Source organism: Streptomyces sp. NPDC087787 (assembly GCF_044743035.1).
GTDB lineage: Bacteria > Actinomycetota > Actinomycetes > Streptomycetales > Streptomycetaceae > Streptomyces.
Map to the genome: position 1 here is coordinate 112,475 of NZ_JBIUVQ010000018.1, position 46,901 is coordinate 159,375.

Here is a 46,901-nt window from a genome sequence, read left to right on the forward strand (position 1 = left end):
CATCCGGATCGTGCCGTTGGCGCGTTGGCCGGTGGAGCCCGCGTTGGAGAAGAGCAGCACCTTGGCGCGGTCCGATCCCTTCGGCGCGTTGGGGAAGGCACGGACGATGGAGGCGTTGTTCGCCGGGTCGGGCAGTTCCCGGTCGATGGTCACGGTGCCGTAGGTGACGCCGCCGTCGTCGGAGATCGCGACCTTGCGGTAGCCGGAGCGCCCCGAGTCGCGGGAGTTGAGCATGACGCGGCCGTCGGAGAGCTCCACGGTCTTGTTCTCGTCCATGCCCGAGCCGACCGGTTCGCCGGCCTTCCAGGTCTTTCCGTGGTCGTCCGAGTACACGGACACGGCCTGGAAGACACCGGCGCCGTTGATGATCGTGTACTGCTGGAGCAGCCGCCCGGCGTACTTGCCGTACTTCAGCTGGATGCCCTGGCCCGACGCGGCGAACCGGGACCGCCAGCCGAGGTCGGCGGTGACGTCCGAGGTGATGACCTCGTGCTGCCAGGTGCGGCCGTCGTCGTGGGAGACGCTGACCTCGGCGTGCAGCACGTTGCGGTCCTGGGGGTCGACGCCCGGCCGGGACCCGCCGAAGCCCTGGTCGAAGGACTTCACGTGGAAGTTGAAGATGTCGCCGGTTGAGCGGTCGACGAGGTAACTGGGATCGGAATAGCCCTCGACGGGCGCCTCCTGCTTCCCCCCGTGGACGACCGTCTGCGTCCCCCAGGTGGCGCCGTCGTCGGTGGAGCGGCGCTGGAGGATGGAGTTGGGTCCGGGCGCGTCGATCGCGTTGGGCCGGCCGTCGTAGGCGGCGAGGATGTCGCCGCGGTTGGTGACGGCCAGTGCCGGGATGCGGTAGTTCGGGAACCCATCCTGGCCGTTGGTCGCGAGTTGCTGCTCCGCGTAGAAGGGCTTGCCTGCCTGCGGGGGCGTGGCATCGAAGTCCGGTGCCTGCTTGGTGGCCGCGGTCGCGGGCACGCCGCCCGCCAGTGCCACGACGGTGGAGAGCCCCACCAGTCCTGCTCCCCATCGGAGCCTTCGCCGGAAGTGAGACATCGCTGTCCTATCGCTCGGAACGGCAGGGCGTCTGCCGCCGTCGTGGATCATATGACGTCAGACGTCCGACGTGAACCCTTCCGTCTGTGGCTTCGTCGCGCTGATGTGCCCTCAGGGCCTCCACGGACGCGGTCTCGACGCGGGCGGGGTCGGCAACCACACTCGTCCCAGGGGCAGTTGCGGCTGTCCGAGGAGACGGTGAAGGAGTCGACGGCATGAAGCCCACGTTCCGACGTCCTGTCCGGCGCGGTCTCGCCGCCGTGCTGGCCGCCACCGCCGCGCTCGCCGTGGCGGCACCGGCGACGGCCGCGGACGCCGGCACCGCCGGGTCCCGCGCCCCGGCGGTCCCGCTGCGGGTGGCGACCTTCAACATCCATGCCGGGGCGGGCGAGGACGAGGTCTTCGACCTCGACCGGACCGCGCGGGCGATACGTGAGCTGCACGCCGATGTGGTCGGGCTCCAGGAGGTCGACGTCCACTGGGGCGCCCGCAGCGACTTCGCCGACGAGGCCCGGGAGCTGGCCAGGACGCTGGGCATGCGGGTGTTCTTCGCACCCATCTACGACCTGGACCCGGCCACCGAGGGCGCCGAGCGCCGCCGGTTCGGCGTCGCCGTGCTGAGCCGTCATCCGGTGCTGGAGGCCGAGAACCACGAGATCACCCGGCTCTCCACGCAGACGCCCGATCCGGTGCCCGCCCCGGCGCCCGGCTTCGCCGAGGTGACGCTCGAGGTCAGGGGTGCGCACGTACACGTCTACGACACGCACCTGGACTACCGGGGCGACCCGTCGGTCCGCAGGGCCCAGGTGGCGGACATGCTCGACGTGCTCGCCGCCGACCGCGGCCCGAAGATCCTGGTCGGGGACTTCAACGCCGAGGCGGACGCACCGGAGTTGGCGCCGCTGTGGCAGCGGCTCGGGGACGCCGACCCGGACGGCGGCGGGACGTACCCGGCGGGCCGGCCCGAAAAGCGCATCGACTTCGTGGCCGTCTCCCCCGACATCACCGTGACCGGTGCCCAGGAGATCGCCGCGGAGGCGTCCGACCACCGCCCCGTCGTCGCGGACCTGGAGCTCCACGGGCGCGGGCACTGAAGCCCCCGGCCCGCCGCCCCTGCGACGGTGGCGGCCAGGGCGCCGAGCCCGTCACCCGTCGCTCCAGCCGCTCGGGGAGCCACCCGGGTCCGGGCGACGAGGGCGGCGTACGGGCCGGGCTCGCGCCGTGCCGTCGCGGCGACGACGTCGACCGGCCGCTGAACGCGCTGGACGGCCTCGCCCGCTGACCGACGGGCTCCGCGTCACGGGCGCCGGCCTCGCCGAGGTCGGCTCCGGTGGGCACCGGTCAGGCCGACGGCAGTGTCCGCCGACGCGTCGACCAGTCGGCTCACCACCGGCTTCCGAGCCGGAGCCGGGGCGGTGACAGTACCCACGACGGGCCGTGCCCGCCGCCCCGCGCCGCGCCCACACCGGTCTCCGGATGAGCCGAACCGCCTTGTACGGCGAGTGAGTCGACGGTGTCGTCCCGGTCGAAGCCGAGCCGGTTCACCACCTCCACCACGCCGTCGACGCTGTCACACAGCCGCACGGTGACGGGGATCAGGCTCCTGCGCTCCACCGTCCCGCTGAGTGTGACCCGGCCCTCGGTGACTTCGACGGCGAGCGCGGACGGCCGCAGGCCCAGCGTCCGGACGATGACGTCCTCCAGGATCTCCTCCTGAATCGCGCGGTCCCGGCGGAGGAACAGCCGCACCAGATCGCGGCGGCTGATCACGCCGATCAGCCGGCCGTCGCCGTCCACCACCGGCAAGCGCTTGACCCGGTGCCGCTCCATGGCCCGCGCGGCACGCACGGCGTGCCAGCCGGGCTCCGCGACCACGGCGGGGCTCGTCATCAGCTCCCCCGCGTTCCTGCCCACGCCGCCGCACGTCTGCCTGCGCAGCAGGTCCGCCTCGGACACCACCCCGATCGGCCGGTCCTCGTCGTCGACCACCGGGACGGCGGTGACGTCGTACTCGTCGAGGACGCGTGCGATCTCCTTGAACGCCGTGCCCGGTCGCACGCTCACGGCGGTGGGGCACATCAACTCGCCCACGCTGCGTCGTCTCATCACTCAGCGCCCTTCCTGTCACCCCCCAGTCCACCGCACGCGCTCCCGTCCCGCTGCGGCCGAACAGCCCACGGCGGGACCCCGAACGTCCCTTCGCCGGCGGCCCGCGCTTGCCTTGGAGCGGACTCCAATCCGTAGGGTCGGCCCACCCAAGTGGACGTCATCCAAGGAGAGTCGTATGCGCCACCGCGTTCTGGGCGGGACCGGCATCGAGGTCAGCCCCTACTGCCTCGGCACCATGATGTTCGGATTCGTCGGCAACGCCGACCACGACGAGTGCGTCCGGATCGTCCACGCCGCGCTGGACGAGGGAATCAACTTCGTCGACACCGCCGACATGTACTCCGCCGGAGAGTCGGAGACGATCGTCGGCAAGGCGCTGAAGGGCCGGCGCGACGACGTGGTGCTCGCGACCAAGGTCCACTTCCCCATGGGGGACGGCCCCAACCGCGGCGGCAACTCGCGGCGTTGGCTCGTCCGAGAGGTGGAGGACAGTCTGCGGCGGCTGGGAACGGACTGGATCGACCTGTACCAGGTGCACCGGCCGGACCACACGACCGACATCGAGGAGACACTCTGGGCCCTCACCGATCTTGTGCGACAGGGCAAGATCAGAGCGTTCGGCTGCTCCACCTTCCCCGCCGACGAGATCGTCGAGGCGTACCACGTGGCCGGACGGCGGGGCCTCCAGCGGTTCCGCACCGAACAGCCGCCGTACTCGCTGCTGGCCCGCGGCGTCGAGAGGCACGTGCTGCCGGTGGCGCAGCGGCTGGGCATGGGGGTGCTGACCTGGAGTCCGCTGGCCTCCGGGTTCCTGACCGGCCGCTACCGCAAGGACCGGGCTCTCGATCTGAGCAGCGGGCGCCCCACCCTGCACCCCGACCGCTTCGATCCGGCGGCGCCGCGCACGGCGGCGAAGCTGGAGATCGTCGAGCAGCTCGTCGAGCTGGCCGAGGAAGTGGGCTGCTCCCTGCCGGAGTTGGCCGTCGCCTTCCCGCTCGCCCATCCGGCCGTCACGTCGGTGATCATCGGTCCGCGCACGATGGAGCAGTTGCACAGCACGCTCAGGGGCAGGTCCGTGGCGCTGGACGACGCCGTACTCGACCGGATCGACGAGATCGTGCCGCCCGGGACCGACGTGTACCCCCCGGACGGCGTCTGGACTCCGCCGTCCCTCGCCGAACCGGCGCTGAGGCGGCGCCCGGCCGGGTCCCGGTCCGCCGTGTGACGCCCGGCCGCACCAGTTCCTGCACCGGCCCGATGGTGAAGCCGCTCGCCGGCACGGACATCTCCCGGATCGTCGCCCTGACCGTACCGGCCTTCCTCCACTGGTTCACGGCGCGCCGGGACACCGCCCGCATACCGGACCGGACCGCATGATCCTCACCACCGAACCGGGGACGAGGACAGGCTCCCCCTCCCCCACCCCCTGACACGAAGTCGGTCAGAGCGCGGGGGTGTCGAGGGCGTCCAGCAGCCGGTCCGCGGGCAGGGCCGCAAGTGTGCGGCCGCCGAAGCCCGTGGTCGTGGTCGCGGCCAGCAGGGAGTTGAGCACCGCCTCCTCGACGGCGTCGAGGACGGCCTCGAAGAGGGGCCCCAGTTCGTCGTCCGCCACCGGGACCGCCTCCGGTCGCGTGCCGAAGGCGATGGCGTAGTCGCCGCTGCCGTGGCTGTAGGCCGCGCCCGTGCGGGCCAGGGCGAACACGGCCCGCCGGGCGACGCGGGTGAGCTGCCGCGCGTCGACGGGGGCGTCCGTGGCCACCACGATCACGCAGGAGCCGGTCTCCGCCGCGGGCGCCGGGTCGCCGGTCAGGCCCAGCGACCGCGGGGTGACGCAGCGGCCGAGCACCCGCAGCGTGCCGCCGAAGTTCGCCTGCACCAGAGCCCCGGCCGTGTACGGCCGGCCCGCCAGTGCGGGTGTGCGCGAGGCGGTTCCGATCCCCGCCTTGAAGCCCAGGGCGCCCGTTCCGGTGCCCGCGCCGACGCAGCCCTCGGCCACCGGACCGCCGGACGCCCCGTCGAGCGCGGCCCGGACGTGCTCCTCGTGCACCGGCCGCGCGCGGATGTCGGACAGGAAGCCGTCGTTGCACTCGCCCACGACCGGGTTGAGGCTCCGCACCTCACCGCATCCGGGCCGTTCGAGCATCCACCCTACGAGGGCGTCGGCGACCCGGAACGCCGACAGGGTGGAGGTGAGCAGCACCGGCGTCTCCAGCGCGCCGAGTTCGGCGATTTGGGTGGTGCCGATGAGCTTGCCGTACCCGTTGCCGGTGAACACCCCCGCGGGCAGCGGCGCGTGGGGAGCGACGTCACCGGGCACGACGGCGGTCACCCCGCTGTGCACGTCGGGAGGACGCCGGACGGTGGCGTGCCCGACCCGGACGCCCGGAACATCGGTGATCGCGTTGAGGGGACCGGTGCCGCCCCGCCCGAAGACGATGCCGAGATCACGGGCCCGAGGCCGGGCGCCCCGTGCCGGCCGCACGTGAGCCATGGGTTCCATGGGACCGGACGCTACGTCATGCACGGCGGGGCCACCCGGCGGCGGGCGGTCAGACCCTGGTCTCCTGCCCGACCCGGGTGTCCGGAGCCGTCGTCGTCTTCCGGGTCCGGCGGCCGGGCATCCACCAGTTGGTGTCCCCGCACAGTTCCATGACCGCGGGAACGAGGATCAGCCGGATGACGGTGGCGTCGACGAGGACGGCGACGGCCATGCCCAGGCCTCCCTGCTTGACGGCGACGTCGGGGCCGAGCAGGGAGGTCGTGAAGACGGCGACCATGATGGCGGCGGCGGCCGTGATGACCTTGGCGGTCCGTGCCATCCCGCGCGCGACGGCCGTACGGGTGTCGCCGGTGCGCTCGTACTCCTCGCGGACCCGCGAGATCAGGAAGACCTCGTAGTCCATCGACAGTCCGAACAGCACCGGGAAGATCATCATCGGTACCCAGGTCGTGACCGGCATCGCGGTGGGGAAGCCGAGGGCCGGGCCCAGCCATCCCCACTGGACGACCGCGACGAGCACCCCGTAGGCGGCGCCGATCGCCAGCAGGTTCATCACGGCGGCCTGGAGCGCGATGGTGACCGACCGGACCAGCGCGATCAGCAGCACCAGGGACAGCGCGATGACGACCGCGATCATCAGGGGCAGGCGCGAGCCGATGTCCTCGGCCGTGTCGATCGTGACGGCGTTCGGGCCGCCGACATGGACCGCCGCACCACCGGGTGCCTTCGGCAGCACGTCGTCGCGGAGCCGGTGGACCAGGTCCGCGGTCGCCTTGTCCTGGTATCCGGTCCTGGGGAAGGCCATGAGGAGCGCGGCCCGCCCGTCCCTGCTGACCTGGGGCGGCGTGGCGTAGGCGATGCCCTCGGTCCCGGCGACCGCTTCGGCGACGGCACGCAGGTCGCCATGTTGGGGACCGGCCTCGGTGGCGAGGATCAGGGGAGCGGCGTAGCCGGGTCCGAAGCCCTCGGAGAGGATCTTGTACGAGGTGTAGCTGCTCCTGTCACGGGGCTGGACACTGGCGTCGGGGTTGCTCAGCCGCATCGACAGCGTGGGCGCGGCCAGCACCAGCAGGACCGCGCCGGCCAGTACCGCGGCGGCCAGCGGCCTGCGCTGCACCACGCCGGCCCAGCGCTCGGCGAGCGTACGGCGCTCCCGCGCCGGGCCACCGTCGGCACCGCTGCGGCGGAACACACGACGGGGCAGGCGCAGCGCGTTGATCCTGTGCCCGGTGAAGCCCAGAAACGCGGGCAGCAGGGTCACCGCGGCGATCATGGTCACCAGCACGATCAACGACGTGGCGACGGCCACTCCGGTCATCAGCCGCTGTCCCATGACGATCAGGCCCAGCAGCGCGATCACGACGGTCGTGCCGGCGAACAGGACCGCGTGGCCGGCCGTGGTGATGGCCTTGACCGTGGCGGTCTCGGGCGTGTCGCCGGCCTCGAGGCCGTCCTTGTAGCGGGTCACGATGAACAGCGCGTAGTCGATGCCGACGCCGAGCCCGATCATCGCGGCCAGGATCGCGGTGAAATCGGGTGCGGGGACCAGATAGGCGACCAGCTTCGTCAGGGCGAGGCCCGCGACGATGGCCGGCAGTGCGGTCACGATCGGCAGGCCCATCGCCACCAGTGACCCGAAGGCGATGAACAGGATCACCGCGGCGGCCACGATGCCCACGCTCTCGGACGAGCCCTGCGGAGGTGTCTCGGCCTTCTCCGCCATCTGTCCACCGAGCCCCAGCGTCACGCCGTCCCCGGAGGCTTCCTTGACCAGGCTCACCAGGGGCCTGATCTCCGACTTCTGCACGTCCTTGACGGTCAGCGGGATGGTCGTACGGGCGATGCGGCGATCCTTCGTCACCAGGCTCTCGTCCTGGTAGGGCGAGGTCACCGGTCCGGTGACGCGTGAGGCGTCCAGATCGGCGACGACCGTCTCGATCCTCTGCCGTGCGGCGGGATCGTCGATTCCCCTGTCCGCCTTGATCGCGAGGGTCAGCGTGTCCCCCTGCCGCTCGGGGAAGTGCTTCTCGATCAGCGCCTGCGCCTTGGCGGAGTCGGAGCTTCCGCCGGAGAAGTCGTTGTCGGGGGCGGCGCCGTAACCGAAGCCGGCGAACGCCACGACGATCACGCCGGCGATCCAGGCCAGGAGCACCAGGCGGCGCCGCCGGTAGCAGAACCGGGCCAGTGCCGCCAGGGCTCCTTCCGTACGGGGGTTGTCGGTTGCCGTCATCTTCTCCTCCTGCGACTGGACGTCGCTCGAGCATGTCCGCCGGACCCACCACCGAACGTCCCCCGGGCGCAGGCACTTCGGGCTGCCGCCGACGGCGCATGCGGCCATGGCGGATACCGCGGACGCCGGCCATGTACCACGGGCGCGGCAGTCGGACGCTCGTGCGTGAGCGGGACCCGCCCGCGGCGCCGTCCGGCTAGGGTGCGCCCATGGACAGAGGACGGTTCGGTGTCCCGGCCGGTGCCGGGGACTGGGCGATCGCCGTCGGTGTGGCGGGGGCGCTGCTGGCCACCGGGCTGTCCGGGCGGCAACCGGCCGGCGACCCCCGCCTGTTCGGCTGCGCGCTGCTGGTGGCCGGCGGCCTGGCGCTGGCCGCCCGCCGCCGGGCCCCGCTGCCGGTGCTGACCGTCACCGGACTGTGCGCGGTGGGTTATCAGGCGGCCGGTTTCGACGTGCCCGCCGTCGCCTACCTGTTCGCCGTGTACGCCGCCGTGCGGGCGGGTCACCGCACCGCCACGGTGGTGGCGAGCGTCGCGATGCTGGCCGCTCTGCCCCTGGCGGCCCTGGTCTCGCTGCACGACACCGGTGAGGCGTTCGCGCGGGCCCGCGGCGCCCTGGAGGTGGCCTGGCTGATCGCGGCCGGCGCGGCGGGCGAGGCCCTGCGGCAGGCCGAGCGCCGGGCCGACGAGGCCGAGCGCACCCGGGAGGAGACCGCGCGGCGCCGCGCCGACGAGGAACGGCTGCACATCGCACGGGAGTTGCACGATTCGCTCACCCACCAGATCTCGATCATCAAGGTGCAGGCCGAGGTCGCCGTCCATGTGGCCCGCAGGCGCGGCGAGCAGGTGCCGGCGTCCCTGCTGGCGATCCAGGAGGCCGGACGTGAGGCGAGCCGGGAACTGCGCGCGACCCTGGAGGCGCTGCGCGACGACGACACGGCCCCGCCGCGCGGACTCGACCACGTACCGGAGTTGGTGGAACGGGCCCGTGCGATCGGCCTGGACGCGACGCTGACGATCAGGGGGCGACGGCACGACGTGCCCGCCGCGGTGGACCGGACCGTCTACCGGATCGTGCAGGAGTCGCTCACCAACATCGCCCGGCATGCCGCCGCGGACTCGGCGTCGGTCCGGATCGACTGCCGTCCGGACGCGCTGACGATACGTGTCGACGACGACGGCAGGGCCACACGGGAGACCACCCCGACGCCCGGCGTCGGACTGCTCGGGATGCGGGAGCGCGTCACCGCACTCGGGGGCCGGCTGCGGGCCGAGCCGCGTGTCGAGGGGGGCTTCACCGTCCAGGCCGAACTCCCCGTGGAGCAGGCGTCGTGATCCGTGTCCTGCTCGTCGACGACCAGCCGCTCCTGCGCAGCGGATTCCGCGCGCTGCTCGACCTGGAGGGCGACATCGAGGTGGTGGCCGAGGCCGGTGACGGGCAGGAGGGCCTGGCCCTGGTCCGGGAGCACCTGCCCGACATCGCGCTCGTCGACATCCGGATGCCGGTCCTCGACGGCATCGAGGTGACCCGGCGCATCGCCGCGGACCCGGCGCTGTCGGGGGTGCATGTCGTCATCCTGACCAACTACGGCCTGGACGAGTACGTTCTGGACGCGCTGCGCGCGGGCGCGGCCGGGTTCCTCGTCAAGGACATCGTGCCGGAGGACTTCCTGCACGCGGTGCGTGTCGCCGCGCGGGGCGACGCCCTGCTCGCGCCGTCGATCACGCGCAAGCTGATCAGCCGGTACGTCACCCAGCCGCTCGACACGGAAGTCGGCCCAGGACTCAAGGAGTTGACCAACCGCGAGCGCGAAGCCGTCGCCCTGGTCGCGCGGGGGCTGTCCAACGACCAGATCGCCGACCGCATGGTGATCAGCCCGATGACCGCGAAGACCCATGTCAACCGGGCCATGGTCAAGCTCCACGTCCGCGACCGAGCCCAACTCGTCGTCCTCGCCTACGAGTCCGGACTGGTGACTCCTCGGAGCCGCTGACCGCGTCCGTCGGCACGCGGGGCCGGGCCACCGCGGGAGCGTCGGCGGGCACGCACCGCACCTCGTTGCACACCGTCCACGCCTTTCCGGCCCGCCGGGGCCCGAGTGCGGCGGCTGCGGGTCGGGTCGGAGACCGGGCGGGTCCGGCGGCTCGTCGGCCGGCACCACCCTGCGTCGTGCACCGGGCCGCCGCGGGCCCGGAAGCCGGCAGGCCGCGCGCCTCCGACCGGGCGAGCAGGGTCACTCCGCACAGTGAAACCCGTGCGCCCGCGGAATGGGCCGTCCCGGCGGGAAACCCTGGCCGCACGGCTGGGATGCGGCAGTGCGGCCATGGACAGGGCCGGCACGGAGAGCGAGATGACCATCGCACAATGTGATCTTCTGTATGTGTCGTCGGGCAGCGGGCCCGAGATGTCCGAGGAGATTTCATGCACGGATCCGCCGTCGCCGACCGGCGGTTCGGCCCTGACGGCCCATGGCGTCCCGGGCGGGGCAGGCGACTTTGGCGCCTCGGGGTCGCGGACGGGCAGCACGCCGACGTCGGTCCGGGCGGCCGCGGAGCGGACCACGCTCGCCGGGGCCGGTTTCGTCCGGGCGGCACCGCCGCTCCACGCCCCGCGGACGCCCGGCGCCACGACCACAGGGAGCGTCCATGACCAGTGACCTCAACACCAAAACCGCCGCAAAGCCGCCGCCTCAGGAGGCCGGCGCCCGCCCCGGCCGGCGACCGGGGGCCCGGCTGTCCGCCTGCCTGCGGCCGGCCAGGCTCGGCGTGGTCGACTACTGCCTCAGCGTGGCCGTCGTCCTGTCGCTGCTGCCCACCGTCCAGCAAGGGCTCGACGGGGCGTCGCTGCTGACGTCGGCCGCGTTCCTGCTGGGCGAGGTGTGCCTGGTGGCGGCGGCCGTCGCGTTCGACGCCGTCACCGGCCACCGGGACGGGAGCGACGCCGTCACCCACGGCCCGGACGCGCCCGCGCGGGCACTGGCCGGCAAGCCGCTGCCGGCCGAAACGCTCACCGGGACGGCCGCGATCCGCTTCGCCGGGTGCGCGCTCGTCGCCGGGTCGCTGTCCTGGGCGGCGGCGCTGTTCTGGGCGCCGCACCGCCCGTTGTGGGCCGTGCTCGCGCTCGTGGCCGCCGCCGTCGTCGTCCCGCAGTACTCCTGGGGTCTGCGGCTCAGCTACCGGGGCTTCCAGGAAGTGTTCCTCGCCGTGGTGGGCTGGGCCTTCGTGCTGCCGCTGTTCGGCCTGCTCACCGGAAAGGCCGGCGGGCTCGCGGCCGTGGAGGCGTTCCTGTTCGGTCTGGGTCCGCTCCTGTCCGGCGTGTACTCCAACACCCACGACGCCGAAGCCGACCGCGCGGCGGGCCGGGCGACCGTCGCGTGTCTGCTGTCCCCCCGCGGCAACCGTCTGTTCATCGGGGCGCTCTCGGTGGTCGAGACCACCGTGATCGTCACCGCGCCGCTGCTGGGCCTCGCCCCGTGGTGGTTCCCGCTCGCCTTCGTCCCGCTGAAGGCGGCCCGCGCCCGGCAGTTCACGGTCGGCATGGTGCGCGGAGACACTCTGCGCGGCCGACTGCTCGGCGTCCGGGCCCACCGGCTCCTGGTCGTCACGCTGGTGGCGGTCAACCTCCTGGTCGCCGGCTCCGCCTGAGCCGGACAGGCGGCGCGGGACGCAGCCGGCGTCCCGCGCTCCGCCCGACCCGCCTCACACAGAGCGGATACGGCGCTCGCGGCCGTCCGCCGGGCCCGGGTCGTCTTCTGATCCGCCGTCGGGCGCCCCGGCAGCGGCCCGGACGGAGCCGTGGGACGGCGTCGTGTCGGTGCCGTGCGGGCCGCGCGCCTTCGTGGCCGGGGCGCCGGGGGTGCCGCTACGCGGTGAGGGTCTCGATGTACTCCTCGGGCTCCCCCAGCTCAGGCGCGTCGCGCAGTTCGATGTGCTCGCCCAGGCGTTCCAGTTCCAGCACGGTGACGGTGTTCTCGCCCGGCACCAGGAGCGGCGCCGGGAGGTAGAGCGTCACCTGGGGGCCGATCTCCCAGTACCGGCCGAGCAGGAAGCCGTTGATCCAGACGAACCCCTTGGCGAAGCCGGGGAGGGCCAGGAAGGTGTCCGCCCGTTCGTCCACCGTGAACCGTGCCGTGGCGAACCCGGCCGGGCCCCGCGGGTCGCCGGCGGCCGCGGCGCGGGCGACTTCCGCCGCCGACCACTCGTCCAGCGGCAGCGGGTGCGTCGTCCAGCCGTGGACCATCCGGCGTCCCACCCGGACATGGCCGAGGATGCCCTTGCCCTGTCCGAGGAGCGGTCCGTAGTTGATCCGCCCCTGGTTCTCGACGAGGAGTTCCAGCCGCACCCGCCGGCCCGTGCCGTGGAGGGTGAGCGTGCCGGTCTCCCGGTCGAGGATCCCGGCCGGGACGCCGTCGACGAAGATCTGGGCACGGTCGTGCAGTCCGCTGACGGTCAGGTCGATGGCGCCTTCGGGGAGTTTCGGCTGCGCGCGGTGGAGCACCAGGCCGGAGGCCTGTCCCAGCTCCTCGAAGGTCAGCGGATGGGCTGAGTCCACCGGCCGGGACACGGCTTCAAGACCGCCCAGCAGTCCGGCGCCCCGGACGACCGGGACGACGCGGGGTGCCAGCAGCACGGGGTCGGCGGGCGGTGGCAGCTCCGGGCGGCCGGTCAGGGCGTTGAGCCGGTCGCGCAGGGCGTGGAACTTCGCGGTGAACCCGCCGTGTTCGGCGATCGGCGCGTCCGAGTCGTAGCTGGTCACGGTCGGCTGGACGGACTCGCCGTCGTGGTTGGAGCCCGCCCAGAGCCCGAAGTTGGTGCCGCCGTGCGCCATGTAGAGGCTGACCGAGCCACCGGCGTCGAGGATGTCGCCCAGCGTCCCCGCCGCGCTCCGAGGTGAGCGGACGTGGTGCCGCTCCCCCCAGTGGTCGAACCAGCCGTTCCAGAACTCCGCGCAGAGGAACGGCTCGCCGCGGCGGCGCCCCCGCAGCAGGGCGGCGGCCTCGGCCGCCTGGGAGCCGAACGTCGCGGCCGCGAGCTCCTCGGGCAGGGTGCCGCCGTCGAGCATCAGCTCGGTCGGGCCGTCGGCCGTGAAGAGCAGTTCGGTGATGCCGCGCTCCACCAGGGCGTCGCGGAGCCGACGCAGATACACGTGGTCGTCGCCGTAGCTGCCGTACTCGTTCTCGACCTGCACCGCGACGACGGGCCCTCCCCGCGCGGCCTGAAGGGCGGCGAGGCGTGGGATCAACCGGTCGAACCAGCCCGCCACGGCGTCCAGGAAGGGGCCGTGGGAGGAACGCGGACGCATCCCCGGCGTGCCCGTCAGCCAGGCGGGCAGCCCGCCGTTGTCCCATTCGGCGCAGATGTACGGGCCGGGCCGCACGATCGCGTCCAGGCCGGCCTCCTGCGCGAGGCGCAGGAACCGTTCGACGTCGCGCCACCCGTCGAAGCCCGCCCGGCCCCGGTGCCGCTCGTGGAAGTTCCACGGCACATAGGTGTCGACCGTGTTCAGACCCAGGGCGGCCAGTCGTGCCAGCCGGTCCGCCCACTGTTCGGGGTGGACCCGGAAGTAGTGCAACGACCCGGCGAGCACGCGGTGCGGACGGCCGTACCGCAGGAGTTCTCCGTCCGGGTGGGACAGGGCGGGCGCCGGGTGTTCCTCTCTCATGACGCGGTGGCGCGCGTCGTCGGCTTCTTCACGGCCGCTCCTTCGAGGTGGCGTGCGGAGAACGGAACTCCGGCTCCGAGGATGTTAGCGATGCGTCAGCGACGAGGCGGCGCGATTGCGGCAGTCCGGCGGCGCCCGGCGCTACGGGACGCGCCGCGCCGGGCTGGTGGCCAGGTGGAGCAGGGACTCCAGGGGGCCGCGCCGGAACAGCCGGGTCCATACGGCGGCCAGTAGCACGGCGGCGGCGATGAAGGCGAGGAGCACGGGAAGGCCGGACATGCCGTCGTCGTCGATCGCGGCCACGTGGCAGACGTCCGAGAGGAACCACAGGGCGACGATGTGCAGGACGTACACGGTCAGCGCGATCATGCCGACCGCGGCGACGGGTCCGGCCGCGCGCGCGAGCCGCGGCAGCCGGTCGGCGACGGTCAGGCACACGGCCATCACCACCAGGGCCACGCCCGTGTTGCCGAGGATGGAGAACGTCGTCTCGCTGTGCGGCGCGGCCACCAGCAGCCAGGCGGGCGGGACATGGTCCCCGGTGTCGCCGACCCGGTCGGACCACCACGCCGAGTTCGCCGAGCTGCCGTCCGTGGCGGCCGAGACGGCCGTCAGGGCGCGCGGGACCAGGCGCAGGGCCAGCCAGGAGCCGCCGTAGCCGAGCAGGGCGAGAGCGCCCCCGGCTGCGGCCAGCCGGGACCGGACACCTGGCCCGCCGAGGTCGAGCCGGGCCACCGCCATGCCCGCGACCAGGAACGGGATCCAGGCGAGGACCGGATACCCGCCGGTGAACAGCAGTCCGATGACGCCGTCCGTGCCGGTGATCCGGGCCAGCGGGTCCCGGGCGACGACCGCGTCCGCCCACTGCCCGTCCTCGATCGACTTCCGCACCACGAAGAGGATCTGGGGCAGGACCAGCGCACCCGCCGCGGCGATGAGCGCGAGGACCCCTGCCCGTAGCCGGTACAGCGGCAGGACGGCCAGGAAGAGCAGTCCGTAGAAGCTGAGGATCACGTCGACTCCGGTGCCCAGCGCGGTCAGGGCGTAGCCGAGCACCACGAGCACGACGGCACGGATCACGACCCTGACCATGGCCTGGCGGCCGGCCCGCCCGGTCCGGGGGCGCGGCCGCCCGGTCAGGATGATCAGCGAGAAGCCGGCGAGCACCGCGAAGAGCGCGGAGGAGCGGCCCCGTGCCGTCTCCAGCACGAACCCCACAGGGCCGCCCACGGTCACGTCGGGTCCGACGTGCGCCGAGTACATGCCGAAGACCGCGAGTCCCCGGGCGAGGTCGATGCCGATCAGCCGTCCCGTCGACGGCGGCCCGGCGCGGGTGGCGGCGGGCTCGGCGCCCGGCCCGGACGGCGTCTGTGACGGCACGGCCGACGATGTGTTCTGCGTCATGTCCCCAGACTGTGCCAAATACTCGTCGCAACCCATATGCCACCTTTCCGGACGCACCCCCGCCGGTAGACCGTAGCCGCCCGGCCGACCGGCCGTCACCGTCCCGCCGGCGGACGGGAGCACGCACGGTCCGCAAGCAAGTGGACGCACTCCGTGATACAGATCGACCGACGGGCTGCGACGAGCGGAGCGCACGTGATCCGGGTGGTGGTGGTCGACGACGAGGCCCTGGTCCGCGGGGGCTTCACGCACATCCTCAACGCGGCGGACGGCATCGAGGTCGTGGCGGCCGTGCACGGGGGGGAGGCGCTACGGGCGGTGCGCGAGTCGCACCCCGATGTCGTACTGCTGGACATCCGGATGCCGGACGTGGACGGGCTCATCGTCCTGGCCGACCTGCGGCGTCTGCCGGACCCTCCGGTGGTCGCCATGCTCACCACGTTCGACACGGACGAGTACGTGGCGACCGCGCTGCGCTCGGGAGCCGCCGGTTTCCTGCTCAAGGACACCGACCCCGAGCACCTGCCGTCCCTGGTGCGTGCCCTGGCCCAGGGCGGCACGGTGCTGTCCTCCACGGTCACCCGGACGGTGGTGGACGGCTACCTCAACAACGGTGTGCGCGAGCCGTCCGCCGTCCGGCTCACGGCCCGGCTGACCGAACGGGAGCGCGCCGTCCTCGTCCTCATGGCCGAAGGGCTGGCCAACACCGACATCGGCGCCCGGCTGCACCTGAGCACCGGCACCGTGAAGGGCCATGTCAGCGCCGTACTCGGCAAGCTCGGGGTCGGCAGCCGCGTCGAGGCGGCGCTGATCGCCGAACGTGCGGGTCTGCTCCCGCCGTCGCGCGACGGCCGTACCGGATGATGAGTTCCCGACGGCCGCAGCCCGCTCTGCTGGACGCCGCCCTGGTCCTGGCGTCGCTGGCCGACGCCGCGGTCCACGTCCGCGTCGAGCCGCGGGTGGCCACGTCCTGCGCGCTGCTCGCCGCCCTGGCCCTGGCGCTGCGCCGCCGGCTGCCCCTGACGACGTTCGTGCTGACGCTCCCGGCCACCCTGGTCAGCGAGGCGGTCATCGCCCCGATGGCCGCGCTGTACACGCTCTCCTCGCTCAGCCGCCACCGTCCGCTCCTGGCCGGCTGCGCCCTGGTCCACGCGGCCACGGACTTCCTGCCCTGGCCGTGGTCGTCCCTGAAGGCCGCCGAACTCACCCGCACCGGCAGCCTCTTCCACCTCAGCTACACGCTGGCCACCGCCGCCGCGCCCGTCTTCCTGGGCCAGTTGGTGCAGGCCCGGCGCGATCTGTCGCTGCGGCTCGCCGAGATCTCCGAGGCCCGCGAGTACGAACGGCTGCTGACCGCCCAGAGCGTCCTGGCGAAGGAACGCGCGCAGCTCGCACGGGAGATGCACGACGTCGTGTCCCACCAGGTCAGCCTGATCGCCGTCCAGGCCGGGGCGCTCCAGGTGGCCGGCCCCGACCCGGGGACGCGCAAGGCCGCGGCGACCATCAGGCGGCTCAGTGTGGAGACGCTCGACGAGCTGCGGCACATGGTCAGCGTGCTGCGCGCCTCCGGCAGCCGCCCCACCGAACTCACCCCCCAGCCGTCCCTCGCCGACCTGCGGCGGCTGGTGGACGGCAGCGGCATCGAGGCGGAACTGAAGACGGACCTGCCCGAGGACCTCCCTCCCCCGGTCCAGCGCGCCGTCTACCGCACCGTGCAGGAGGCGCTGACCAACATCCGCAAACACGCGCCCGGCGCCAGGGCGACCGTCCGCGTCCAGCACAGCGGCGGCACCCTGCGCGCCACGGTCACCAACACCGCCCCCACCCGGCCGGCACTTCCGCTGCCCAGCGCCCGGCACGGCCTGGCCGGCCTGCGCCAGCGCGCCGAACTCCTCGGCGGGACGGTCACGTCCGGCCCCACGTCCGACGGGGGCTACGAGCTCCTCCTGGAGCTACCGGCCGGCGACCCGTCATGACCACCCGCGGCCCGCGGGCACGTGCGGTGCTCCGGGCCGCACCGGTCGGCGCCGCACCGGCGCGCGGTACCCCCCGGTGCGGCGGCCGTCAGGATCTCCAGCGCACATAGGACTTGAACACCGGGCCGGGCAGCAGGGCTGCGAGCCGGTCCTGGTTGCGGCGGGACAGGCCGGCGAACGCGCAGCCGACCCCCGGGGCGGCCAGCAGCGCGATGAGGACGGCGACCAGCGCCGCGTCGAGCGCGCTCTCCCTCTGGTAGCCGCCGAGGGTCAGGGCGCGGACCCGGATCCGCCCTCCTGCCCTGCCTTCCGCCCAGTGCAGAGCCGCGGCCGTGTCGATGAGGCTTCCGTCCTCGGCGACGAACAGCCCGGAGCACGTCGTGCCCTTGCCTCCCTTGCCGCTTCCCGCCGGATGGCACTCGCGGGCCGTGAACACACCCGGGGTGCCCGCCCATCCCACCGCTGAGGCGGCCACCGTACCCAGCAGCACGATGCCGGCCAGGAACACGGCGGACCCGCACCACCACAGGAGCCGCCGGAGCAGCGGGGCGGCCGCGGTCGCGCCGGCTCGATCGGCCGGTTTCCGCGGGGCCTGCTGCCGATGGTCACCGGTGTGACCCCAGGAGCCGGGCGCGCCAGAGGCGCTCGCGGCACCGGTCGCGGCACCGCTGCGCCGCGCGCACCGGCGCAGCGCCGCCCTCTTGTACGACCTCGCCACACCCGCCTCCCGCCCGGCCGCGCCGTCCGTGGCGGCGCGCCGGCTTCGTCGTCCACGTCGGCCCGGCATCGTCGCCCGTCTCAGAGGCGACTGAACTTCTCGATGTCCTCCGTGAACTCCTCGATCGCCTGTGCGGTGAGCGTGGGCCGGGTGTCGGCGATGGCGTCGAGGTAGTCCTCGGTGGTGGCCGGACGGCCCTGCCGCTGCGCGACCTCCCGCTCGAAGGCGGCCTGCGCGCCCTTGCGGGCGGCGAACACGATGTCCGCCGGAGTGAACAGCTCGCTGGCGGCGACCAGTTGAGCCACGTCCACCGGGTCGGCGGCCCGGAGGTAGCGGTCCCAGATCGCCGAGCGGGCCGTCGCGTCGGGGGGTCCGATCGGGATGACGTAGTCGAACCGGCCCGGTCGCAGGAACGCCGGGTCGAGGGAGCGCACCGAGTTCGTGGCGCAGACCAGCAGCCGGGAGTCGTGCTCGCGGAAGCCCGGGATGAGCTTCAGCAGTTCGTTGGTGACACCGTGTCCCGGGTCCACCGCCACTCCGGACCGCACTCCGGCGATCTCCTCGACCTCGTCGATGAAGAGCAGCACCGAGTCCAGTTCCGCCAGGTCGGCGAAGACCCCCCGCAACGCCGCCGCCAGACCCTCGCTCGTGTCGGCGGCGAGCCGGGAGGGGAAGATCTCCACGAACGGCCAGGCGAGCCGCGAGGCCACCGCCTTGGCGAAGCTGGTCTTCCCGGTGCCGGGCGGGCCGAAGAGGATGACACCCTTCGGCGGGGCGACGCCGTAGCGGTCGGCGAGCGCCGGCTCCGCCAGCGGGAGCACGACCCGTCGTTCCACGACCTGCTTCTCCCGTTCCATGCCGGCCATGGCGTCCCAGAGCCCCTCGGGGAGCATGCGGCCGCCCAGCTCCGCGAGGGCGCCGGCGTCGGAGGGTCCCTGCGGTTCGAGTTTCTCGTAGAAGACCAGGTCGTCCCGGAACCGGTAGCCGCAGTGCTCCAGGGCCGAGGTCCCGGCGGCGCCGGGGGGCAGCAGGGCGCTGATACGACGTACGCCCAGCGCCCTCAGGCGCCGTTCCAGTTCGGTGAGGAGGGCGCTGCCGATGCCGCGCCGGCGCCACCGGGCGGCGAGCGCCACCAGGAGGACCCACCCGCGCTGCCCGCTCGCCCGGGCCGCGGCCATGCCGACCAGTTCGTCACCCACGACGGCGACCACGGCGTTCTGTCCGGCCCGGGCCTCGGCCATCACCTCCGAGACCGGGAAGACCGGTTCCTCGTCGGCCTGCCGGCTCTCCTCCCAGATCAGGATCGCCTGGTCAAGATCGTCGTCGTGATAGTCGCGCAGGTGCCATGCGGGCATCGCAACCACCTCACCGCTCCCGGCAGTCCATTGTCTCCGCCGGCACGCCGGGCGGCGAGCCGGGCGGGCCGGGGTGGGTGCGCGCCGCGCACTGGTACGCACCCTTCCCGGTTCCTCAGCCGGTGGAGCTCGTGTCGAGGTGGGCGAAGACGACCACGTTCTCCTCGTAGTCCTTGCTGATGCGGTTGAAGTTTCCTCCGCACGTGATCAGTCGCAGCTGGGGAGTCGTCGTGTCCGCGTAGACCTTGTCGTCGGGGAAGTCCGCCTTGCTGAAGGAGTCGAGGGAGTCGACCTTGAAGCGGGCGACGGTCCCGTCCGCGCGCGTGATGTTCACAGCGGCTCCGGGCTCGAGAGAGTCCAGCTCGGCGAAGACCGCGGGACCAGTCATGGTGTCCAGGTGACCCACGACGACCGACGCTCCGCGCTCACCGGGCGACGGTCCGCCCTGGAACCATCCGACCATGTTGGTGTCGTCGGCCGGCGGTGGGTTCAGCTGTCCCGAGGCGTTGAGGGTCAGATTGGTGAAGGGCGCGTCCACCCCGATGTCCGGGATCGAGAGCCGTGTCGGTTGCGAGCGGGGCAGTGATGATTTGTCGTCGGCTTCCGCACCGGCGCTGGAGGGGGAGCTGCTGCCGGCGTCGGCGCTCGGTTCGGCCGACGCGGGTGCCCGGGGAGCGACGGCCGCCGGGCGGTGGGTGTGCTTGGGGTGCGCCACGGGCGCGGCGACCAGGGAGTTGTGGATGAGCGCGATGCCCAGCCCGACCGCTGCCGCGGGCCACAGCAGGCGAAGCCGGTAACGACGCGTGGCGGGCTTGGTCCCGCTCTGCTCCGTCTGGGGCGGCTGCTGAGAAGCCATGGACGGTGCCTTTCGTCATTCAAGGGGTGGTACTGGCCGCGGGCGACGGTTGGGGTCGGCCGCCGCTGCCGCGGCCTGCGCTGCCCTCCTGGGGAGGTGACGCAGACCGCGGCAGCCCAGCGACAGGCAAGAGCAGCCCGATCAGGCCGCGGAAGGGTCCGACGCCTGACGGCGGCGGAGCATGTAAGCACCGGCGCCCAGGCCGCCGAGCAGCAGCGCGGCCCCGAGGCCGAGAGTGGCGTTGGAGGACTCGGCCAGGCCGCCGCCTCCGGCGTGCACGCCACCGTGCGGCCCGTGCTCACGACCCTCACGACCCTCACGACCCTCACGACCCTCACGGCCCTCACCGTGCTCACGGCCTTCACGGTGCTCACGACCCTCACCGTGCTCACGGCCTTCACGGTGCTCACGGCCCTCGCCCCTGCCGCCCTTCTCACGACCGCCACGCTCGCCCTCTTCACGGCCGCCGCGGTCGTTGTCGGCGTTCATCATGGCCAGGGCACCGCCACCGGCGTGCACGCCACCGTGCGGCCCGTGCTCACGACCCTCACGACCCTCGCCGTGCTCACGGCCCTCACGGTGCTCACGGCCCTCACCGCGCTCACGACCCTCACGGTGCTCACGGCCCTCACGGTGCTCGCCCTTCTCACGGCCACCGCGACCCTCGTCACGGTCGCCGCGCTCGCCCTCTTCACGGCCGCCGCGGTCGTTGTCGGCGTTCATCATGGCCAGGGCACCGCCACCGGCGTGCACGCCACCGTGCGGCCGGTGCTCACGGTGCTCACGGTGCTCGCGGTGCTCGCGGTGCTCACGGCCCTCACCGCGGCCTTCACCGCGGCCTTCACCGCGGCCCTCACCGCGGCCCTCGCCGCGGCCCTCACCTCGGCCTTCGCCGCCCTTGCCGCGGCCCTCGCCGCCCTTGTCACGGCCTTCGCCGCCCTTGTCACGGCCACCGCCGTTGTCGCGGCCGCCGCCGTTGTCGCCGCCGCCACCGTTGTCACGGCCACCGCGGCCTTCGCCGTCGTCGCCGTTGTCCCCGCCGGGGGCGCCGCCGTCGGCCTTGACGGCCTGATGCTGCGCGGAGGGGAGCGCGGACTCGGTCAGCGCGCCCGCGGCAGGGGCGGAGAGCGTCACGGCCGCGGCCAGAGCCGCGGAGGTGAACAGAGTACGGGTGATACGCATGGGTGGTTCCTTCCGTCACGACTGCGAGAGCCGGCCCAACGCCCACTCAATCGGGAATCGCAGCGGCGACGTGATCACCTTCAGCGGAATCCTGACGCCCCACCACCTGAGAGTCGCATTCGGACTACTGACACCCCCTCCATACGTCCGCGCGAGGGACCGGACGCGGCCTCGGACACGGCGCTCCCCGTCTCGATCAGGAGGGGCCGAATCCCCTTGTCCTGGCCGGTTTCCGGTGTTCCGAGGGGTCGCCGGGCCGCCCGCGCGCCGGGCGAACTCGTGCGGGGGTCAGCGGCCCACGACCGCCATCCGTATGGCCCGCAGCCGAACGGTGACCGCCCGCCGCCGGCCCCGAACTGCCATCCGCCTTTGGTAAACCCGCGTTCTGAATACGCAAAGAGGACACAAAGTGTGATGGAACCACACAAAGACCCGCGGTCGGTGCACCGCCCCCGCGCGAGTCGCGCATTCGGAGCGCCGGCGGCGACGGCACCGGCACCCGGACGCCGTGCGGCGCGTGCCGAAGCATCCCGGAAGTCGTGGGCATCCCTGCGCAGTTGAGTTTCCGGCGTGGTCAACTTCCCCGATGAGCTTGCGGATTGAGTGGAGACCACGGCCGGTTGCGCGCTTCGAGGGCCGCACTTCCGGAGTCCGGCCGGCCCGGGCCGCACAAAGGCGGTGCACCCACCGCGCGAGGAGTATAATATTCATCAGTCGGTGAATTACTGCTCTCCTGAGAGGCGGGGCCGTGATGGAGCGGACCACGTGTTGTGTGGTGGGAGGCGGACCCGCGGGCATGGTGTTCGCGCTGCTGCTGGCCCGGTCGGGCGTCGCCGTGACCGTGCTGGAGCAGCACGGCGACTTCCTGCGGGACTTCCGCGGCGACACCGTGCACCCCTCGACCTTGGCGCTGTTGGACGAGCTGGGTCTGGCCGAGCGCTTCGCGCGGCTGCCCCAGCGCCGGGTGCGCACCGTCCAACTGCCCGCCGGCCCCGGCCGGTCGATGGTGACGGTCGCGGACCTCACGGTGCTTCCCGGCCCGTACAACTACGTCGCGATGGTGCCCCAGTGGGACCTGCTCGACCTCCTCGTGGACGAGGCCCGGAGCGAGCCGTCGTTCGACCTGCGGATGAACACCGAGGCGACCTCCTTCCTGATCGAACGCGGGCGGGTCACCGGGGTGCGCTACCGCACCTCCGACGGCAGCACCGGTGAACTGCGCGCGGTCCTCACGGTCGCCTGCGACGGCCGCGGATCGCTGGCCCGCTCGCGACCGAAACTGGGGCTGCGCCGTTTCGAGTGCCCGATGGACGCCTGGTGGTTCCGGCTGCCGCGGCACGAGGGCGACCCGAGCGGCCTGGTCGGCGGCGCGGGCGACCGCTTCCTGACCGCGATGATCGATCGCGGATCGTACTGGCAGTGCGCCGCTCTCATCCCCAAGGGCACCGACGCGGACCGCCGCGCCGCCGGGATCGACCGCTTCCTGACCGACTTCGCCGCCGCCGTGCCCTGGGCGGCGGACCGCACGCACACCCTGCGCTCCTGGGACGAGGTCAAGTTCCTGGACGTGCGACTGGACCGGCTGCGCCGCTGGCACCGTCCGGGGCTGCTGTGCATCGGCGACGCCGCGCACGCGATGTCCCCGGTCTTCGGCATCGGCATCAACCTCGCCGTGCAGGACGCCGTCGCCGCCGCCCGGCACCTGGTCGAGCCGCTGCGCCGGGGGTCCGTGGGGCTGCGCGACGTACGCGCCGTGCAGCGCCGCCGCCGTCCGACCACCGTCGTGACGCAGGCGCTGCAACGGGCCGCCCACGCCAGGTTCATCGCACCCGTCCTCCGGGGACGGCAGCCTCTCGGCACCGCCGGCCTGCTCACCGGATCCCGGCTGGTCCGGCGCCTGCCGGCGTATTTCCTCGCCTACGGCGCGCTGCGCGAGCGCCCACCGAAGAGCGCGCTCCGCGGCCCCGGGCGGCCGTGAGGCCGCGGGTCCGGCGACCGTCCCGCCTCGGGGCCGACGGCCATCGGGCCTCGGGGCCCGGCGCTCGCGGGGCCGACGGGTGCGGCGGCCGCAGGACCCGAGGGTTCGGCGCGCGTGCCGGTCGCCACCTCCGCGCGGCGTGGAACGGATCCACGCCGGACCAAAGGGCCCGCCGGGGCAGGGGCCGCCGCCCGGACACGAGAACCGACCGGACACGAGAACCGGCCGGGCGCCGGGGCCGGCCGGACACCGTGGCCGCCCGGAGCGGCCCTGGTGGGCCCGCTCCGGGCGCGCGGGGCGGACCCTCGCGTCCCCGCCTGGTCAGGGTCGCACGGTGGTGCGACCCTGGGGTGGTGAGGTGTCCGAGGAGGGGGTTCCGGGAGGGCCGATGGGACGTGACGTCCCGGCGCTGGTCTTCACCCGCGAGGACCGCCGCCGGTACCGGATCAAGATGCAGAAGTGCCTCGACGCGTTCGCGCAGATGCTGCGCGAGTCCCGGTTCGAGTCCGAGCGGCCCCAGGTGGGGCTGGAGATCGAGCTGAACCTGGGCGACGACGGGGCCGAACCCGCGATGCGCAACAGCGACGTGCTGGAGGCCATCGCCGACCCCGCATGGTCGACCGAGCTGGGCCGGTTCAACCTGGAGATCAACATCCCGCCGCGGCGGCTGACCGAGGGCGGTCCCGACGCCTGGGAGTCCGAGATCCGCGCCGCGCTGAACCACGCGGAGGACCGCGCCGGTTCCGTCGGCGCGCATCTGATCATGGTCGGCATCCTGCCCACTCTGCGGCAGGAGGACGTGGGCGAGGCGGCCCTGTCGGAGAATCCCCGCTACCGGCTGCTCAACGACCAGGTCTTCGCGGCCCGGGGCGAGGATCTGCACATCGAGGTGGACGGCGTGGACCGGCTGCGGACCTACGCGGACACGATCACTCCCGAGGCCGCGTGCACCAGTACCCAGTTCCATCTCCAGGTCTCCCCCGACGAGTTCGCCGGCTACTGGAACGCGGCGCAGGCGATCGCCGGCGTCCAGGTCGCGCTGGCGGCCAACTCGCCGTTCCTGTTCGGCAAGGAACTGTGGCACGAGACCCGTATCCCGCTGTTCGAGCAGGCCACCGACACCCGCCCGGAGGAGATCAAGGTGCAGGGGGTACGGCCGCGCGTCTGGTTCGGCGAGCGGTGGATCAACAGCGTCTTCGACCTCTTCGAGGAGAACCTGCGCTACTTCCCGGCGCTGCTGCCGCTGTGCGACGAGCAGGACCCCGTGGAGACCCTGGACCGGGGCGACGTCCCGGAGTTGGGCGAACTCACCCTGCACAACGGCACGATCTACCGCTGGAACCGCCCCGTCTACGCCATCTCCCACGACAAGCCGCACGTGCGGGTGGAGAACCGGGTGCTGCCCGCCGGTCCGACCGTCGCCGACACGCTCGCCAACGGCGCCTTCTACTACGGGCTCACTCGTGCCCTGGTGGAGGAGGACCGCCCGGTGTGGTCGCGGATGTCCTTCTCGGCCGCCGAGGAGAACCTTCACACCGCGGCGCGGCACGGCATGGAGGCCCGGCTGTACTGGCCCGGCATGGGCGAGGTGCCGGTGCCCGAACTCGTGCTGCGGCGGCTGCTCCCGCTGGCCCACCGGGGATTGGAGCAGTCCGGCATGGACGACGCCTGGCGCGAGCCGCTGCTCGGCATCATCGAGCAGCGGTGCGTCACCGGACGCAACGGCGCGATCTGGCAGAAGGAGATGTTCCACCACATCGACGCCACCACCCACTGCGGCCGGCACGAGGCCCTGCGGCGCATGACGCAGCAGTACGTCGACTACATGCATCTCAACGCCCCTGGACACACATGGCCGGTCGAATGACGGGACCGCCCGGACCCCAGGGCCTGTTCCGAGTTCCCCGCCTGCGCGCGGACGACGGGGAACTCGGAACAGGCCCTAGTCGCGCCGACGGGTTCGGGCGGATGGCGCCCGGTGTCCTGTGCGCGGGCCGGATGGTGTCCGCCGCGACGCACGCGTCCCTGTGGTACCGGGCCGGATCCCACGTCCCGGTCGTCACGCCGGCCGAGGAGCGCCTGTATCCGGGGAGCCTCGTCCGGTAGACGTGGAACGGCTCCGCCCGCTTCCCGTCCGCATCCTACCCGGTGGTGATCATGGGCTTTCCACTCGCCGTGTCCGCGCCCGTCCTCGGCCTCTCGTGGCACAAGTGCCCCTGGCGCGAGGCCCCGACGGCGGGAGCCGCCGGATGACCGGCGACGGACCGGGGCCCGGCTTCCGGCCTCGGGCCGCGCCGGCGATGTCGCCGGACGCCGCCGCGGCGGTCCTCGACGCCGCGGCGCTCGACGCGCTCCGCGCGATCTGCGACCTCGCGCCGCTGCCCGTGCTCGACGACCTCACCACGGCGCGGGCCCGTTCGGTGCTCGCCGACGTGGACCTGCTGGTCACCGGCTGGGGCTGCCCGCCCCTGGACGCGGCCGCGCTGGCCGCGGCGCCCCGGCTGCGGGCCGTCGTGCACACGGCGGGCAGCGTGCGCGGCCACGTCACCGAGGCCTGCTGGGAGCGGGGCATGGAGGTGTCCTCCTCAGCGGCCGCCAACGCCGTCCCGGTGGCCGAGTACACGCTCGGCATGATCCTGCTCACCGGCAAGCACGTACGGGAACGCGCCCGCGAGTACCGTGACCGCCGCACCCGCGGGAACCGGCTGCGCACCCCGGTCCGCGTCGGCAACTACGGCCGCACCGTCGGCATCGTGTCGGCCTCGCTCGTCGGCCGCCGGGTCATCGAGCTGCTGCGCCCGCACGACTTCGAGGTGCTGCTGTACGACCCGTACGTCGACGCGGACCAGGCAGCCGGACTCGGCGTGGAGGCGGTGGGGTTGGCGGAGCTGTTCGCCCGCTGCGACACCGTCAGCGTGCACACCCCGCTGCTGCCCGAGACCCGCGGTCTGATCGGCCGGACCCTGCTCGGCTCCATGCCGGACGGCGCCGTACTGATCAACACCGCGCGCGGCGCCGTCGTCGACCAGGCGGCGCTCACCGAGGCCGTCCTCGCCGGCCGCATCCGCGCCGTCCTCGATGTCACCGAGCCCGAAGTCCTGCCCGGCGACCACCCGTTGTGGGCCTGCGAGCACGCGCTCCTGACCCCGCACCTCGCCGGATCCGAGGGCAACGAGGGGCGGCGCCTGGCCGAACTGGCCCTCGCCGAGACCGCCCGCTGGGCCTCGGGCGCCGGCTTCCGCCATCCCGTACGACGCGAAGGGCTGGCCTTCCTCGCATGAGCATTCCTCTCGAACTCCCCGCCGAGGACCGCGCGTCGAGCCCGTACACCGGCTACACCCGGGCCCACTGGGAAGCGGTGGCGGACGGCCTGACGACGACGGCGTGGCGGTGGAGCACCCCCGGCGACGCCCTGCTCGACCTGCCGGGGCGGCCCTCCCGTTCGGGAACGCGGTCCGACGGCCTTGAGGGGTAGGCCCGAACCTTTCTCGCCACCGCCTTCCGCGTGGCCGGTGCCGGCGGGGACGACCCGCACGGCCTGCTGGAGCGCTACGCGCGCGGCCTCGCCTCGGGCACCCTTGCGCCCGGCCGCGACGACACGGAGTCCTGGCCGGTGATCCTCGGCCACCATGTGCGGGGCCAGCCGATGGTCGAGTCGGCGTCGGTCGCGCTCGGCCTGCGGCTGACCACGCCCTGGCTGTGGAAGCACCTCGACGACGGCGTACGGGACCGGGCCGAGGCCTGGCTGCGCGGGGCGCTGCGGCACACGCCCGCGCCGAACAACTGGTACCTGTTCCCGTTCACCGTCGCCGGGTTCCTCGAGTCGGTGGGGCGCGGCGACGCGGAGACCGCCCGGGCCCGGGAGCGCGCGCTGGAGCTGCTGGAGGCCTGGTACGCGGGCGACGGCTGGTACTCCGACGGCGACGGCCGCGCCTTCGACCACTACAACGGCTGGGCGCTGCACCTGTATCCGGTGCTCGACGCCCACCTCGGCGGCGACCACGCGCTCCTCGCCCGCTACGGCGACCGGCTGCGCGCGCATCTGGAGAGCTTCTCCCTGATGTTCGGCGGGGACGGCGCTCCGGTGCACTACGGGCGCTCGCTCACGTACCGGTTCGCCGCTTCGGCGGCGGTCGGGCTCGGCGCCGTGACCGGTCACACGCCGCTGGCTCCGGGCACCTCGCGCCGGCTCGTGAGCGGCAGCCTGCGGTACTTCCTGGACCGGGGCGCGCTGACCGATGACGGTCTGCTGAGCCTGGGCTGGCACGGTCCGCACGCGGCCACGCTGCAGGCCTATTCGGGGCCGGCCTCACCGTACTGGGCGTCGAAGGCGTTCGTGTCGCTCCTCGCACCGGCCTCCCATCCGCTGTGGACGGCGGTGGAGTCACCCGCACCGGTGGAGGAGGCCGACCGTGTGCTCGCCCTGCCGGCCGCCGGGCTGCTGGTGCAGGCGACCCGCGCCGACGGGATCGTACGGCTGCACAACCACGGCAGCGACCACGTCCGTCCGCACGTGGGCGAGGCGGAGGCCGGCGACGACCCGCACTACGCGCGTCAGGCGTACTCGACCCGGACCGGTCCCACGGCGCCCGGGAACGTCGCGGACAACCACCTGTCGGTGGAGGTGGACGGCCGGCCCAGCACCCGTCGCCGGATCCATCCGCTGGGTGCCGGCCACGGTGACGGCTGGGGCTGGGCGGCATCCTGGCACCGGCCCGTCTTCGTCACCGGGCCCCCGATGGTGCCGGGCCTGCGGGTGGAGAGCGTCACGGTGGCGTACGGACGTCATGAGCTCCGGGTGCACCGGGTGATCGGCGCCCCGGACAACGCCCGCGTCACGCACACGGGTTGGGCCACCGGGCCGGAGCAGGACGTGGTCTCGGCGCTGTTCGGGCTGCACGGCTGGGACCCCTCCCCCGGCACGGTCCGCGCTCCCCGGGGCACCGCCTGGACCCGGTGGGCCGAGGTGCCGCGCCTCACGGGACCGGCCAAGGGCACCTGTGTGCACGTCGCGCTCGCCGCGCTGACCGCCGAGCCCGGTCCCGTGCCCCTGACGGAGGCGGTGTCCCGGTGCGTGGCCGACGAGAGGGGCGTCGAAGTGATCTGGGCCGACGGTGCCCGCACCCGGGTCGCCTTCGATCCGCCGGCCGTGTCGCACGAGGGGAACCGTTGAGCATCCGGAAGTCGTCCCCCCGTAATGACCCCGTGGGCGTGCGCGGCGCCGTCTGTGAAAAAAGCGGTGCGGGGTTGTGAGCGTGTGGTGCGCCGCCCGCGCGACGATCCGTCAGATCACAGTGCGGCATGAGGACTTGGCCGCATAAATGGCAAATATCGCGCAATCCGCCTCATGTAGCGAACTCATAACGGTTAACGGGCGGCCCGCGGGAAGCAAGACCCGCGCATATCAGGGCGCGGCCAAGTGGCCAACGGCGCCGGGCACTTGCCCTCCCGGACCTGCAGAGGGTGCCCTAAGTGAGTGATAGCATCCCCGCGTCCGTGACCTTGGTCCACTCGGCTCGGGCACTGCATTGAGGTCGGCCTGTTCTCAACGCAACAGCCGTAGGGTCGTTCCGAGCGGTTGTGCTGCGGACTTCCACGAGGCGCCACCCACCCACGGCTGCAGGCTAAACGCCAGGAAAGGTTTCCATGAATCGAGACGCACTTGTTTGGTGCCTGGTTGCCGCGGTGGTGCTCGCCGTCGCCGCGGTCCTGGTGCTCTATCGTCGAAATAATGCCATCACGACGAAAAAGAGCCAGGCCGAGGCCGCCTACACGCAGAAGCTGAGCGAGGCCGAGGGGCAACTTGCCACGGTGTGGCAGGAATTGCAGCGTCACAAGGCGGAGCACGACCAGACCATCCGCGAGGCCGAAGAAGGAGCCGAGGAGAGCACCAAGGCCGTCCTCAAGGGCTCCGCGCGTTTTCTCCAGAGCCTTGCGGCCGAGCAGTTGACACTTCTTGAGGACATTCAGCGGAAGTACGGCGGTCACGCCGTGCTCGGAGATCTGCTGGAGGTGAACCACGCCAACGCGCAAATGGCGCGGAAGGCTCAGGGCATTGCGGTGATGTGCGGTGCTCCGCTGGGTCGCCGCAGTAAGCCGGCGAGCGTTTATGACGTGGTGCGCAGCGCGCAGGGACAAATTCGCAACTTCCGCCGTGTCGAAATCATGCAGCAGAGCGGTTTCGCGCTGAAGGCGTCCGCGGTCTCGCCGGTCGCTCTCGCCGTCGCGGAACTCCTCGACAACGCGGCCAGCTTCTCCCAGCAGGGTTCGCCGATCGAGGTGACCTTCCAGCGGGTGCAGAAGAACCTGTGCATCGTCATCGACGACGCCGGTGTCGGCATGAACGACGAGGACCGGCAGAAGGCGTCCACCCTGCTGTCCGGCGAGTTCCGCCCCCGGCTGTCCCACCTGGGCAACCAGCCGAAGTTCGGTTTCCCCGTCATCGGCCTGCTCGCCCAGCAGTACGGGTTCCGGGTGGACGTCACCGGCATCTCCCGCTACGGCGGCGTCCGCGCGGTGGTCCTGCTGCCCGAGGAGCTGTGGACCGAGGAGGAGATCGCGCCCGCCGAGGTCTCCCAGGTCAGCCCGATCCGCAGTGCGACGGGCCGGTCCGAGGCCGGGACGCGCACCGCTCACGGTCTGCCCAAGCGCGGGGCGCGCCAGGTGCCCATAGCCAGTGTTCCCGACACCGCTCCCGACCGTGTTCCCGCCGACGACGACTCGGCACGGCCCGTCGCTCCGCCGGACGACGCCGGCCGCTCCGGCCGAAGCCTGGGGGCCTTCCAGCGCGGCACACTCTCGGGCCGGAACCTCTCCGCGGCTCCGATCGAAGGGTCCGATAACGCATGACCAACGACCTGTCGTGGATGCTCGAGGACATCGTGAGCAACGTGCCGAAGGCGCGGCACGCTGTTCTGCTGTCCGCAGACGGTCTTCCCCGCGGCGCTACCGACGGGATGTCGGAGAAGGACGTGCGCACCATATCCGCCGCCATGGCGGGGATGCAGGCACTGAGCCGGGCGACCTCCCACTTCGCCGGTCCGGGCGAGGACAGGCAGTGGAACCAGACGATCATCGAGTTCTCCCACGGCTGGATCTTCCTGATCGGGGCGGGGCAGGGTGCCTACCTCGCCGCGGCCGCGGCGCCCGACGTCGACATGCAGCAGATCTCCTTCCGCATGCACCGGCTCGTCGCCAGGCTCGGCAACAACCTCACCTCGCCTCCCCGGGTCAACGCGGAGGCCGCGGCGGAGCGTTCCGGCCGTGCCGGGAGCCAGATGGGCGACAGGCGGGGAACCGGCGTTCCGATCGCCGACCTGGACGAGGCGGTCGACCAGGTGCGGGGTGCCCGTCACGCGGTGCTGCTGGGCGCCGACGGCCTGCCCCGCGGTGCCACCACGGGCATGAGCCAGGACCTGGCGGACACGATCTCGGCGGCCATGACCGGCATCCATGCCTACAGCCGCGCCACCTCGCAGTTCGCCGGCGTGCACGAGCACGCCCGCTGGCGGCAGACGGTGATCGAGTTCCAGCACGGCTGGATCTTCCTGATCTCGGCCGGTCAGGGCGCCTTCCTGGCCGCGGCGGCCGACCACGACGCCGACATCGAGGAGTTCACGACCCGGCTGCACCAGGTGGTGCCCCGGCTGAGCGAGCATCTGTCACCACAAGGGGCGGTGAGCAGCAAGTGAGCGATGAGCCCGATCTCGAGCTGACCTCGGCCTTAGTGCCTCTGTTCGTGGTCACGAACGGGCGTTCCCTGCCCCCGGACCACGCCTACGAGCGCACCACCCTGGTGTCCGCGGAAGACGGCGTCTCCGCCGCCGGCCGCATGCTTTCCCCGGAGGCGGGCCAGGTTCTGGAGATGGTCACGGACGGTTTTCTGTCCGTCGCGGAAGTGGCCGCTCATACTCACCTGCCGTTGGGGATCGTCCGGATTCTTCTGGCGGAGCTGGAAGACGGCGGCCTCATCATCACGAGGAAGCCCGTCCCCCGCGCCGAACGTGTCGATCGGGAAATCCTCAGCGCGGTACTCGATGGCCTCAAAGCCCGATTCGGAGCGTGATACGTGTACCTGGATTCAGCCGTCTCCACCGCGGTCAAGATCCTTGTGGTGGGCCACTTCGGAGTCGGGAAGACCACGTGCATCGGAAGTATCTCCGAGATCGAGCCTTTGCGGACCGAAGAGGAGATCACCGAAGCGAGTGTGGGATTTGACGACCTGTCGGGAACTCCGGACAAGACGACCACGACGGTCGCCATGGACTTCGGCCGACTGACCATCAGCGACGAGGTGGTGCTCTACCTCTTCGGAACGCCCGGTCAGGAACGCTTCAAGGAGATGTGGGAAGAACTGTCCCGGGGTGCCCTCGGCGCCCTGGTGCTGGTCGACCCCGAGCGGCTCTCCGAGTCCTTCCCGGTCCTCGACCTGGTCGAACGCTTCGGCCTGACCTACGCCATCGGTGTCAACCACTTCGAAGGCACCACCGACTACCCGCTCACGGAGGTGCGCGAGGCCCTGAACCTGTCCGCGGAGACCCCCGTCGTCGCCTGTGACGTACGGGACCAGAACTCGGCGGCGCAGGCCCTCATCACTCTCGTGCACCACCTTCTGTCCCTCATCTCTTAGGAGCACCGCCCATGCAGCAGCGTCCCGGCATACAGGGGCCGCCGCCCGGCTGCCCCGCCCACGCCAACGTCCCGTTCTACGGGCCTCAGTTCGGCTCCGATCCCGACAGCCACTACGAGTACCTGCGCACCCTCGGCCCGAGCGCGCCGGTCGACGTCGCCCCGGACGTCCAGGTCGAGCTGGTCACCAGCTACGACGCCGCGCTGTACATCCTGCAGAACCCCGCCTCGTTCGTCCGGGACTCCCGGCGCTGGAACGCGCTTAACCAGGGGCGTGTCCCCGAGGACAGCCCGGCGCTGCCGATGATGGGGTACCGGCCCAACGCGCTGTTCAGTGACGGCGCGGCGCACGCCCGGCTGCGCCAGGCGGTCACGGACTCCCTGGCCAGCGTCAACGAGCTTCAACTGGTGCGCCAGACCCAGCAGTCGGCCGACTACCTGATCAGCCGGTTCAGCACCGACCGCCTCGGACAGGCCGAGTTGATGGCCGACTACGCCCAGCCGCTGCCGCTGCTGGTCTTCAGCGACCTGTTCGGCTGCCCGCCGGAGATCGGTGACCGTGTCATCGTCGGCATCAGCGGCATCTTCGACGGCACCCCCAACGCCGACCAGGTGCTGGGCGAGGCGCTCTCCGAGCTGATCGCCCTCAAGCGGCGCCGGCCGGGACAGGACCTGACCACGCGTCTGATGGAGCACGGCGCGGGGCTGACCGACGAGGAGGTGCTGCACCAGCTGGTGACCCTGCTGTCCGGTGGCACCGCTCCCCTGGCGGCGGCCATCGGCACGAGCAGCGCGCTGATCCTCGACGAGGAGTGGCAGGCCGGGCTGCCGATCGAGGACGCCGTCACCCGGGTCCTGTGGAACTACGCGCCGATCGCCAACTACGCGGCCCACTACCCGACGCACGACGTGGAGCTGGGCGGCAGGACGCTCAGGGCGAACGACCCGGTCCTCATCTCGTTCGCGGCGGCCAACACCGATCCCCGGCTGGCCGAACACCGTGAGCAGCTCAGCGCGAAGGCGCATCTGGCCTTCGGGGCCGGTCCGCACGCCTGCCCGGCCAAGGACCCGGCGTTCATGATCGCGGTCACGGCCGTCGAGTCCCTCCTCAACCGGCTGCCGGACGTCGAAGTTCGCGTACCGTTCAAGGACTTGAGCTGGGTTCCGGCCCCGTGGAGCCGTTCGCTGGTCGCCCTCCCGGTCCGGTTCACGCCCCGGGTCGTGGCGCCGACGCCCGCACAGGCGCAGACGCCGCAGACGGCCGCTCCCGCGACGCCGATGGCCACCGCCGCAGCGCCGCGGCCTGCGGCGACGTCCGCGGCCAAGCCCAAGGCGGGGATGTTCAGCCGCTTCCTGGCATGGACCCGAGGGGAGTGACGAAGGCAACCCCCGCGCGCATAGTCATTTCGTATGTTCAAGCCACCGCTGGGGTATGCATGGCGGCTGATGCCTAGAAAGGAGCCGTCGTGGAGACAGCGGTAACTCCGCCCCCCGACAGACGTTTTGCGGTCTCTCTCTTCTCTCGTCTTCGGACAGCGAAGGGCCAGGCCAACCCCTTTCCGATCTACGCGGAGCTTCGGTCGAGGGGCGGAGTCGTCGCAGCGCCATGGGGAGGTCATCTCGTCACGCGCTTCGACCTGTGCGATCAGGTCCTGCGCAGCCGGGACTGGTTGGAACCGGACGCCCGCTGGCGAGAACAGCAGGGCGACGGCACCCGTTGGACTGCCCCCTCCTCCCGTGAGATGAGCAGGACGCTGCCCGCCCTCAATCCCCCCGAACACACCTGGGTGCGCCGGTCGGCCGGCATGTTCGACCGCACCTCCATGGAGGAGATACGCGGCACGGTCGGCCGCATCACGGGCCGGCTCATGGACACCCTCGCCGTCCGGCTGCGCGACGGTGAGGCCGATTTCAACGCCCTGGTCAGCGAAGAGCTGCCGGTCGCCACGATCGGGCACTGGCTGGGCCTGCCGAGCGCCGACTTCCCCCGGCTGCGCGAGCTGACCCACGACCAGGTCTTCACGCAGGAGTTGCTGCCCTCGGCCAGTCAGCTGGCGCTGTCCGACGCGGCCACGGCCGAACTGCGTGCCTACTTCCTCGACCTGGTGCGCGAGCGGCGCGCCCACCCGGGCGACGACCCCGTATCGCGCTGGATCAAGCTCTGGGACGCCATGGAGAGCGACCAGGACAGGGCGGACGAGTCCGTCTACTTCCTGGCACTCTTCGTGCTGCTGGCGGCCCTGGAGACGACGTCCACCCTGTTGTCGACCATGACCCTGCTGGTCCTCGAGCACCCCAGGCAGTGGGACCGGCTGACCATCCACCCCGACCTCGTGCCGGCCGCCGTGGAGGAGTCGTTGCGCTACGACCCGCCCACCCATGTGATAAGCCGTGTCTCCTCCAGGGACACCGAGCTGGGCGGTGTCGAGGTGCGCAAGGACGAGATGGTCCACCTCATGGTGGGCGCCGCCAACCGCGACCCCGCCAAGCACGAGGACGCCGAACTGTTCAACATGCACCGCAAACCGGCGCACCTGGCCTTCAGCGGCGGCATTCACTACTGCCTCGGCGCGCCCCTGGCCCGGATGGAGGCCCAGACCCTCCTGCACCACGTGGTCAGGCGCTTCCCGCGGCTCACGCTGGTGCGCCGGCCGACGTGGGCGCCGCGCGTGGCGTTCCGGCGCCCGCTGAACCTGGATGTCGCTCTCATATGATTGAAATGACGAATACCTTCGACAACTTCCCCTACAAGGCGATACGGGTCGAGCAGGACGGGCCGGTCCTCCGGGTCGCGCTCAACCCGTCGGCGCAGGACAGCTCGCTGACGGTCGCCGCTCTCGACGACCTCGTCTCGCTGCTCAACAGCCTTCATGACCGGCCCGACATCCGGGTGCTGCTGCTGTCGGCGGTGGGCGACGACTTCTGTCTCGGCGCCGATCGCGACGAGTTCCAGGCGGCACTGGCGGAGGACCCGACCGGCGGCGCCATGCGGCGCATCGTGGACAAGGCCTACCGGGTGTGCGACGCCCTGGAGAACTCGCACGCGGTGACCATCGCCAGGCTCCACGGCAAGGTCGTGGGCGCCGGACTGGCGCTGGCCTCCTTCTGCGACCTGCGCGCCGGGGCGGACACCTGCCGGTTCCGTATGCCGGAGATCGGCCTCGGGCTGCCGCCCGCCTGGGGAGGTGCCATGGGCCGCCTGGTCGCCGAGGGCGGGTCCGCCAGGATCCGCGAACTCATGCTCACCTGTGAGCCGTTCGACGCCGGCACCGCCCATCGGCTCGGTCTGCTGCACAAGGTCGCGCCGGTGGAGGAGCTGGACGCGGTCGTCGACGCCTGGGTCAGGCCCCTCGTGCGGCGCGCGCCGGAGGCCCTGACCCTCACCAAGCGCATGCTCGCCGGCTACGCGCGGGCGGACCGCACCGCCGACGTCGCGCTGCTCGACGCACATCTCCTCACCGCACAGCTCAGCCAGGGCCGGGCCGTGGCCCGGCGCTGAACCCTTTCCGCCGGTACGCGCCCGACTCCCCCCTGGTGTCGGGCGCGTACGGCGTTCGTGGCGTCCGTGAGCGGCCCGGCCGGTACGGCACGGGGACGCATCCGCCGCTCCCCTGCGGTGGCGGATGCGTCCTCGGCGTCCGAGCGGCACGACGTGCCCCCGGAGCCGGTCAGGCGGCGCCGGCCTCGGCCTCGGGGGCCGGGCGGGTCAGGACGAGGGCGATGACGACGACGCTGAGGATCGTGAACACGGCGACCAGGGCGACCACCGCGGCCGGGACGCCGCTGACGAAGAACGCCGGCAGGGCCGAGACCACCGACACGATCCGGGAGCCCGCAACGACGCGGGAGCCCGTCCGGTTCAGCGTGCGCCAGGTGTAGACGACCGCGAGCACCGTGATCACGCCCAGCACGCCGTCGGCGATGCCGACGGCCATCGGCGGGCCCTGGGTGTCCGCGTCGGGCTCCGGGAGCGTGACGAAGTTGGTCATGTCGAGCAGGCCCAGCAGGCCCGCGAGCACGAGGCCCACCTTGTTCTTGCGGGTGAGGCCGGGAACGGTTCCGGAAGGGCTGTTCGGGCTCATCTGGGCTCCTGTCTCAGGGAGTCGGGGGCCGCCGGTGCGGCGACCCGGTGCGGCGAGCATGCGGCAGCGGAGTTCCGGCGCGCATCGGTGGTTCGTCCCCGGCCGCAGGGAGGTTTTCCCGTACGTCCTGGGAGAAGAGCCTCCCCGACGGGAACCGGTCTCGGCCATCATCGGGACATGACCTCCGCGGCCCGTCCCATCCGGGTGCTCATCGCCGACGACCATCCCGTAGTACGGCGCGGGATGAGCGCCCTGCTGACCTCGCTGGCGGGGGTGGAGGTGGTGGCGGAGGCGGCGACCGGCGAAGAAGCGCTGCGCGAGGCGCAGTTGAGCCGTCCGGACGTGGTGGTGATGGACATCCGGATGCCGGCCATGGACGGGGTGGAGGCCACCCGGCGGCTGACCGCGCTGCTGCCCGACGTCGCGGTGCTCGTCGTCACCATGTACGAGGACGACGAGACGGTGCTGTCGGCGCTGCGCGCCGGGGCCCGCGGCTATCTCCTCAAGGGCGCCCAGCAGGAGGAGATCCTGACCACCATCCGGTCGGTGGCGGCCGGACAGTTCGTCATCGCGCCGGGCGTGGCGGCCCGCCTGCTCGGCCAGGTGGGGCCGCCGCCCCGGCCGGCCGACCCGTTCCCCGAACTGACCGCACGGGAACGGGAGATCCTCGACCGGGTGGCGCGCGGCCACGGCAACGCCCGGGTCGCGGCCGAGCTGGAACTGGCCGTCAAGACCGTCGCGAACCATCTTTCCGCCGTCTTCGCCAAGCTGGGGGTGAGCGGCCGGACCGAGGCCATCCTGCTCGCCCGCGAGCGGGGACTGGGCGACGACACGTCCGGCCCCGCCTCATGACCGCGCGTCCGCCGGCCGCCCTGCGCGGGGCGGCCCTCGCTCCGGTCGCCGGCACGGCGCTCGCGTCCCTGTGGTGGGCGCCGCCGTCCCCGTCCGAGCGATGGGTCCTGTGGGCCCTGGTGGTCGGCCTCGGCCTGACGGCGTCGTACACCCTGGTCACCGCCCGGCGCGGGGCCTCGGCCGCCTCCCGGCTGCTCGGACTGTCCGCGGCGGCGCTGCTGAGCGCGCCGCTCGCGGCCGCGGCCGGTGTCCCGGACCTCGCCGTGGTGCCGGTGGTGCTGGCCTCGACGGTCACCGTGCCGCTGGCCGCCCTCCGCGTCGTCGAGGCGCGGCCGGTGTCGCGGACGCTGCGCTGGGCGGAGGCGTCGATCGCCGTCTGCGGCGCGGGCTGCGCGGCCGCGTCGCGGACGGGCGGCGAACCGGCGCTGATCGCGGCCGGGGTGGCGTCCGGGACGGCGATGTGCGCCGCCACCTGGGTGCTGTTCGAGCTCACCTCCGGCGACGACCGGCGCCGCGTGCTGTGGCTGGTGCTGGGCGCCGCCGGGACGACGCTGGCCGGGATGCTGCTGTTCGCGGTGGACAACTCCCTCACGCTCGGCTTCCCGGCCGGCGTGCTGACGGTCGGCGCGGTGTCCCTGCTGCTGCCGGGCGCCATCACCGTGGCACTGGTCGCGCCCCGCGCGGTGGACGTCCGGGTGGTGATGCGCGGCGCCGCCGTCCTCATCGTCATGCTCGCGCTGAGCGCCGCGGTGTACGAGGGCATCGCCGCCGTCTGGGAGATGGCGGTGGGCGCCCGGCCGGACAAGGGCGTGCCTCCGCTGCTGGCGGCCGCCATCGCCGCCGGGTACCAGCCGGTCCGGCGTCATGTCGAGGCGGTGATGGACGAGATGCTGTTCGGCCGGTCGGCCGACGCGGTGGAGACGCTGACCCGCCTCGGCACGGACCTGACCGCCGGCGCCCCTCCCCCGCTGTGGCTGCACACCCTGCGCACGACGCTCGGCGTGCCCGGCATCGAGCTGCGCCAGGAGGACACCGTGGTCGCCACCGCGGGCGCCGTCGACGCGGATCACGTCCAGGTCACCGCCCTGCGCGCGGACGGTGAGAAGGTGGGCGATCTCGTCGTCGGTCTCCCGCCGGGACATCTCCGGCTGCCCGGAGCGGCCGCCGCGGTGCTCGACCTGGTCGCGGCCCCGCTGGCGCAGGCCCTGCACGCGGCCCGGCTCAGCGAGCAACTGCGCCTGTCCAGGGGCCGCACGGTGACCGCGCTGGAGGAGGAGCGGCGGCGTATGCGCCGCGATCTGCACGACGGTCTCGGCCCCACCCTGACCGGCATCGCCTACACGGCGGACGCGGTCGTCAACCTCATCGCCACCGACCCCGAGCACGCGGTCGAGACCCTCCGCGCGCTGCGCGCCGACGTGGGCGACACGATCACCGAGATCCGGCGGATCGTCTACGGGCTGCGCCCCCGCGCCCTCGACGAACTCGGCCTCGTCGAGGCGATCCGCCAGCGCACCGCACCGCTGCGGGTCGCCGACGGCCGCCCCCTCACGGTGACGATCGACGCCCCGGAGCCGTTGCCGCAGCTTCCCGCGGCCGTGGAGGTCGCCGCCTACCGGGTGGCGGTGGAGGCCGTCACCAACATCGCCCGGCACGCCGCCGTGACCACCGCCACGCTCACCCTGGAGCTGCTCGGCAACGGCCGTCTGCGGGTGACCGTCGCGGACTCCGGCCGCTGCGCCGATCCGTGGAAACCCGGCGTCGGCATCCAGTCCATGCACGAGCGCGTCGAGCAGATCGGCGGCACCCTGACTGTCCGCACCGATCCCGAGGGCGCCACGATCACCGCCGAACTGCCCCTGTCCATCCCGGAGTGAGCTCGCCGTCACCGCTTCACACCTCTGGCCCCGGGGACTTACCGAACGGTATACAAGCCCAGTCGAACGTGCGACGGCGGCCCACCGCGCGCGAAGTCCCGGCACAGGGGAGGAACTGATGTCACGACAGGAAAGCGCGAGAGGGCGCCGGTGGCCGGCCGCGGTGGGGGCGGCGCTCGGGGCGTGCGCCCTCGCCGCCGCTTCCACGGCGCCCGCCTCGGCCCACGGAGCCGGTACCGGCGCGGGGGCCGGCCGTGCCGCGCACTACGTGTCGCTCGGGGACTCCTACACCTCCGGTCCCGGAATCCCGCGGCAGGTCGACGCCGCCTGCGGGCGCTCGGACAGCAACTACCCGTCGCTCGTCGCGGCGGATCGGAAGGCCGGCTCGTTCACGGACGTGAGCTGCGGCGGGGCGACGACCGAGGAGATGTGGAAGCCGCAGGGCTCCAACGGCGCCCAACTCGACGCGCTGCGCAAGGACACCGACCTGGTGACGGTCCAGATCGGCGGCAACGACGTCGGGTTCGGCTCCATCATCGCCACCTGCGCCCAACTAGGGTCCCAGCAGCCGGAGTCGGACCCCTGCCGGCGCCACTACGCCTCGTCCGGCATCGACCGGCTGACGCTCGACATCGCGCGGACGGCACCGAAGGTGGACCGCGTGCTGCGGGCCGTGCACGCCAGGGCGCCGCACGCCCGGGTGCTCGTCGTCGGCTATCCGGACCTGCTGCCCGACGACGGCAGCGGCTGCTTCCCCTCGGTGCCGTTCGCCGCGCGGGACTTCCCCTATCTGCGGGACACCGAGAAACGGCTGAACACGATGCTCCGCCTGGTGGCGGCGTGGAACCGCGCGGAATACGTCGACACCTACGCGCCCACGGTCGGCCACGACATGTGCAAGGCCCCGGCGGACCGCTGGATCGAGCCGTTGCAGCCGGCCTCGCCCGCGGCCCCCGCCCACCCCAACGCCAAGGGCGAGGAGGCCATGGCGCGTGCGGTGCTGAAGGTCCTGGACAAGCGGAACGGGCGGGGCTGAGCCCCGTCCGGCGGGCATGCGGCGGGCACCGGACGGGCGCCCGCCGCACGCGCCGGTACGGTCCCGGCACGGCCTTCGGACCCGCGCGGCTCGTCAGAGGCACGGGGTGTCGCACCCGTCCCTCGTGTCGGGGCCGCGGGCCCGGGGACAGCATGACGACGACCACTCCGACCCGGACGCCGTTGCCCCCTCCGTGCCGCTACCGGCTCAGACCGGTGCGCTCCGGCGGCCGGCGGTCCGGTCCGCACGCTGGGAGGCGCGGTGCCGCCGGCCGCGGCGGGTCAGGCCCCAGGGCTTGAGTACGGAGATCACCGTCATGAAGACGTACGCGGTCAGGGAGACGGCGGGGCCCATCAGGATTCCGTGGGAGCCGGCCGGCGGCTCGCCCGCGGCGACGTCCCGGACCATCGAGGTCAGCCCGGGGCGCAGCGCGAAGACCGTGGCGGCGGTCGTGGCCAGGGTCAGCCAGAACTTCGTGTAGACCCACCGGTGCCGGGCGAGCCCCCACTGGGTACCCAGGGACAGCACGAGGCCGCTGAACAGGGTGGCGAACGCGACGGGGAGCAGGAGCCAGTCGGCGAGGAGTTCCATGGCGCGGACGGAGGTCTCCACGGTCACCGCGGAGCGCGTGGTGACCGCGGCGATCGCGAGGGCGAGCAGTCCGAGGGAGAGGCCGAGCCAACTGGCGGAGGCGACCACATGGACCACGAGGAAGGCACGGCGTGCGGGGCGGCTTGTTCTCACCCGCCCCACGGTGCCGGACGGTGGCGCGGTCGGCGTCCGACGCAGGGAGTAACCCGGTGTACCGGCCTCGGCGTACACGCCGGGGCGGCACGCCTTGATCAAGGAGAGCGACATGCCCATCGAAACCGTCGAGCGATTCCTGACCGCCCTCGATCCGCGGCACCGGGAGCACGTCCAGGGGCTGTCACGCGAGGATCAGGAGAGCCTCGCCGCCGCCTGGGAGACGGAGCTCCAGCAGGACACCGACCTCGACACCCTGAGCGAACTGTCGCCGCCGGCGGCCGAGAGCGAGGCGGCGGCCCGCGTGGCCAGGAAGCTCCTCGAGCACTGAACGGGGGACAGGACCCGGCACCCACGGTCGCCCCGGGGACCGGGTCAGCGGCGGACCAGCTGGGTCTCGGCGGCGTCCATGTCCGCCGCCGGGACCGGCGCGGGTCGGCGGGCGGTGTCGCTGACCTTGAGGAGGAGGGCGACGAGCAGCCAGTTGGCGACCATCGCCGAGCCGCCCTGGGCCAGGAACGGCAGGGCCTTTCCGGTGAGCGGGATGAGCCCGGTGACACCGCCGACGACGACGAACACCTGCAGCATCAGTGTGGTCGCCAGACCGGCGGCCAGCAGCTTGCCGAAGGGGTCGGTCACGGTGATCGCGGTCCGCAGGCCGCGCTCGGCGAGCAGGGCGTACAGCAGGATCACGGCCGTCACTCCGGCCAGGCCGAGTTCCTCGCCGACGGTGGTGAGGATGAAGTCGCTGCGCCCGGCGAAGCCGATGAGCTCGGGGTGGCCCTGGCCGATGCCGGAACCGAGCATCCCGCCGGAGCCGAACCCGAACAGCGCCTGGGCCGCCTGGTCGGAGATCAGTCCGGCCGGCCGCTGGTCCGGGGGAAGGTAGATGTCCATGGGGTGCAGCCAGGCGACCACCCGGCCGTGGACGTGCGGTTCGAGGGAGCCCACGACGACGGCTCCGACGGCGAACATGCCGACGCCGAACACGACCCAGCTGGTCCGCTCGGTCGCGACGTACAGCATGATGACGAAGGCGCCGAAGAAGATGAGCGAGGTGCCGAGGTCCCGTTCGAGGACCAGGACGAGCAGGCTGATGACCCATACGGCCGCGATCGGGCCGAGCTGCCGCCCCCGGGGCAGGTACATGCCCATGAAGCGCCGTCCGGCCAGGGCCAGGGCGTCCTTGCGGAGCGTCAGGTACCCGGCGAAGAAGAGCACGATCACGATCTTCACGAACTCGCCGGGCTGGAAGGACAGCGGCCCGAGGAAGATCCACCGCTTGGCGCCGTAGACGTCGCCGGGATAGAAGGCCGGGGCCATCAGCAGCACCAGGCCCACGGTGACGGCCACGTAGGGATAGCGCTGGAGCCGGCGATGGTCCTTGAGCCCGATCACGATCACGATGAATCCGAGTACCGCGAGGCCGACCCACATGATCTGTCCGCCGACCGCCGTGGGCGAGTTGTACCGGGCCTGGTAGGCGATGTCGAGGCGGTGGATCAGGACGATGCCCAGGCCGGTGAGGAGGGTGGCCAGGGGCAGGATCAGCGGGTCGGCGTGCGGGGCGAACCGCCGTACCCCCAGATGGCACAGCAGCGGGAGCAGGGCCAGAACGGCGATGTGGAACGCCAGATCGGGCGGCAGGCTGCCCGTCATGGCGAGGGAACCGCCCGCGTGGCCGAATCCGCAGATGAGCACGGCACCCAGCAGCAGCGCCAGCTCCTGGTTGCGGCTGACCGGATCGCCGCCCCGTCCCGATGATCCGACTCGACTGCCCATGACTGCTCCCCCGTCGCGTTGGTCCGGACTCCGGTCTACGGCCCGGTGACACCCGGCACGACTATACAGTTGCGCAATGACGCAACTAACCACAGAGGGCGGGGTGGCGGGGGTGCGGCGCCGGGACCCGCGGGTTCCCGGCGCCGGCGCCCGTCAGGTCCGGGCGGCCGCGGACACGGCCTGCCGGGCCGCCCGCTCCACCAGGGCGACGCCGTCGCTCATCGACGCACTGCCGTCGGACAGTACGGCGACGAGGTAGCGGTGTCCGCCCACCGTGATCCGGCCGACGCTGTTGACGTCCCAGAGACCGGAGGTGGTCCGCTGGAGCCAGCCGTTCTTCAAGGCGTACTCGGCGCCGGAGGCCGCCGAGACACCCCAGGCCTGCTCGCTCGCGACCCGGTTCATCAGCGACCGGATGTAGGTCCGGGACTCCTTGTTCAGCGGGGAGCCGGTCCTCGACGCCCCGGCGCTGTCGAACACGGACAGCAGAAGGCGGATCTGGTCGCTCGCCGTCGTCCGCGTCAGCCCCCACCTGCCGTCCGGACCGCCCTTGGTCGAGGTCAGCCCCAGGCGCTTGTTGGCGGCCTCCAGACCCGGCGCCCGGCCGATCTCGCGCCACAGGGCGTTCGCCGCCGCGTTGTCGCTCTTGCGGATCATCGGCTCCGCCAGGCCGCGTTCCTGGGCGGTGAGATGCCGGCCCGCGTCCTGGGCCTGAAGCAGCAGCGCCGCGAGAATGTCGACCTTGATGATGCTGGCGGTGTCGTACGGGGCGTCCTGCCCGTACAGCGACGGCTTCCTGCTCGCGCCGTCGAGGTTGAGCACCGCCGCCGTCACCCGCGCCTTGCTCTGCGGGTGCGGCGCCACCGGGACGGCCGACGCGGCGTGGGCCTGCTGCGCCGGGGCGGGCGCGGCGACCGCGGGTGCCGCGTGCAGCGCGCCGAGGGAGAAGAGGGTCGCCACCGAGGCCAGGAGGGCGCCGGCGCAGGCACCGGCGCGGCCGACCCGGCGCCCGGACGAGGCCGCCGAGGTCTTCGCACGCGGCAGGGAACGCGAATGGGGCATGATCGGACAGGCCTCCGCAATGGGTCGGCAAACGGGGGAAACTGCTTGGCGAAGGTAGACAAAATGTGCGTCTGGTGAAGTGGCCGCCGTCACTGCGAACCCGTTTCGGCCCGAATTGTGAGAAGACCCACCCCCTCCCGGGCCCCGTCACCGACGACCCCGCGGCCGCCTCACCCGCGCCGTCGGGACGCCCGCTGCCGGGCCCTCGCGGAGCCGGGCGCCGCGCGCGCCACGACCGCCGGGACCACCATGGCCGCCTGCCTTGGACGTGGCGGCGCCGTCTGCCCGAGGTCGCGCTCGAGGTCGTCGAGGGCTCTGCGGGCCGCCGCGATCCGGTCGGCGAGATGCTGCTGGACGTCGGGGGAGCCAACGGCGTCCGCCGCTTCGGCGGGCTGGTCCCTCTCCATCTCGCGGGCCTCCTCCAGGGACGTGATGACCACGCCGATGAGGACGTTGACCAGGACGAAGGAGGCCAGCAGGACGTAGGAGGCGTAGTAGATCAGGCTCCAGCGCGACACCTCCAGGCCGCTGTGCACGGCGTCGCCGATGCCGTCCAGGGTCATCAGCAGGAACAGGGTCAGCACGGCGCGGCCTATGGAGCCGTAGTGCTGAGGGTCGTGGCGGCCGAAGAAGACCCAGCCGACCATGGCGTACACGTACAGCAGCAGGGCGCCGACCAGGAGGAAGCTCAGGGTGCCGGGCAGACTGCGGACCACCGCGACCAGCACGATCCGTACCTGCGGCAGGAAGCGGGCCGTGCGCAGCACGCGCGCCAGCCGCAGCAGCCGCAGCACCGTGGCGTTCTCCCGTACGACGGGCACGAAGGCGCACAGAACGACGACCAGGTCGAAGGAGTTCCACGGGTCCTTCCAGAACTCCCGCGGGCGGTCGGCGTAGGCCAGCATCCGGACGAGGATCTCCACCGTGAAGGCGGCCAGGCAGATGTGTTCGGCCTGCCGTAACCAGTGGTGCCACTGCGTCGCCAGACCGGAGTACGTCTCCACGCCCAGCAGCCCTGCGTTGACGAGGATCACCGCGAAGACGCCGAGGGCGAACCAGCGGGCCTCGGTGACGGTCCGGCAGCGGCGGGCCAGTTCTCCGCGCAAGGACCGTAAGGCGATGTCGGGGTGGTGAACGTGCTGCTCCGGCATCTGCTGCCCTTGCTCCTTCGCATGCGGTGGCCCGGCCGACCGGGCTGGAAGGGCGGGCTCGTTGAAGGATGATCATCCTCCAAGTCGGCACTCCGCGGCACCGTGGATCGCGGCACGTTCGCGGACCGCGTACCGCATGTCGTGCGTGCGGTACGCGATCGCCGTGTGCGCTCAGTTCCGGGGCCGCGGTCCGGTGATCACCTCCGGGTGCCGCACGAGGGGCAGAAGGCCGCGCCGTCGGGCAGGTCCCGGTGGCAGGAGGAGCAGTTGTCGGTCTGGGCGAGGCGGTGTCCGCAGGAGGGGCAGAAGGCCGCGCCCCTGGTCTCGGTGCGGCACTGCGGGCAGACCAACTGGCGTGGCGTGGTGGCGTCGTAGTCCTGGCCGCGCTGCTGACCGGCGTCGTAGGCGCGCTGGGCCACCATGTCGTTCAGGCCCCGCTGCTGGGCCGCCTGGGCCTCCGCCGCGGTGTCCGGGGAGCAGGTGAGGCAGAGCCCGAGGCCCGGGTTCCAGCAGCGGGCGCAGACGTAGGCCGTGCAACGGGGGCAACGGTCGAAGTGGCCCTGGGCGTTGGCGATGGCGCGGGTGAACGCCGCGTCCCGCTGGGTTCCGTAGTTCGCGCCGGCCAGCCCGTCGGCCGCGTTGGAGACGCCCTGGGCGGCACCGCCGCCGATGACCGACCAGGCCGCGTTCACCCCGCGCGACAGCCAGCCCGCCATCTGGCCGGCCCGGAAGGGCTCGAAGGGGGAACGCCAGGTGTCGGAGCAGCGTGAGCAGTAGAACTCGAACTGGAAACCGGCGCCGGTTCCGTGCTCCTGGCACAGGTCGCGGTGGTTGTTGCTGAAGTAGATCTCGGTACTCATGGTGCGTTCCCCCCAGGGCCGGCCTTGTGACGGTGTTCCCACCGCTCGACGCCCGTCTCGTCGCGCGGGTGTCCGGGATTCTGCCAGGAGTGCGGGCGCCCCGGCACCTGCCGTCCGCCGACTGATCCTGGGACAAAGGGGTACGCGTGTGGTGAACAGCTACAGCTGAAGACTCGGGCAGCGCCGGCGCTGCCCGCGGGTTCGGCCCCGTGGACGTCCTGTGCCTGCGCTCTTCGGGTTCCGGCTGGTTCTGCCGGCCTCGGGTCGAAGGGATTTTGGTCATGACTGACGACACCAGCGACTCCGTGCGCGAAGAGGCCCGCCCGGCCGACCCGAGGCCGGTCGCCTACGCGGATCCGGCCCCGCTGGGCCTGGCGGGGTTCGCGATGCCCACCATCCTGCTGTCCATCATCAACACCAACCTGCTCAAGGAACCCGGCGCGATCCTCCCGGTGCTCGCGCTCGCCGCGTTCTACGGCGGGCTGGCGCAGTTCGTCGCGGGGCTGTTCGAGTTCCGACGCGGCGACACCTTCGGCGCGACCGTGTTCGCTTCCTTCGGGGCGTTCTGGTTGACGTACTGGTGGCTGGTGCCGCGAGTGGCGGCCGTCGGCAACGCGCACAACGCCCTGGGCCTGTTCCTGCTCCTGTGGGCCGTCTTCACCGCCTACATGGCGGTGGCCGCGCTGCGCACCAGCCTCGCCGTCCTCGCGGTGCTGGTACTGCTGACCATCACCTTCGTCCTCCTGGCGATCGGCGAGTTCCAGGGCGGTCTGGCGCCGCAGGTCGCCACCCAGGTCGGCGGCTGGTTCGGGCTCGCGACGGGGCTGGTCGCCTGGTACGCCTCGGCGGCCGGAGTGATCAACTCCACGCACCGGCGGACGCTGCTGCCCACCTGGCCCCGCTGAGCCGGCCAAAATGGGGCACTACAGCGCAGTTTCGGGGTACCCGGCTCGGTGAGGCACTTCTCCCCACGGAGGCGGTCATGCTCATCCTCGGCGTCATCCTGCTCGTCGTCGGCTTCGTCACCGGCATCTCGATCCTGTGGACCATCGGCATCATCCTGGCCGTGATCGGCCTGGTCCTGTGGATCCTCGGATCGATGGGGCACGCGGTCGCGGGTCGCCGTCACTACTGGTGACCGGCCGGCACTGAAGGAGCGGCGGCCCGCGGGCCGCCGCTCCTTCAGTGCCGGCCGAGGTGGGTCACAACGGCGACGGCCGCGGGGGCGCCGAAGGTCCGGACCCAGTACCGACCCGGCGCTCAGTGGGCGTGGCCCGCGCCGCGGCCGGACATCCGCCAGATCCTGATCTCGCGCAGCAGCCCCGGCATCTCCTTGATCAGCACCGCGACCGCCAGCCCGCCCACCAGGGCGGCCTCCACCGCCAGCAACTGTTTCGCTGTCATCCCCGTTCCTCCCTTCCGGCTGAGCCGCTCCTGACATCGATCCCGAACCACGACGCGCCCCGTCATCCGGGCGAGATGTTCGGCATGGCCTTCATGATCGTGTCGTGCTTCTTCCAGTGGATGCCCGTGGACCGCCGGGCGTCGGAGGTGCCGTCCCGGTGGTGTCCCGTCTGCCGCTCGTACGGGCCCCAGTTGCCCTGGTGCAGTCCGGAGACGTGCCCGGGGGTGTCGGGCTTCACGTCACGCCTGCCGACTCTGATCGTGCCCATGGTCTGCTCCTCGTCTCCCCCGGTGCCTTGGCGCGTTCAGCCTTGGTCGGTTCCGTAGGTGGGGGTGTGGGTGGTGGTGAGGGTTTTGCCGTTGCCGAGGTACATGTGGACGCCGCAGGGGAGGCAGGGGTCGAAGCT

General features: G+C 72.5%; 42 protein-coding genes and 1 pseudogene (1 of these 43 cut by a window edge). 25 read left to right on the forward strand and 18 right to left on the reverse strand.

The annotated features are described in order from the left end of the window. Positions 1-1,005 carry the 5' portion of an exo-alpha-sialidase gene (locus ACIOWN_RS26860; RefSeq protein WP_401983541.1) on the reverse strand. Its footprint begins 846 nt before the window's first position, so only the first 1,005 of its 1,851 coding nucleotides appear in the window; the start codon lies at positions 1,003-1,005; its stop codon lies beyond the left edge, outside the window. Positions 1,006-1,262: 257 nt separating this feature from the next. Between ACIOWN_RS26860 and ACIOWN_RS26865 the strand changes: the two genes are divergently transcribed. Further along, positions 1,263-2,141, forward strand: coding sequence for an endonuclease/exonuclease/phosphatase family protein (locus tag ACIOWN_RS26865; protein ID WP_401983543.1), 879 nt, complete (start codon positions 1,263-1,265; stop codon positions 2,139-2,141). Between the two features lie 289 nt (positions 2,142-2,430). Here ACIOWN_RS26865 and ACIOWN_RS26870 read toward each other — a convergent pair whose 3' ends face one another. Next, a complete protein-coding gene (locus tag ACIOWN_RS26870; protein ID WP_362349065.1) occupies positions 2,431-3,153 on the reverse strand; it encodes a CBS domain-containing protein in 723 nt (240 codons plus the stop codon). Positions 3,154-3,331: 178 nt separating this feature from the next. Between ACIOWN_RS26870 and ACIOWN_RS26875 the strand changes: the two genes are divergently transcribed. Then, on the forward strand, positions 3,332-4,381 hold the full coding sequence (locus ACIOWN_RS26875; RefSeq protein WP_401983545.1) for an aldo/keto reductase: 1,050 nt from the start codon (positions 3,332-3,334) through the stop codon (positions 4,379-4,381). A 216-nt stretch (positions 4,382-4,597) separates the two neighbouring features. On the opposite strand, the gene ACIOWN_RS26880 is transcribed toward ACIOWN_RS26875, so the two are convergent. Both ACIOWN_RS26880 and ACIOWN_RS26885 read right to left on the reverse strand, forming a co-directional pair. Then, entirely contained in the window at positions 4,598-5,656 is a 1,059-nt protein-coding gene (locus ACIOWN_RS26880; RefSeq protein ID WP_401983547.1) for a P1 family peptidase, read from the reverse strand. Positions 5,657-5,705: 49 nt separating this feature from the next. Continuing rightward, positions 5,706-7,886 carry an MMPL family transporter gene (locus ACIOWN_RS26885; RefSeq protein ID WP_401983548.1) on the reverse strand — a complete coding sequence of 727 codons (2,181 nt, stop codon included), beginning with the start codon at positions 7,884-7,886 and terminating at the stop codon, positions 5,706-5,708. Between the two features lie 209 nt (positions 7,887-8,095). On the opposite strand from ACIOWN_RS26885, the gene ACIOWN_RS26890 reads away from it, so the two are divergent. The 3 genes from ACIOWN_RS26890 to ACIOWN_RS26900 all read left to right on the forward strand — a co-directional run bounded on the left by ACIOWN_RS26890 (position 8,096) and on the right by ACIOWN_RS26900 (position 11,530). After that, on the forward strand, positions 8,096-9,220 hold the full coding sequence (locus ACIOWN_RS26890; protein WP_362349073.1) for a histidine kinase: 1,125 nt from the start codon (positions 8,096-8,098) through the stop codon (positions 9,218-9,220). Continuing rightward, positions 9,217-9,879 (forward strand): response regulator transcription factor, encoded by a 663-nt coding sequence (locus ACIOWN_RS26895; RefSeq protein WP_362349075.1) that lies wholly within the window; start codon positions 9,217-9,219, stop codon positions 9,877-9,879. The genes ACIOWN_RS26890 and ACIOWN_RS26895 overlap by 4 nt, the downstream gene beginning before the upstream one ends. Before the next feature lie 652 nt (positions 9,880-10,531). Continuing rightward, positions 10,532-11,530, forward strand: a complete 999-nt coding sequence (locus ACIOWN_RS26900; protein ID WP_401983549.1) for a UbiA family prenyltransferase — start codon at positions 10,532-10,534, stop codon at positions 11,528-11,530. Positions 11,531-11,747: 217 nt separating this feature from the next. Here ACIOWN_RS26900 and ACIOWN_RS26905 read toward each other — a convergent pair whose 3' ends face one another. Together ACIOWN_RS26905 and ACIOWN_RS26910 are read right to left on the reverse strand one after the other, a co-directional pair. Further along, positions 11,748-13,547, reverse strand: a complete 1,800-nt coding sequence (locus tag ACIOWN_RS26905; RefSeq protein ID WP_401983551.1) for a glycoside hydrolase family 35 protein — start codon at positions 13,545-13,547, stop codon at positions 11,748-11,750. A gap of 141 nt (positions 13,548-13,688) precedes the next feature. After that, positions 13,689-14,951 (reverse strand): DUF418 domain-containing protein, encoded by a 1,263-nt coding sequence (locus ACIOWN_RS26910; protein WP_401983552.1) that lies wholly within the window; start codon positions 14,949-14,951, stop codon positions 13,689-13,691. Between the two features lie 195 nt (positions 14,952-15,146). Between ACIOWN_RS26910 and ACIOWN_RS26915 the strand changes: the two genes are divergently transcribed. Beyond that, on the forward strand, positions 15,147-15,815 hold the full coding sequence (locus tag ACIOWN_RS26915; protein WP_362349141.1) for a response regulator transcription factor: 669 nt from the start codon (positions 15,147-15,149) through the stop codon (positions 15,813-15,815). After that, positions 15,815-16,927, forward strand: coding sequence for a histidine kinase (locus ACIOWN_RS26920; protein ID WP_362349079.1), 1,113 nt, complete (start codon positions 15,815-15,817; stop codon positions 16,925-16,927). Before ACIOWN_RS26915 ends, ACIOWN_RS26920 begins: the two co-directional genes overlap by 1 nt. A gap of 88 nt (positions 16,928-17,015) precedes the next feature. Here ACIOWN_RS26920 and ACIOWN_RS26925 read toward each other — a convergent pair whose 3' ends face one another. The 4 genes from ACIOWN_RS26925 to ACIOWN_RS26940 all read right to left on the reverse strand — a co-directional run bounded on the left by ACIOWN_RS26925 (position 17,016) and on the right by ACIOWN_RS26940 (position 21,038). Further along, the gene (locus tag ACIOWN_RS26925) at positions 17,016-17,645 is read right to left on the reverse strand and encodes a hypothetical protein (RefSeq protein WP_362349080.1); all 630 of its coding nucleotides are present in this window, start codon (positions 17,643-17,645) and stop codon (positions 17,016-17,018) included. An 80-nt stretch (positions 17,646-17,725) separates the two neighbouring features. Further along, positions 17,726-19,000: a GNAT family N-acetyltransferase gene (locus ACIOWN_RS26930; RefSeq protein ID WP_362349081.1), complete on the reverse strand. Its 1,275-nt coding sequence runs from the start codon at positions 18,998-19,000 to the stop codon at positions 17,726-17,728. Positions 19,001-19,115: 115 nt separating this feature from the next. Next, the gene (locus tag ACIOWN_RS26935) at positions 19,116-19,856 is read right to left on the reverse strand and encodes a class F sortase (protein WP_401983553.1); all 741 of its coding nucleotides are present in this window, start codon (positions 19,854-19,856) and stop codon (positions 19,116-19,118) included. 141 nt (positions 19,857-19,997) lie between these two features. Then, the gene (locus ACIOWN_RS26940) at positions 19,998-21,038 is read right to left on the reverse strand and encodes a hypothetical protein (protein ID WP_401983554.1); all 1,041 of its coding nucleotides are present in this window, start codon (positions 21,036-21,038) and stop codon (positions 19,998-20,000) included. A gap of 751 nt (positions 21,039-21,789) precedes the next feature. Here ACIOWN_RS26940 and ACIOWN_RS26945 point away from each other — a divergent pair. The 12 genes and pseudogenes from ACIOWN_RS26945 to ACIOWN_RS27000 all read left to right on the forward strand — a co-directional run bounded on the left by ACIOWN_RS26945 (position 21,790) and on the right by ACIOWN_RS27000 (position 35,143). Continuing rightward, positions 21,790-23,016 carry an FAD-dependent oxidoreductase gene (locus ACIOWN_RS26945; protein ID WP_401983556.1) on the forward strand — a complete coding sequence of 409 codons (1,227 nt, stop codon included), beginning with the start codon at positions 21,790-21,792 and terminating at the stop codon, positions 23,014-23,016. Between the two features lie 388 nt (positions 23,017-23,404). Beyond that, positions 23,405-24,883, forward strand: a complete 1,479-nt coding sequence (locus tag ACIOWN_RS26950) for a glutamate-cysteine ligase family protein (RefSeq protein ID WP_362349087.1) — start codon at positions 23,405-23,407, stop codon at positions 24,881-24,883. Then, entirely contained in the window at positions 24,880-25,122 is a 243-nt protein-coding gene (locus tag ACIOWN_RS26955; protein WP_401983558.1) for a hypothetical protein, read from the forward strand. The genes ACIOWN_RS26950 and ACIOWN_RS26955 overlap by 4 nt, the downstream gene beginning before the upstream one ends. Before the next feature lie 143 nt (positions 25,123-25,265). Beyond that, positions 25,266-26,297, forward strand: coding sequence for a hydroxyacid dehydrogenase (locus ACIOWN_RS26960; protein ID WP_401983559.1), 1,032 nt, complete (start codon positions 25,266-25,268; stop codon positions 26,295-26,297). Further along, positions 26,294-28,189: pseudogene (locus tag ACIOWN_RS26965) on the forward strand (DUF2264 domain-containing protein). The gene ACIOWN_RS26960 and the pseudogene ACIOWN_RS26965 overlap by 4 nt, the downstream one beginning before the upstream one ends. Before the next feature lie 473 nt (positions 28,190-28,662). Continuing rightward, positions 28,663-29,865, forward strand: coding sequence for an ATP-binding protein (locus ACIOWN_RS26970; protein ID WP_362349091.1), 1,203 nt, complete (start codon positions 28,663-28,665; stop codon positions 29,863-29,865). Then, on the forward strand, positions 29,862-30,707 hold the full coding sequence (locus tag ACIOWN_RS26975; protein WP_362349092.1) for a roadblock/LC7 domain-containing protein: 846 nt from the start codon (positions 29,862-29,864) through the stop codon (positions 30,705-30,707). Before ACIOWN_RS26970 ends, ACIOWN_RS26975 begins: the two co-directional genes overlap by 4 nt. Beyond that, entirely contained in the window at positions 30,704-31,081 is a 378-nt protein-coding gene (locus tag ACIOWN_RS26980; RefSeq protein WP_100572490.1) for a DUF742 domain-containing protein, read from the forward strand. The genes ACIOWN_RS26975 and ACIOWN_RS26980 overlap by 4 nt, the downstream gene beginning before the upstream one ends. Positions 31,082-31,084: 3 nt before the next feature. Then, positions 31,085-31,645, forward strand: a complete 561-nt coding sequence (locus tag ACIOWN_RS26985) for an ATP/GTP-binding protein (RefSeq protein ID WP_100572491.1) — start codon at positions 31,085-31,087, stop codon at positions 31,643-31,645. Positions 31,646-31,656: 11 nt separating this feature from the next. After that, positions 31,657-33,021 (forward strand): cytochrome P450, encoded by a 1,365-nt coding sequence (locus ACIOWN_RS26990; protein ID WP_362349093.1) that lies wholly within the window; start codon positions 31,657-31,659, stop codon positions 33,019-33,021. Positions 33,022-33,110: 89 nt separating this feature from the next. Then, entirely contained in the window at positions 33,111-34,358 is a 1,248-nt protein-coding gene (locus ACIOWN_RS26995) for a cytochrome P450 (RefSeq protein WP_401983562.1), read from the forward strand. 5 nt (positions 34,359-34,363) lie between these two features. Further along, complete coding sequence (locus tag ACIOWN_RS27000) at positions 34,364-35,143, forward strand: enoyl-CoA hydratase/isomerase family protein (protein WP_401983563.1); 780 nt, start codon at positions 34,364-34,366, stop codon at positions 35,141-35,143. 169 nt (positions 35,144-35,312) lie between these two features. On the opposite strand, the gene ACIOWN_RS27005 is transcribed toward ACIOWN_RS27000, so the two are convergent. Then, positions 35,313-35,726 carry a hypothetical protein gene (locus ACIOWN_RS27005; protein WP_362349098.1) on the reverse strand — a complete coding sequence of 138 codons (414 nt, stop codon included), beginning with the start codon at positions 35,724-35,726 and terminating at the stop codon, positions 35,313-35,315. Between the two features lie 177 nt (positions 35,727-35,903). On the opposite strand from ACIOWN_RS27005, the gene ACIOWN_RS27010 reads away from it, so the two are divergent. From ACIOWN_RS27010 to ACIOWN_RS27020, 3 genes are all read left to right on the forward strand, one after another. After that, complete coding sequence (locus ACIOWN_RS27010; RefSeq protein WP_362349100.1) at positions 35,904-36,578, forward strand: response regulator transcription factor; 675 nt, start codon at positions 35,904-35,906, stop codon at positions 36,576-36,578. Next, a complete protein-coding gene (locus ACIOWN_RS27015) occupies positions 36,575-38,455 on the forward strand; it encodes a histidine kinase (protein ID WP_362349102.1) in 1,881 nt (626 codons plus the stop codon). Before ACIOWN_RS27010 ends, ACIOWN_RS27015 begins: the two co-directional genes overlap by 4 nt. A gap of 118 nt (positions 38,456-38,573) precedes the next feature. After that, positions 38,574-39,491 (forward strand): SGNH/GDSL hydrolase family protein, encoded by a 918-nt coding sequence (locus ACIOWN_RS27020; protein WP_362349103.1) that lies wholly within the window; start codon positions 38,574-38,576, stop codon positions 39,489-39,491. A gap of 207 nt (positions 39,492-39,698) precedes the next feature. Here the strand turns inward: ACIOWN_RS27020 and ACIOWN_RS27025 are convergent, their stop codons facing one another. Continuing rightward, positions 39,699-40,235, reverse strand: a complete 537-nt coding sequence (locus tag ACIOWN_RS27025; RefSeq protein ID WP_362349105.1) for a DUF2269 domain-containing protein — start codon at positions 40,233-40,235, stop codon at positions 39,699-39,701. Between the two features lie 112 nt (positions 40,236-40,347). Between ACIOWN_RS27025 and ACIOWN_RS27030 the strand changes: the two genes are divergently transcribed. After that, complete coding sequence (locus ACIOWN_RS27030) at positions 40,348-40,566, forward strand: hypothetical protein (RefSeq protein WP_362349106.1); 219 nt, start codon at positions 40,348-40,350, stop codon at positions 40,564-40,566. Between the two features lie 44 nt (positions 40,567-40,610). Here the strand turns inward: ACIOWN_RS27030 and ACIOWN_RS27035 are convergent, their stop codons facing one another. From ACIOWN_RS27035 to ACIOWN_RS27050, 4 genes are all read right to left on the reverse strand, one after another. Next, entirely contained in the window at positions 40,611-42,017 is a 1,407-nt protein-coding gene (locus ACIOWN_RS27035; RefSeq protein WP_401983566.1) for an FtsW/RodA/SpoVE family cell cycle protein, read from the reverse strand. Between the two features lie 153 nt (positions 42,018-42,170). Then, complete coding sequence (locus ACIOWN_RS27040; RefSeq protein WP_362349109.1) at positions 42,171-43,079, reverse strand: serine hydrolase; 909 nt, start codon at positions 43,077-43,079, stop codon at positions 42,171-42,173. Positions 43,080-43,249: 170 nt separating this feature from the next. Next, positions 43,250-44,230 (reverse strand): ion transporter, encoded by a 981-nt coding sequence (locus ACIOWN_RS27045; RefSeq protein WP_362349110.1) that lies wholly within the window; start codon positions 44,228-44,230, stop codon positions 43,250-43,252. Between the two features lie 197 nt (positions 44,231-44,427). Continuing rightward, positions 44,428-45,090, reverse strand: a complete 663-nt coding sequence (locus tag ACIOWN_RS27050; RefSeq protein WP_362349112.1) for a zinc ribbon domain-containing protein — start codon at positions 45,088-45,090, stop codon at positions 44,428-44,430. Positions 45,091-45,371: 281 nt separating this feature from the next. On the opposite strand from ACIOWN_RS27050, the gene ACIOWN_RS27055 reads away from it, so the two are divergent. After that, complete coding sequence (locus ACIOWN_RS27055) at positions 45,372-45,995, forward strand: acetate uptake transporter (RefSeq protein WP_362349114.1); 624 nt, start codon at positions 45,372-45,374, stop codon at positions 45,993-45,995. A gap of 77 nt (positions 45,996-46,072) precedes the next feature. Beyond that, the gene (locus ACIOWN_RS27060) at positions 46,073-46,228 is read left to right on the forward strand and encodes a DUF6131 family protein (protein WP_362349116.1); all 156 of its coding nucleotides are present in this window, start codon (positions 46,073-46,075) and stop codon (positions 46,226-46,228) included. 122 nt (positions 46,229-46,350) lie between these two features. Here the strand turns inward: ACIOWN_RS27060 and ACIOWN_RS27065 are convergent, their stop codons facing one another. Together ACIOWN_RS27065 and ACIOWN_RS27070 are read right to left on the reverse strand one after the other, a co-directional pair. Then, the gene (locus ACIOWN_RS27065; RefSeq protein WP_401983569.1) at positions 46,351-46,494 is read right to left on the reverse strand and encodes a hypothetical protein; all 144 of its coding nucleotides are present in this window, start codon (positions 46,492-46,494) and stop codon (positions 46,351-46,353) included. 62 nt (positions 46,495-46,556) lie between these two features. Continuing rightward, positions 46,557-46,763, reverse strand: coding sequence for a hypothetical protein (locus ACIOWN_RS27070; RefSeq protein WP_100572507.1), 207 nt, complete (start codon positions 46,761-46,763; stop codon positions 46,557-46,559). Positions 46,764-46,901 lie beyond the last annotated feature (138 nt).

What these genes read in the sequence shown, in the direction of transcription:
- ACIOWN_RS27030 (WP_362349106.1), top strand. Translation starts at nt 40,348, where the DNA reads ATGCCCATCGAAACCGTCGAGCGATTCCTGACCGCCCTCGATCCGCGG.
- ACIOWN_RS26905 (WP_401983551.1), bottom strand. Translation starts at nt 13,547, where the DNA reads ATGAGAGAGGAACACCCGGCGCCCGCCCTGTCCCACCCGGACGGAGAA.
- ACIOWN_RS26960 (WP_401983559.1), top strand. Translation starts at nt 25,266, where the DNA reads ATGACCGGCGACGGACCGGGGCCCGGCTTCCGGCCTCGGGCCGCGCCG.
- ACIOWN_RS26975 (WP_362349092.1), top strand. Translation starts at nt 29,862, where the DNA reads ATGACCAACGACCTGTCGTGGATGCTCGAGGACATCGTGAGCAACGTG.
- ACIOWN_RS26935 (WP_401983553.1), bottom strand. Translation starts at nt 19,856, where the DNA reads ATGGCTTCTCAGCAGCCGCCCCAGACGGAGCAGAGCGGGACCAAGCCC.
- ACIOWN_RS26910 (WP_401983552.1), bottom strand. Translation starts at nt 14,951, where the DNA reads ATGACGCAGAACACATCGTCGGCCGTGCCGTCACAGACGCCGTCCGGG.
- ACIOWN_RS26990 (WP_362349093.1), top strand. Translation starts at nt 31,657, where the DNA reads ATGCAGCAGCGTCCCGGCATACAGGGGCCGCCGCCCGGCTGCCCCGCC.
- ACIOWN_RS27005 (WP_362349098.1), bottom strand. Translation starts at nt 35,726, where the DNA reads ATGAGCCCGAACAGCCCTTCCGGAACCGTTCCCGGCCTCACCCGCAAG.
- ACIOWN_RS26930 (WP_362349081.1), bottom strand. Translation starts at nt 19,000, where the DNA reads ATGCCCGCATGGCACCTGCGCGACTATCACGACGACGATCTTGACCAG.
- ACIOWN_RS26875 (WP_401983545.1), top strand. Translation starts at nt 3,332, where the DNA reads ATGCGCCACCGCGTTCTGGGCGGGACCGGCATCGAGGTCAGCCCCTAC.
- ACIOWN_RS27045 (WP_362349110.1), bottom strand. Translation starts at nt 44,230, where the DNA reads ATGCCGGAGCAGCACGTTCACCACCCCGACATCGCCTTACGGTCCTTG.
- ACIOWN_RS27060 (WP_362349116.1), top strand. Translation starts at nt 46,073, where the DNA reads ATGCTCATCCTCGGCGTCATCCTGCTCGTCGTCGGCTTCGTCACCGGC.
- ACIOWN_RS26970 (WP_362349091.1), top strand. Translation starts at nt 28,663, where the DNA reads ATGAATCGAGACGCACTTGTTTGGTGCCTGGTTGCCGCGGTGGTGCTC.
- ACIOWN_RS26950 (WP_362349087.1), top strand. Translation starts at nt 23,405, where the DNA reads ATGGGACGTGACGTCCCGGCGCTGGTCTTCACCCGCGAGGACCGCCGC.
- ACIOWN_RS27070 (WP_100572507.1), bottom strand. Translation starts at nt 46,763, where the DNA reads ATGGGCACGATCAGAGTCGGCAGGCGTGACGTGAAGCCCGACACCCCC.
- ACIOWN_RS27055 (WP_362349114.1), top strand. Translation starts at nt 45,372, where the DNA reads ATGACTGACGACACCAGCGACTCCGTGCGCGAAGAGGCCCGCCCGGCC.
- ACIOWN_RS26900 (WP_401983549.1), top strand. Translation starts at nt 10,532, where the DNA reads ATGACCAGTGACCTCAACACCAAAACCGCCGCAAAGCCGCCGCCTCAG.
- ACIOWN_RS27035 (WP_401983566.1), bottom strand. Translation starts at nt 42,017, where the DNA reads ATGGGCAGTCGAGTCGGATCATCGGGACGGGGCGGCGATCCGGTCAGC.
- ACIOWN_RS26880 (WP_401983547.1), bottom strand. Translation starts at nt 5,656, where the DNA reads ATGGAACCCATGGCTCACGTGCGGCCGGCACGGGGCGCCCGGCCTCGG.
- ACIOWN_RS26890 (WP_362349073.1), top strand. Translation starts at nt 8,096, where the DNA reads ATGGACAGAGGACGGTTCGGTGTCCCGGCCGGTGCCGGGGACTGGGCG.
- ACIOWN_RS26870 (WP_362349065.1), bottom strand. Translation starts at nt 3,153, where the DNA reads ATGAGACGACGCAGCGTGGGCGAGTTGATGTGCCCCACCGCCGTGAGC.
- ACIOWN_RS27010 (WP_362349100.1), top strand. Translation starts at nt 35,904, where the DNA reads ATGACCTCCGCGGCCCGTCCCATCCGGGTGCTCATCGCCGACGACCAT.
- ACIOWN_RS26940 (WP_401983554.1), bottom strand. Translation starts at nt 21,038, where the DNA reads ATGCGTATCACCCGTACTCTGTTCACCTCCGCGGCTCTGGCCGCGGCC.
- ACIOWN_RS26945 (WP_401983556.1), top strand. Translation starts at nt 21,790, where the DNA reads ATGGAGCGGACCACGTGTTGTGTGGTGGGAGGCGGACCCGCGGGCATG.
- ACIOWN_RS27020 (WP_362349103.1), top strand. Translation starts at nt 38,574, where the DNA reads ATGTCACGACAGGAAAGCGCGAGAGGGCGCCGGTGGCCGGCCGCGGTG.
- ACIOWN_RS27040 (WP_362349109.1), bottom strand. Translation starts at nt 43,079, where the DNA reads ATGCCCCATTCGCGTTCCCTGCCGCGTGCGAAGACCTCGGCGGCCTCG.
- ACIOWN_RS26865 (WP_401983543.1), top strand. Translation starts at nt 1,263, where the DNA reads ATGAAGCCCACGTTCCGACGTCCTGTCCGGCGCGGTCTCGCCGCCGTG.
- ACIOWN_RS27050 (WP_362349112.1), bottom strand. Translation starts at nt 45,090, where the DNA reads ATGAGTACCGAGATCTACTTCAGCAACAACCACCGCGACCTGTGCCAG.
- ACIOWN_RS26885 (WP_401983548.1), bottom strand. Translation starts at nt 7,886, where the DNA reads ATGACGGCAACCGACAACCCCCGTACGGAAGGAGCCCTGGCGGCACTG.
- ACIOWN_RS27000 (WP_401983563.1), top strand. Translation starts at nt 34,364, where the DNA reads ATGACGAATACCTTCGACAACTTCCCCTACAAGGCGATACGGGTCGAG.
- ACIOWN_RS27065 (WP_401983569.1), bottom strand. Translation starts at nt 46,494, where the DNA reads ATGACAGCGAAACAGTTGCTGGCGGTGGAGGCCGCCCTGGTGGGCGGG.
- ACIOWN_RS26920 (WP_362349079.1), top strand. Translation starts at nt 15,815, where the DNA reads ATGAGTTCCCGACGGCCGCAGCCCGCTCTGCTGGACGCCGCCCTGGTC.
- ACIOWN_RS27015 (WP_362349102.1), top strand. Translation starts at nt 36,575, where the DNA reads ATGACCGCGCGTCCGCCGGCCGCCCTGCGCGGGGCGGCCCTCGCTCCG.
- ACIOWN_RS26955 (WP_401983558.1), top strand. Translation starts at nt 24,880, where the DNA reads ATGACGGGACCGCCCGGACCCCAGGGCCTGTTCCGAGTTCCCCGCCTG.